The organism is Vibrio sp. ES.051, assembly GCF_002563795.1.
Taxonomy (GTDB): domain Bacteria; phylum Pseudomonadota; class Gammaproteobacteria; order Enterobacterales; family Vibrionaceae; genus Vibrio.
The window spans coordinates 922,605-980,275 of record NZ_PDJL01000003.1; the positions used below are offsets into that span (position 1 = coordinate 922,605).

The following is a 57,671-nucleotide window of genomic DNA, read 5'->3' on the forward strand; positions in this document are numbered from 1 at the left end:
TTTCAACTGCTCTAAGCCAGCAAGTAGATTTTGGCCATTCTGCTCAAGTGTCAACTTTAAAAGTTCAGGGTTCGTTGCGATGAAATTCGAAGGGGACAGTGCATTGATGGCTTGACGAGAAAAGAAAAGAATACGTTCCTTTGATTTTTCATCCAAGCCCTCTAGCGACTCGATGGTGTCTAGATAAGTCTTACTGAATAACAGGTAGGATTGCTTGATAAAGCTGTACATCGCTTCATTTTGCCACGCTTCGTTTGAAAAACGCTTATCGCCTTTTTCGGCTTCAATGACTTGAGTTTGGTTACCAGCTAACGCCACATTCTGCCAAATTTGTAACTGTTGTTCCCACCACTCTGCTTGTAGTTTCAAAATCGAAGCAGGTTGATTCGCAGTTTGTTCGAACAGCTTAGCAGCGTCCTCAAAGTTCACTTCTTGCATGGCCTTGTTTAAAGGAGAATTCACGACTGCCTTGTTGACTTCGAAATCATGCCACCATTGTTGATTGGTTTGTTGAAGCTTCACAAGATAGTCCGAAAAGAAGTGCTGAAACATAGTCTTACTCCTATATTCGGAAAAAACAACGCCGCCCAAGCTTAGGGCGGCGAGAATCGGACAAATTACACTGGAGTAACAGTCTTTAGATTTTCCGAAGTCATTTTCTCAACGTCTTCTTTGAATTCTTTTGCAATAGATTGCAGCTTATTGCTGTCATCCATCATTTGTTGAGAAAGTTTAGTAAGTACGCTTAGTTGCTGGCTATTGAAAGCCGTAAGAGAAGCCACATCTTTGATTTCTGACGCTGCCTTCATTTGGTTCATACCTAATTCACTGTAAGTGCGAATTGCGTTCAGTTGAAGTTCGGTAAGCACTTCTACGTTTTTCGTTACTAGCTTATTGAACTTCAAGTATGGTTCTAGATTCTTTTCAGTTTGATCGCTAAATGTTTTGAAGAAATCAGTGTACATTGTGTATCTCCTAGATAAAATTTGAAAATGTCCGTTTAAATAATTACTTAACTGCTTTTATAACCACAGCCGTCCCCATGCCACCGCCTACACAGAGTGATGCGACACCATATTGACCATTTTGCTTTTGAAGTTCATGAACAAGCGTAACCAGAATTCGGTTACCAGAAGCCCCGAGTGGATGACCCAGTGCAATCGCCCCGCCATTAACGTTCGCTTTGTCTTGAATTTCGTTCACCGAAACTTGATTCGTCTCAGCTAACTTGTGAATTACCCCAAGTGCTTGCGCAGCGAACGCCTCATTCAGTTCATAAACATCAACATCGTTGGTAGTGAGGTCTGCTTTTTGTAACGCCTTATTCACCGACTCAACAGGCCCAAGCCCCATAACTTGTGGGTCAATGCCAGACTGCGCATAGCTCACAACTTCTGCGATCGGTGTTAGTCCATGAGTTTGAACCGCACTTTCAGAAGCCACAATAATCGCACTCGCCCCATCATTAATGCCTGACGCGTTCCCTGCCGTGACTGTACCCTCACGGTCAAATGCAGGGCGCAACTTACTCAAGTTTTCTAACGTTGCATTAGGTTTCGGGTATTCGTCCGTCTCGAACAGAACGGTTTCGCGACGCTGTTTTACTTCTACTGGCACAATTTCATTTTTGAACTTGCCCGCTTCAATAGCTGCTACCGCTTTTTGTTGGCTCGCGAGCGCATATTCATCTTGCTGTTCACGCGTAAGGCCAACTTCTTTTGCTACGTTTTCTGCTGTTACGCCCATGTGATATTGATTAAAAACGTCGGTTAACCCATCAGCAACAAGCAGGTCTTTAAGTTCCATGTTGCCCATTTTATTGCCATCACGAATGCTACTTGGCGCAGCGAATGGGATTTGTGACATCACTTCTACACCTGCCGCAACAACGATCTGTGCATCGCCACTGCGGATATGCGTCACCGCATCCATCACGGCTTTCATGCCACTGCCACACACCATATTCACGCCGTAAGCAGGAACGGACTCTGGAATCCCAGCGAACAAAGCAGCCTGACGTCCAACGCCCATACCTTGTCCTGCACTGACGACATTACCGACAATCACTTCATCAATGTTGTCACCAAGTAATTTGGCCACTTCTAGTGCGCCTTTAATTGCGACCGCTGCGAGGTTGCCAGCAGACGTATTCTTTAAGCTTCCACCAAATGCACCAATCGGAGTACGTTTCGCGGCAACGATATATACTTTTTCCATCTTATCTCTCCTTACTGCATATATAAGCCGCCGTTCACCGACAATGTCTCACCAGTGATATAAGCTCCCGCATCACTCACCAAAAAACTGACAGATGATGCAATTTCTTCTGGCGTCGCAAGACGCTTCATTGGGATTTGGTTTGTGATCGACTCAAGGACTTCTGGTTTCATTTGCTCGACCATTGGCGTACCAGTATAACCCGGAGCAATGACATTGACGGTTACACCAGATCGAGCACCTTCGTAAGCTAATGCTTTAGAAAAACCAATCATCCCTGCTTTAGCCGCTGAATAGTTAGCTTGCCCAAACTGCCCTTTAAGACCATTAACGGAGGAGATATTGATGACACGACCACCGCCCTTTTCGCACATTGCGGCAAACAGTGGTTGCGTGACATTGAATAAACTATTGAGGTTGGTATTAATGACGTCATTCCAAGCTTGCGCAGTCATCTTTTTAAACACGCCATCACGAGTGATACCTGCATTGTTAATAACTACATCAATGGTTCCCTCTTCCTCAAGCAATTGCGCTAGCTTTTCAGCACACTCATCAGTGTTAGTGATGTCCAAGCCAAAAAGGCGAACCTGATCTTTAGTAAATTCTTTACTGTTGAACCACTCCAACGCGCAGTCATAACTCCCTGTAGAATAAGTAGCAATTACACGGTAACCGTCATTTACTAATTGAGAGGAAATAGCAGAACCAATTCCGCCTTTTGATCCAGTGATCAAAGCGACTTTATTCATTAAAGACTCCATTCTTTACGGCATTTAAAGCAAACTGAATAAATGGTGAATACATTCACCAATTAATAATGTGTTTATTTATTTTTTTAGCAACAAATCCTAAGATGCTTATTATTTAAGTTAACTCACAAATCTTACATTTCAAATAAAACGCGAATACATTTACATAAGGTTGATTGAGATCTCGTTACGCATGAAATGTTATAAAATGGTTAACACTTCATAAGCTATTGTTTTTAAATAACTCACTTAAATACAATCTTGTCAAAAAAATCACTTATCTACTTTATATCAGAGACTTAAGCTCAATCCCCTCCCGTTACATTATCTCATGACTTACGGTACACTCCCTAACTTAAGGTATACCCTTAGAAAAGGACTAGAATAATGATTAAATTGAATACAAACCATTATCATTGATATGATGTCATTACTATTTTAATGACTAAAAAGATATTAATAGAAATACTTTAATTAGTGCACAAACGAAAACTATATAAAGACAACGTATAACGTATCTTGTTGGTGTAAAGCGCACTATTATGAACAATTAATTAAAGTATCATTTAATTTTATTTAAGTATCCGTGTGACTTCAGTTAAAGATTTTATAGGCTAAATAAGATCACAGGCCGCTCTTACTAACCAACCTCCCGCTCAACTTTTAATTGGCGTACCTGACCCATAACTTTGTTCATAGTTTTCAGCTCGTGCCTCATTCGCTGAACATTGTTACTGCTCAGCATTTTTCGGCGAGGGGTAGGAATGGAATGACTGACTTTGCGTCAACACGGTCCTCTTTAAGTGCAAGATGATCGTGGCTTTAGGTATGTGCTTTATAAAGAATTTTGTGCGTATGGTAACGCAGCGGAGGGGCTGAATCAGCATGATGATATGCGCAGCCACAGAATAAGGCAGTGGTTTCGTGGGTGTATCGCACTTAAGAAATAATCAAGGTGCTTCATTCTTGAGAATTAAGCACCTTCAACGGTTGCAGTTAGTAACACACTTTATTAATGGTTATTCCCAGTCTAGGATAACTTTGCCAGACTGACCGCTACGCATGACGTCAAAACCTTGTTGGAAGTCATCAATCTTGTAATGGTGCGTGATGATTGGCGTCAGATCCAGACCCGATTGAATCAATGAGGCCATCTTGTACCAAGTTTCAAACATTTCACGACCATAGATACCTTTAATCACCAGACCTTTGAAAATCACTTGGTTCCAGTCGATACCCATGTCTGATGGCGGAATACCAAGTAAGGCGATACGACCGCCGTGGTTCATCGTCGCGAGCATTGAGTTAAACGCTGATGGGTTACCAGACATTTCTAGACCTACGTCAAAGCCTTCTGTCATGCCTAGTTCTGCCATTACGTCTTCTAGTTTCTCTTCCGCTACGTTAACTGCGCGCGTAACGCCCATTTTACGTGCAAGACCTAAGCGATATTCGTTAACGTCGGTGATCACCACGTGGCGAGCACCAACGTGCTTCGCAACTGCCGCCGCCATGATGCCGATAGGGCCAGCACCAGTAATAAGCACGTCTTCACCGACAAGATCAAAAGAAAGCGCGGTATGTACTGCGTTACCAAACGGGTCAAAAATAGACGCGAGATCATCAGAAATCTCATCGGGGATCTTAAACGCGTTAAACGCCGGGATCACCAAGTACTCTGCGAACGCACCTTCACGGTTTACACCCACACCGATCGTGTTGCGACATAGGTGAGTACGACCGCCACGACAGTTACGGCAGTGACCACAAGTGATGTGACCTTCACCAGATACACGGTCACCGATTTCAAAGCCACGAACTTCCTGACCAATCGCTACCACTTCACCCACGTATTCGTGACCAACAACCATAGGTACTGGAATGGTTTTTTGTGACCATTCGTCCCAATTATAAATGTGTACGTCGGTGCCACAGATTGCGGTTTTCTTAATTTTGATCAAAATGTCATTGTGACCAATTTCTGGCTTCTCAACCTCGGTCATCCAGATGCCTTCTTCAGGCTTTAGCTTTGATAACGCTTTAATTTTCATAATGTAACCTTAACTAAAGGCCCTAGTTCCTAGGACCTGAAACCTTAAATAAGACCCATGTCCTTACCAACTTCGATGAACACATCAATTGCACGGTCTAACTGTTCACGTGAGTGTGCCGCTGACATTTGAGTGCGGATACGCGCTTGACCTTTTGGTACGACAGGGAACGAGAAGCCGATTACGTAAATACCTTTTGCTAACGCACGCTCAGCAAACTCTGCTGCAACTTTTGCATCACCTAGCATGATTGGGATGATTGCATGGTCAGCGCCACCCATGGTGAAACCTGCCGCTTCCATACGAGTGCGGAAGTGCGCGGCATTTTCCCAAAGACGATCACGTAGATCGCCGCTCTCTTCTAATAGATCTAGAACGCGGATAGACGCACTGACAATTGCAGGCGCGACAGAGTTAGAAAATAGGTATGGTCGAGAACGCTGACGTAACCAGTCGATCACTTCTTTCTTGCCAGACGTATAACCGCCGGATGCACCACCCATCGCTTTACCAAGCGTACCGGTGATGAGGTCAATACGGTCGACTACATTGTGGTATTCGTGCGTACCTGCACCCGTTTTACCCATAAAACCAACCGCATGAGAGTCATCGACCATAGTCAATGCACCGTACTTATCTGCAAGGTCACAGATGGCAGGAAGGTTTGCTACAACACCATCCATTGAAAATACACCGTCGGTGACGATAAGAATGTGGCGTGCGCCCGCTTCTTTAGCCGCGACCAATTGTTGCTCAAGCTCTTGCATATTGTTATTTGAGTAGCGGAAACGCATTGCTTTACAAAGGCGTACACCATCGATGATTGACGCATGGTTTAATGCATCAGAAATAATAGCGTCTTCTTTCCCTAGTATCGTTTCAAATAAACCAGTGTTTGCATCAAAACATGAGGTGTAAAGAATCGTGTCTTCTTTACCTAGGAACTTAGACAACTTCTGCTCGAGCTCTTTGTGGATGTTTTGAGTGCCACAAATAAAACGAACTGATGCCATACCAAAACCGTGCTCGTCCATTCCAGCTTTACCTGCTTCAATAAGCGCAGGATGGTTAGCAAGGCCCAGATAATTATTTGCACAAAAGTTAAGGACTTCTTCACCGCTAGCGATTTTCACAGCGGCTTGCTGTTGAGATGTGATAACACGCTCGGCCTTATAAAGACCTTCAGTCTTCACTTCTTCAATTTGCTGCTGAATCTGTTGGTAAAATGCAGAAGACATTTGAAATTCCTTCCTGGTTGTTGTGGCGAGTGTTTACTCGTTCCGAATTTGATTGAGCCTTTATGTGACGGGCATCACAGGCTATCGTTTATCAATTAAGTGTAGTGTAATTCAAGGGGAGGAAAACGATTATACCTCAAAGTGGAAAAGCATTAGTGAATCTGAAGCACGAATCCAAATAATGCTTTTCTATGAGGTTGTAACAAAAGGATTTATCGCCAAGTTGGTTGCTTGAGTAAAGCTTCAAACTCCTTCGCTGGCACTGGTCGACTATAATAGAAACCTTGGCCGAACTCACAATTTAGCTCATTGAGGTAATCCACATGGCTAGACTCTTCAATGCCTTCTGCAATTATTTTTAAATTCAACGCCTTTGCCATCGCAATAATCACGTTAACCAACTCGCGGTCTGAATCATTCTCAAAAACATTCTGCAAAAAACTACGATCTATTTTAAGACGGTCGAATGGAAATTTCTGCAAATAACTGAGCGCCGAGTAGCCTGTGCCAAAGTCATCAATCGTCAACTTGGTTCCCAGTGCGCGTAAGTTATTTAACATGTCTAACAACTCTAAATCATGGTTAAACAGCAAACTCTCCGTGACCTCAACATCGAACTTATCGGCAGAAAGCCCCGACTCCGTTAGACTTTGTTTAATGAACGCAAGCAGACGTTCACAGTAACGGAACTGGACACTGGAAAAGTTCACCGACACAAAAAGAGGCGTGATCGTCTGCCATTGTGCCGCTTGATAACACGCTTGCTGAATCGCAAATTCACCGATTTGATGAATGAGACCGTTTTTCTCTGCAATAGAGATAAACTCTTCAGGGTTCACGAACCCATACTTCTCATCATTCCAGCGCATGAGAGCCTCAGCCCCCACAATTTTCCCGCTGTTTAACTCAATGATCGGCTGATAATACAGTTCGAGTAACTGGCTGGAAATAGCGTTGCGCAGTCGACTTTCTAAATCCAAATAACGCTGTAGGTTTTGGTTCATGTTGTGATTGTAAAAGCAGAACGCATCACGTCCATCTTGCTTCACTCGATACATAGCCATGTCAGCGCAAGCAAGTAACTGCTCCGCATTATCGCCGTCATCAGGGAAAACAGACATTCCAATACTGCTACTTAGGAAAAACTCATGATTATTCCACACAAACGGGTGGTTAAATGCTGACAACACGCTTGAAGCGGCACGTTTAGCCGTATTATTATCATGTAAGTCTGGGATAACCAATAGGAACTCATCACCGCCAATTCGAGCCAGTAAATCTGTTTTTCTCGCCACTTGGTGCAGTCGCTGTGCGCTCAGTTTAAGGATCTCGTCGCCGACCAAGTGACCCATGGAGTCATTAACCTGTTTAAAGTGATCCAAGTCGATGAACATCACCAGTACTTTAGAACCGCTGCGAGCGGCACGAATAAGCTCTAACGTCAATCGCTCTGAACCATGGCTACGATTCGGTAAATTCGTAAGGATGTCGTATTTCGCTTGGAAGGCGAGTTCTTTTTCGGAAGCTTTACGACGTTCGATTTCGTTAGTTAATTTTTTGTTCTGTTGAGAAAGAATATCTTTTCTTTTTTTCGCTTCTTCAAGTTTGATTTTTAATTCAATACGATTATTATTTGCAATAAATGCATAGCACAAAGCAATAACAATCATAATGGCAAGAATACTTAATCCGAGGATGAAAAGGCGAGAAGTAAAAACATCTCTTTCACTTAAGGGTTCGAACCAAGCCATTAGCTTTAAATGATGTCGCTCGACTGGAACTTCAAAGTATATTTTACCTTCCAGCTCATACGATAATAAATGACTCTCACCTTGATTCATCGTAGCGCTTTTATTGAAAGAATCCCACACCACCATATTGACATCATGTATCTTTAGCATCATGCGACTATAGCTGTCTTCGTGCTCTTGCTTGGTCAATTGTTCAATAACGACACTCTTATTAATATCGGCGATTAAAAAGGCAACCGGCTCGTCAGAGAAATTAACTTGCTTAATGACTTGAATACTCACTTCGTCATTGTCACGAGTAGCACAGACCTCTTGTGGCTGACCATCGTCTGTCATGAAGTTAGTAATATCAACGTTCTGAGGAGTATCAGAACCCGTTGTAGCAATGATCGCGCCGTCATTACCCACTAGCGTTAACTTATTGTAAATGTAGCGATTATTAATTAGCTTTTTATCAATTTTCTCATCAAAACGACGCTGCAAGTTGATCAGGCTCGCCCCCAACCCATACTCCATTGACATTCCAGAAGCTAAATTAGCGAAAAAGGTTTGCACTGTTTTATCGGTTGATAAGTTATCGATATCTTCACTGGCGATGGTAAAGAGATTATCTAGCGTGCTTGCATAACTCTTTACTTTTAAATCCAATTCTCTATATTGAGAATCTTTTAACTTATTTTGTCCAAGACTCGTTACCACAATAAGCATGGCCAAATAAATGGAAACCAATATTGCGCTTATTGTTATAATCTTCCTACTCGAGATTTTATTAACAACCTTTATCATCAATTCTTCTTACTATTCTATATAAAATAATCGTTATAAAAATAATAAATAGATGGGTAGTGTTTTTTTACTAAACTTTCATACGTCCCATCTTTTTTAATCGCATCTAAATACCGATCAAATGCGTTGCGTAATTTTGGAGAGCTTTTACGAAATGCAACAGCCATTCTTTGATTTTTAGATACCGGGCCAATGACTTTTATTTCACCAGGCCACTTCTCTAATGCGATCAAAGTATCAGCGACGTCCAACAGCGTACTTTCTGCATCATTCTTCATGATCGCGGGCACCATCTCATTCAGAAGACGAGCGCCGTCCGGCAATATGACTTCTGCGCCGGTGTCATATAGATCATAAAGGTTAGGGTCAAGGCAAGAATGTTCCAGTGCTAAGACTTCTCGCCCATCAATGAGCTGCTTAACGGCTTTAATATCTTCATCCACTGAACCACTCGGAGCGATGGGGCTCAACGTTGAATCGGTTCTGGACACTAGCCAAACGCCTGACGGGAAATAATCTTGTGAGAAGTCTACAACCTCAGCTCGCCAATCAAGAATAGTAACCCCGTTTGCAATTAAGTCGCCTTCTATGGGGACGCGTTTTCCTAACACTGCTCGTTTATTTTGGTATCGAACATCTTGGCCAGTCAGCTTGCTTACCATATTGCTCCACTGTGCTGGGACATATTCGTACCTCACACCTAACGACTGAGCAAAGCCTTTAACTATGTCGACATCTAAACCCGTCAGTGTTTGAACCTGACCTTGTTCAATATAAGAAACAAAATTGGCATAAGGTACACCGATATGGCGTAACACTCCGTTCTCGCGGATCTGTTGTAAGTCACCTGACCAAGCTGCAAAAGACATAACAGAGACCGTCATTATTGACGTTGCTGCTAGGGCTCGCTTGAGTGTTTTGAGTAACATAGTAAATATCCTTACCTTTCACAAAACGCCCATAACCATAAATGGGCGCTTTAGTGATAAACAACGCTCTTAGAACGAATAGTACAAGTTTGTAATGGCCTCAACTAGCCCTTCAACTTCTCGTTCGTCATGGAACAAGTGGGTTGAGATACGCAAAGCGTATGTATCATAGCTATCATCTTTATGTAGCTTGAAACTTGTCGTGCGGATGATGTAACCATACTCTTCTCGTAGGCGGTCTCGAAACTCGGTCAAAATCTCTTCATTGGTCACGTCATAAAATGGGTTAAACGTAGTTAATCCACTGGCTAGACCTTCCACATTGGGGGAAAATCGTTGAGCATGTGGTAGAGATTCTTGAAGCAACGTTTTACATTTACTCCCTAAGCTAAGGATGCGTTCTTGAATACGGTCGCGCCCAATTTCGTCCCACATTTTGCAGCTATCAACCAGCGCTTGTTTGGCAGGGTAATTGTCATTACCGACATACTGCATTTGTAACTGTTTACCTAAATAATCTGCGTGTGAAAGTGAAGAGTTAATCAACCATAGCGGGTTCTGTCGGTCACTCCAGTATTCATTCAAGCGGTTAGCATTATCACGCACGTATAAAATACCAGTGGCACCAGGCCCACATTGCCACTTGTGACCAGAACCTGCATAGAAGTCACAGTCGAGATCGTGGAAGTCGAGATCCAACATACCTATGGTATGCGCACCATCAACCAAAGTAGGAATGTTGTGCTCTCTTGCTAGAGAACAAATCGCCTTCGCTGGTAAAGTCGTACCTGTCTTATAAGTGATGTGAGAGAACATGATCAAACGTACATTTTGATACGCTTCAATCACTTCTCTAAACGCTTGAATGTAGTCTTCTTCTGAAACATCTTCTGTTCCGGTGAAGATGGGAAGCTGAATTTCAACCACGTTCACACCAAAACGGTGTTTGGCGATGTGCATAGGAGAAGTCGCGGCGATGTGTTCATGATGAGTGGTTAAAATGACATCGCCCGGCTCGAAGTGCAGACCATTGATGATGGAACATAGCCCATCGGTTGTGTTGCGACTTAATACAATTTCTTCTGGGTTAGCGCCAAAGCCCGGAGCCACTTCCTTGACCATTTCTGAAACATGTGGCCAAGCACCAAATTTACCTTTCATGTCCCAAGGGTATTTTGCCACCAACTTATTGTTATACTCATATTCCTCAAGCACTTGCTTTGGCATTGAGCCAGTAGTACCAATATTCATGTAAGTCGTGCGTTTGTCCAAAACGAACTGTTTTTGCACTTTACGCCAAAAGTGCTTATCGTGTTGTTTACCTAGCCTGCGGCTGCTCCAGTCAATTTTCTGTTCTCGTGCTTGAGCCACGCCAGAGAAAGCGGAAGCACTCACACCAGCAACAACTGCACCGGTTGCGCTTTTTAGAAAATGACGGCGGCTGCGATTAGTTTGAATAGATTCCTTATTGTTCATCTTTTTTCAATCCTTGTTGAAGTTAGCCATATTATTAGTTTTTAAGTGCGTAACTACCTGTTACTAAAACAGTATTAACCATTACAATTAGAAATGAACTCTTCCCACACCATTTAGTGATTTTAATTCCAGATTTCATTTGTCTTGATGATACTAGCAACACTTTATATGCTATCATGTGCTTATTGGTATCTGCATTAAAGTACTTATACGATGATTATACCAATCGTCGTTAATAACGGCTGAGCTTGCCTTGTTAATACACTCGATCACGGTGTGGTGATTTTTGATTGTGGGGTAACTACTTACCGAAGAATTCCATCTTGCTCCCAAGCACTTTCCCAACACTATATCTGCTCATGAAACCGTTAAAGAGATACCACTCAGGCGAGTCTGTTATGGATGAGTTCTCACAAAATATCGCTAAAGCGAGACAAGCACACTTGAACTCAGCGAAATCGTGCCAGACAATACCCTCCTTCTGCTTCGTAGAACTAAGTACTTATGGTTAATCCAAAACTCATCGCGCTGCTTCCTGATCTCGCGTCATTTATCTTAGTGGTGAATGAAGGCAGTTTTACCGCTGCCGCAAAAAAGCTTAGGGTGACGCCATCGGCATTGAGTAAGCTGATCACCCGCTTAGAGAAAGCACTCTCCGTCAAGCTGTTTGAGCGAACCACACGCAAACTGCTTATCACTCAAGCAGGACAAAAGGTGTATGACCAAAGCATTGCCATGGTGAACGCAGCTCAGCAAGCCGTGGAACTGTCGGCAGAGGATCACACCGAGCCCACTGGCGCACTGACAGTGGCCGCTCCAGAGGCATTCTTAAACTCAGTTCTTCAGCCGTTTGTGTTGCCATTTCTGGAGTGTTATCCAAATATTCAGCTCAAACTGCGTGCGGCTGATGGCGAAATCGACTTATTTCGTGAAGGCATTGATGTGGCATTCAAGCTGACCGACAAGCCAGACGAAAATTTAGTCTTAAAAGAGATCAGCAAAACCAACCTCGTGTTATGTGCCTCACCGGATTATCTCACTAAACACGGCACGCCAAAGCATCCGACTCAGCTTGAACAGCATGATTGTATCTACCTAGCAGAAAACGACAAAGACAACATCTGGTCGTTCTTTAAGGAAGAAGTCTTTCACTCGATTCCAGTCAGTGGTCGCTATGCCGTCAACCACTCTCAAATGCGTTTACATGGCGTAAAGGCAAGCTTGGGGATCGGCATCTTCCACGACTTTGTCATTAAAGAAGCGCTAGAACGTGGTGAAGTGGTTGAAGTATTATCTGACTGGATGATCAAGAGTAATTATCACGGCGCTATCGCGATGCAATACGCACAAACCAAGTATATGCCAGCACGCTTACGGGTATTTATCGATTTTGTTAATCAGCATTTAGTCTCAAAGGAAAGCCACCATGTTTAACGCTATTCATCACGTCGCGATCATTTGCAGCGACTACCCAACGTCTAAACGCTTTTATACCGAAGTGCTAGGGCTGAAAATTATTGCAGAAAATTACCGCCCAGCACGAGACTCTTACAAACTTGATCTTGCCTTACCGGATGGTAGCCAAATAGAACTATTCAGTTTCCCTAACGCACCAGAAAGACCAAGCTTTCCAGAAGCGCAAGGCTTGCGCCATCTTGCTTTCCAAGTTGAAGATGTCGAGCAGGTGAAGCGCTATTTGGAAGCTAAAGGGGTGGTTGTAGAGCCGATTCGCATGGATGAGTTTACTGGCAAAGCCTTCACTTTCTTTCAAGATCCCGACGGCTTGCCATTGGAGTTATACCAAAAATAGTGTAGTGGGAAGTGAATTGTGATGGAGAGTCGAAATGCGCATTGCCAAACAAGCAAAAAGCCCGCAGAGCTGCAGGCTGATGAAGTATTTTATGCTGCTCTTTAAGCAATCAAATTTGCGTGGTGGTTAACCAAACAACTTACTCCAGATGCTTGGGTTACGCTTATCGTGGTACTCTTCACGCAGGCTGTCAATTTCACGTAATTGCGCTTTGGCCTCCGGCAGTTGTCCTGCATCCAAGTCAGCTTCAATTTTTTCCAGCTTCACTGACAGTTTGTTAAATCCTTCTAAGTAAATATCAAACTTTTCTGGTGGGTAGTGACCTCGCTTTGATTGCTCAACAATCGCTTGCAAGCTTTCAATGGCAGATTTCATGGTTGCCACATCCGACGCTTCCGCCGCTTGTTTGAATTCCAGTTTCATCTGCTTCATGTTCTGTTTTAAATCTACCGCTTCCGCCATCGCATATGTTGAGCCAAATGCAATCGCACACCCTAGAACGAAAGGACGTAACATTTTTACTTCTCCAATTTTAGTACCGAATTCTGTGTCGGCTTTGTTTACCCACATCACCCACAATGTAAAGCCTTACAAGTGGGTGATCGGTCTATTTCCGGGTCGCAGTGTAATGCAATCTCACGCTGGGTGCATACCTAAAATATCATCCCGTTTATGCGCTACGAATACCTTCATACTCGGCAATAGGCTTGCGGCCTCGGAGTGCTAAGAAAGACAAAAACTGCTGAGCGGTGTGAGTAATGACTTTCTCACTATTAATTCCGATGCTGTCCATCAATTCACCAACCAAGTCAAGGTTACCCACATCGTGACAAAAATGGGCATCACTGCCCGTCGTAAAGAACACATCGAGTTCTTTGCCAATACGTGCAATGTCATAACAACGATCGACACTGCCTACTCGACTGTTACCTTTGAGCGTGGTGTTATTGATTTCAATCGCAACGTTATGTTCTTTTGCGCATTCTAAAACCGCTTGAAAATCGAAGTCGAAGTTTGGATTCCCCAAATGCCCGAGCGCATCAACACGACCATCTTTAATCACATTGAGCAATGCTTCAGTATGGGTTTCTTTGTTCGCAGGCCGAAAAACGGGCTCATGAAAACTGGCGATCACCCAATCTAGATTGCGATCAACGCTTAACGGAAGGTCAATATCGCCTTCCATACTGAGGATGTTCGATTCCACACCACGAATAACCGCGATCCCATCCAGAAAACGAGGCAGAATTTTTTGGTTAGAGAAAAACCAATAGTGAGGCGCGCCCGGCATCGACTCCGCATGGTCGGTCGTACAGAACATATCTAAACCGTTCTCTTTGGCCAATTTCGCGTTTTCAATCAAAGTACTATACGCATGCCCACTGGCGTACGTGTGTGTATGGGTATCAACCTTAAATTCCATCATCCATTCTCTTAGTGCGCTGTTTGAGTGTTATTGTATACCCTCACACCACCAACCGTCAGCCCAGTATTCGCCTAAAAATCTAACCTGGTGCTTTACTGAGGGGAGTCGCTACTCGCCGCCTAGGTGCACTGTTCACCCACCACACAAGATCAGCTTGAGGCGTTGTCTTTGTTAGGTTCTTGTTTTCAGCCAGCATTCCGTTAATAGCTTCACCTCAACAAAGAAATCATTTTGTTGAACACATTAAGTGGAAAATGAGTATAAAATAGAGGCATTATTTTTTACTCAAGGACGGTATATGACGTTGCATCAAACTTTAATCAGTGCGTTTTGTTTGGTAGCTCCAATATCGGGTATCGCTGCAGACCAAGCAACGGGCTCTGAACCAGATCTCTCAGCTGCCATCATTGGCGGCCAACCCACCGCTACGAATCAATTGCCTTTTTTCGCGCGGGTCATCCTGCATAAAACTGGGGCCAATCAATTTGCCAACATCTGTGGTGGTAGCATTGTCAACGACCGTTTCATTTTAACCGCGGCTCACTGCGTTGAACCGAGTGTTTTTACTGAAGAATGGACAACCAATGACCTGCGAATATTAGTCAAAAACCCGACAATGAACGATGTGTTTGTGGAAGAATTTAAAGACGTTCGCACCATCACGATTCACCCAGATTATGTGCCTAGCAATTTATGGATTAATGACATCGCCATCCTTGAATTGACTCGCCCTATCACCGATAACGTGCAATCTATTACTTTACCGCAAGACTTTGGTGACTACAGCAGCGCGGCGGTTTACCAGATATTCGGGTTAGGACAAACCTCAACGAGCGATAAAACAGGGCCGGACTATTTGCGCTGGGCTGAAGTAAAGCCACTCACCGATCCCCAGTGTGACTCGCTTGTGGATGGGTTTAACGCTCAAGAAAGCTTATGTGCCAATGGTTTCCCCGACCGCAGCTATACTGGGGTATGTAGTGGCGACTCCGGTGGCCCTCTCACCTACCAAGATAATAATGGGGTGTATCAGCAAATCGGTATTGTCAGTTATGGCTCATCCATGTGCGAATCCCCCTCTCTCCCGAGTGTATTTACGGAGATTTTGAACTACACATCTTGGATTACAGCGCAGACGAGTTCCGGGGTTAAGACCAGCTATAACGCGCTCTTAGCACGTTCGGAAGATTACCATAGCGAAGGTGACTCTGGCTTTGAACCTGTAGATACCAACACATCTGGCTTTGGTAACAACGGTAACAGTGGCGGTGGTGCCCTCGGCGCAGGGTTGATTATGCTTGGGGGCTGGTTTGGTTGGTTAAGACACCGCCGAGGTCGGTAGCGTTACAAGGTGTATGAGGCGCGCCATTATAATGTTTTGCGTTTAACGCGAGAATTGATGATGTCTTCTATCAGCTTTTGTTCTTTTTTGGCTTTTTCGTAACTCTGTTTCTTACGCCATCGTTCAAGCACTTTTTCTAGACCTTGAACGCGAGCATGCTTGTGTTCTAACTTTTTTTGTACAGACGCGCACTCTGCTTGCATCACCGCTTGTTCATGTTCATGGTGATGGAGCATTTTTTGTAGCATTTGATCGACGCGATTGACGTTCATCAACGTAGCGCTGGTGAGCGTTGGTACGGAACGTGCCGATTGTCCAGCGTGACCTTTCAAGGCAGACAACTGCTCTAGCTGCATCGATAGGTGGGAGTGACGCTGACGCATCGCATCGAGTTGTTGACCCACTCTATCACGCTGTTTTTCTTCCATTAATCGCAGCTTACCGACGGCTTGTATTTTGGCTTTCATTTCAGCGTCATCACACCCATTTGATTATGCACTTTTAAATAACTGCGCCAACTCAGTTAAACTGGTTGGGTAATCCACCGATTCATTCGCTGCTTGTTGCAGGTACGCACGTAAGTTCGGATACATTGCAACCGCTTGGTCTAACTCAGGATCTTGCCCTGGCTGATAGCCTCCTAGAGGCAGCAATTCTTTTACCTGCAGATAGTTGGAATATATCTGGCGAAAGTTATTCGCAATCGTGCTGTGTGCTTCCTCCGCACACGTACTCATACAACGACTTATCGACGCGTTAATGTCAATCGCTGGGTAATGCCCTTGCTCGGCTAATTGACGAGATAAAACGACATGCCCATCCAGAATCGCACGTGCCGAATCGACAACCGGATCTTGTTGATCATCGCCTTCAGCCAAAACCGTGTAAATTGCCGTTAAGCTGCCGTGTTCATTTTCACTATTACCTGCACGCTCTAAAAGCTGAGGGAGCACACTGAATACGGATGGCGGATAACCACGAGAAGCAGGAGGCTCACCCATGGAGAGAGCAATTTCGCGTTGTGCCATTGCATACCGTGTTAACGAATCCATCAGTAACAAGACATCTTTTCCTTGATCGCGAAAATACTCTGACACTCGGTGGCAAAGCAATGTTGCTCTTAAGCGCATCAGTGGCGATTCGTCTGCGGGGGCTGCGATAATGATGGCTTTTTGGCGTGCTTCGGGGGTTAGGTTACGCTCAACAAATTCACGCACTTCTCGACCGCGCTCACCAATAAGACCAACCACAATCACGTCTGCTTCAGTGTTCTTAGTGATCATGCCCATCAGGACACTTTTACCGACACCACTGCCTGCCATTAAACCAATCCGCTGACCTTTACCAACCGTAAGTAAGCCATTAATTGCGCGTACGCCTACGTTGAGTGGTGTATCGACGGGACGACGCCTCAGAGGGTTAATCGGTTTGGGTTCCAGTGAAACACGGTCTCCCCCTTTTAGCGGCGCACCATCATCCAAGGGTTCACCTAAACCATTCAGCACACGGCCTAACCACTGAGTACTCAGCTGCACGGTGCTGTCGCCATCCAGAGGAATCACCTTTGCACCAGCAAATAACCCGCCTAAACGGCGAATAGGCATAAGGTACGCAATGGTATGATCAAAGCCCACAACTTGAGCCTCGATCATATCGCCTTCTGCCGTTTCCACCAGACATCGTTGTTCGAGCTTAAAACGGCAGCCGACGGCTTGCAGCATCAAGCCGTTCACTTTTATCAAGCGCCCCGTCACTCGAGCGATGGGGATGGAATCAAGCGACGCCAGTGCATCGCTTAATCGCTCATTTAATAGATCATGGCTAAGGGTATTACTCATGCTCTGGCTCAACCTGCGCAATACTCACTTCATCCAAAAGATGCTGTTTGACGTTATCCATGCACGCCTCTAAGCGTGAATCACAACTGGCGTCCGCCTCTGCATCATCCGTCACCAATTGACAGCCGCCAATCGGCAACTGAGCATTCGCGACCAGTTTCCATGACTGCGGCAGATCCGCATTGACTTGAGTGATCCGCTCTAAATCTTGCGGATTCAAATGCACCGTGACCGTTTCTGCTTTACCTGGCATCGCGGACAAGGTTTCATCGACCAAAGCGAGGATCTGTTGCGGCATCAAGGTTAACTCAGCACGAACCACCTGCTGGGCCACCTTTTGTACCAATTCGCAAATCATATGACGTTGCTGTTGCTCTTTTTCATCTTGCCAACGAGACAGTGCATGAAAAAGCTCGTTCACAGGTTTCGCCGCTTCTAAGAAGTTTTGCTTTCCTGACTGCTCACCAGACACAAAGCCTTTCTGGAAGCCTTCTTTCTGACCATCTAACAAGCCTTGCTGCTTGCCCTGCTCGATACCTTGGCGTAAGCCTTCTTCATGGCCTTGTTGTAACCCTTGTTGAAAGCCCGCCTCAAGTTGCTGTTGAATATCAACTTGAGGCTCTTGTCTGCCCTGATTATCCGAACCAAACTCGTTATCTATTTCCGTCGGTTTCGCCAGCGGTGGAAATCGATGTAATCGATACCCACTCGGCGGCAGCCGCATGATGCTTGATTTTGTCTCTGACATGACGTTACTCCACCGTTGGCTCTTCGTAGAGCAGCAACTGAATATCACCGGACTCATCCAATTCACGGACCATTTGCATGGCCTCTTGACGCGCTTTTTGCACACGGCTTAGAGCAATACCGCCTCGAGCTTCCATATCGTCTTCCAATGCTTTCACCATACGTTGTGGCATTGAACGCTTAACCGCTTGCTGCAACGTAATATCCGAACCTTTGAGCGCGATAGCCCAAAGCTCAAGCGGAACTTGTTGCACGAGTATGTCCATGGTTTCTTCACGCTGGCGGCCAAGCACCATGAAGTCGAACATGTTTTCTTCAATCGCGTTAACAATATCTTCATCATGCAATTTCAGCATTTCCATTAACGCACCACGATCGCCTTCAAAGCAGTTAATAATGTCAGCGGCTTGTTTAACCCCCGACAGTGGCGTGCTTTGACTTGCAGAGACTTTCTCAATACAACGCTCTACTAGGTCATGTAGATCCGTGGCGACCTGATGGTCAATATCTTGTAACTGCGCAATACGGAACAAAATTTCATCATGATAATCTTGCGGAAGGTTCTTTAAGACCGCCGAAGAACTATCCGCTGGCAAGTATGCGAGGAAAATAGCTTGCATTTGCGGGTGTTCATTCACGATGAAACGGGCCAGTATTTCAGCATCCACCCACTGTAAACGCTGCATGTTGTTGCGAATTTCATCGCCATACAGGGTATTTAGCAGCCCTTTTGCTAAGTCATTACCTAATGCTTTACGTAACGTATTAGACAAGTACTCTTTCGATGCACCACGAATGCCACTGTGCTCTCGGAAATCTTCAAAGAAAGTTTGAATAACGCCACGAGCAGAATCACTCTTAATGCCATTCATCTTGGCCATTGCTCGAGTCACCCGCTGGGTTTCATCACGGCTAAAGTGCTGTAAAACCTTTGCGGCGGCATCTTCGCCCATGCCTAATAGCACGAGCGCAGTTTGTTCTACATAACTAAGCGTCTGCTTTGACGGAACTGTGTTCATTGATGTTTACCCATTGTTTCAGTATTTCGGCTACGCGCTCTGGCTCTTCGTTGGCAATAAGCTGTAGATGTTTCAATTGAATCTCTAATGGCGAGCCCGCTGGTGGCAACATATCGCTGTTAACATCTAAACCAGAAGAAGCTGCAATGCCTTTTTCTGATAAACGACGGTCAAGACCTTCTTCGTGCTCACGTTCTTCGCGAGTTTGTAGATTTTCGTAATCTGTCTCGTCTTGTGGCTCTGAAAAATCGAGTTCTGGTTTTGGTTTGTCGGCGCCAGTGAGATGCATGATTAATGGACGAAGGACGAAGAAAATCATCGCCAAGCCCAACATGCCACCAATCACGTAACGTAATGGCTGCTGTACGGTTGGGTCTTGCCACCAAGGCAGTGCCGGCGGCGCATCAATCTCAATCGGGGTAAAGTTGAAGCTCAATAAGCTCAAACTATCACCACGTTCTGCTGAAATCCCGACGGCGTCCATAATCATGGTTGAGATCTGAGCTTTATCTGCTTCACTCCAAACCTCACCATCAGGAGATGCTTTCGAGTTCAACAATACCGACACGCTCATTTTCTTAATTTGACCTTGTTGATATTGAGTACGACGAACACTGCTGCCTACCGCGTATTGACGATTCACTTCTGAACGCGCATTGGTATTTTGGCTGTCCTCTGTCTCCGCTTCTCCTGTTACCGGAGGTTGGTTACTTAATGAACCAGGCACACCGAGAGCAATTTGATCGACCGAGTTGTTATGAATCGTATGTTCGTTACGAACAACCGGCGCGTTATCGACAATCTCTTGAGTTTCTTCAACTTGGCTGAAATCCATATCGGCCGCGACTTGCACTCGAAAGTTACTCGGGCCCACGATGGGTGTCAGCATGTCCGATGCGCGCTGAATGATCTGCTTCTCAACGTTCTTCTGATACTCCAAATATTTAGCGTTCACTTTGCCGGTTTCTGCAGAGGCTATATCAGCACTTAGCAAACGACCATATTGGTCGATAACGGAAACAAATTCTGGCTTCATCGCCGTGACACTACCAACCACCAAGTTGATGATGGCTTCGACTTGCTCTGGTTTCAGATCCTCGCCAGGTTTTATTTCTAACATGACAGAAGCTGATGGGTTTTCACTATTTTGGCGTACAAATAAAGTTTGACGAGGTATCGCTAAGTGAACACGTGCATTCACTACTGCGTTTAAAGACATGATCGTGCGTACTAACTCACCCTCTAGACCATGACGATAGCGCGCCGTTTCCATGAATTGGCTCGTACCTAGAGAACTGTCTTCTTTTAGTGAATCCAACCCCGTTGGTAGCTTGGCTTTGACTCCCTTAGACGCCAACAACATGCGCAATTTAGCGACTTCGCCTTCAGGCACGAGGACTTGCCCGTTTTGCTCTTGCATGCGGTAATTCACGCCTTCACTTTCCAATACCGACACGATTTCGCCAATATCAAAACGTTCTTGTTGGCTGTATAACGGGCGAAAGCTTTGTGAAGAACTCCAGAGTGCAACAACAATAATCGCCGCAACGATGGCGGCTAATACTGCGGATAAAACCAGATTTCGCTGACTACTAGACCAGACTTGTTTCAGCTTATTAGTAACATCATCCATGCCATTCGATTTAGAAAATGCCGGGGTTGAGCCGGTGGCCATGGCCGTATTTCTAGCAACTTGAGGGGTTAGTTCTGACATCAATTACACCGGCATTTTCATAATATCTTCAAAAGAGCTCACTACTTTGTTGCGCACTTGCATCAAAGCACTAAAAGACAAACTGGCTTTTTGGCTTGCGACCATTGCACCAACGAGATCATCACTTTTCCCTGTTTCTACCGCCGTTACTTTTTGGCTAGCAACCGATTGATGTTGATTCACCGAGTCCAGTACATTTGTCATCGCTTGAGAAAATGATAGCGGTGCGTTGAGTGATTGTTGATCTAAAGGGTTTGCACTCACGATAAAATCCGGCGACTGTACTTGCGTCTGCATCGCCTGCATTTTTGACAACATGAGTTGCTCTGCCGAGACCGCATGAGTAGGTTGACTTGCCATCTATTCTTTCTCCTATTAGGCAGCCGAGCCTAGTGCCGACTGTAAATCAATACCATGTTCTCGCATTGCAGCGAGCTTATAACGTAGCGCTCGAGTTGAGACTCCTAACGCATTCGCTGTTTTTGTTCGGTTTCCACCAAACTGACGTAACTTGTCCAAAATAAATTGGTATTCAGCCTGCTTCTTCGCTTCCACATGGCCAAAGCTTGATGTTGGCTCTGCGGATGAAACAGGCGTCACAACATCAATAGGGAGCATCAGATCTTGCGCCGTGATGTAATCACCATGACGCATGACCAAAGCACGTTGAATGACATTTTCCAATTCGCGAATATTGCCCGGCCAATGATATTGGCTCAACGCACTGATCGCATCTTGAGATAATTGGCAACGACTGCCCTCTTGATACTTCTCAATAAAAAATTGACTGATCGGTAAAATGTCTTCTTGTCTCTCACGAAGTGGGGCCCAATGCAGCGGTAGCACATCTAATCGGTAGTAAAGATCCTCACGGAACGTCCCTTTACGAACCTCTTCACGGAGATCTTTATTCGTCGCGGCGATCACACGAATATCCAGTTGAATGGTTTTGTGACTGCCTACGCGCTCGACTTCTCGCTCTTGCAGCACTCGCAACAACTTCGCTTGAACTGCGGGTGACATTTCTCCAATTTCATCCAGCAGAATGGTCCCGCCATTCGCCTCTTCAAACTTACCACTTTGTGAGTTCATCGCTCCTGTAAAGGCCCCTTTTACATGACCAAACAAGACCGCTTCTAACATCGACTCTGGGATAGCAGCGCAGTTAACCGCTACAAATGGCCCATTTAAACGAGGAGAGTGCTCATGCACATATCGCGCCAGTACTTCTTTCCCTGTCCCCGACTCACCGGTAATTAAAACGCTGGCATTCGTACAAGCCGCGCGATGTGCCAATTGCAGCAACTGTTTGCTGCGCCAAGAGTTAGCAACGATATTGGCCATTGGCTTACTCAACGCTTCAACGCGCATCAGTAAATTGACCAGCTGATTGGCTTCAAATGGGCGCAAAAGGTAATCTGTCGCTCCAGACTTCATCGTCTCGGCCGCCAAAATTCCTTGCTCTTGATCGACGATCGCGATAACCACACCAGAATGGCGCTGCTTTTGATGACAAGCAACAAACTCACGGACACACATGTCAGGCAAGGTGGAACTGACTAAGGTGATCTCGGCGCGCTCTTGAAGTAATGCACCTCGGCCAGTACGAGTGTGTGTCACTGTATAGCCTGCATGTTGCAACACATCTAATACTGGTTGAGCTAGGGCCTCATTTGGCTCAATCAACAAAATATTCGTTTTCATCATTATTGAACCTTAACTTTCATTTGTTGGGTTTGCTGTTGTACATACATGGCGTTTTTCGTCTTAGTGCGCTCGTTATCTCTAACAAGACGTAACGTCACACGTCGATTTTTTGCTTGGCCTCTCGCTGATGCATTGCTTGTGATGGGATAACGCGAACCATGAGCTCTCACTTCAAGCATCGATTTATCAACCCCAAGCTCTTTCAATGCTTGTGCAACTTTCTCTGCTCGCTGCCGTGACACGGAAAGGTTCGCTAAACTAGCGCCTACATTATCAGTGTGACTATCGATGAGGATTTTGGTGATACGTTCATCAACCGAAACATAACTATGAAGTGCGGCGAGCGTTTCCTGTTGTGTGTGGCTCAATTCTTTCTGCCCAAACCCAAACAAAAGCACAAGGTCTCTTGCTTGCGCAAACGTCAGCTCAGGTAAACGCTGTCGACAAGCGTTAAATGACTTTAGCGCGCCTTCTATTTGAAGAGTGGGAATGACGATCTCCGATAAAATGGAAGCGCTACCTTCACCAAGTGACAATGTCACCCATTTACCTGTAGAAACAGACTCGAACAAAGCTTCAGCGCCTTTACTAAAGACAAACCGATGAGATGGTTTGGTAACGTTCAGAGACGTTAGGAGTTGTTTAGAAGCCTCACGATGCCAAGGCGCATTTTGGCTTAGTAAAATAATAGTGTGCCATTTGTTACTTTCATACTGAATATCGGAAATAAAACGAATTTCCCCTCTCACTTCCGATCGGAAATAAAACTTCCCATAAGAAGAGTTCATCTGCAATAAGTTGCACTCTAATTTTGTTCCTTTGTATTTCCATTGTGAAATATCCATAGGGATGGTTACAATTTCACCAGAAAATCCAAAATTAGGAAAAAGTAAACTGACGAAGAAGAATATTTTATAAATGATTAAACCTTTCCAAGGAGTGTATAACTTACATTTCCATGACTTACTCAGTTTAATTAAATATGCCAATAAACCCTGACGACTGGCACAGCTAATCATACTAATTACCTATTCTGAAATATTAAAATTGGTTAAAAAGCGCCCGCAAAAGTAGACCATAGGTCCAAATGGCAACTTTTTAACAGCAAAGCAACAATATTTATATTTTTATATATGAAAATGACCACTATGCCTTGAAAGGAGTTCCAATCGGCGAATAACGGCAGAAAGCGCTAGTGTTATTTTTATTTGTTCAGCAAATTTTAAGCAAAATTAACTCTTTTTAATTTTTATTAAAAGCTTCGTATGTAATCACATTGGCAACATATGAACTAAAGTCACAATCTGAAAGCTTTAAACTAAAATATCATTAAATATTCCGTGTAGACTACGCAGCTATTAAGTTCAAACAGTTTCGATTGTTAACGCACGGTAAAATATAAATGGAAAGTAGAGTTAGCGAGCCTATTTCTGATCTTCAACTACTTGACGTTGAATTATTAGGAAAGCCTATTCATATCATTCGCGAAAAACTCGAGAGTTTGATTGCGGAGTCTTGTTCTAGCCTTACGATAGAATTACAAAATTGGTTCAAAACAAGTAAAGTGGAAGCTAACTTAACCTCTGTAGATTTGCACCGCTTTAACCCGACACAGCTCGATAGAGACCTAACCTCTACCCATCAACACCAAGAAGGTGGGATGGTCTTTATTCATGGTGAGCCCCACATGCTAATAAAGCTCGCTGATCGCTTTTACGCAGCCAGCACAGAGCGCTCTGTGACGACGCTGACCGCGAGCGATCTGCGCTTACAAGAGCGAATCAGCCGCATCATCATTGGCTGGCTTGCGCCTGATCGCATGTGGCAAATGGGTGAATATGAAGCACCTCGAGGTATCGGCCTTAACGTGAAGCTAAACATCACGTGTGATGATCATCAAGGCACTATCCAACTCAAGCTTGATAGCCGCCTCATTCAAACGCTGATCGAGCAGCTTGAACTGCAACCCGATACTGATTTGTATCAACCATTCTGTCGCTCTTTAGAGTCGACCCCAGTTCGACTGAATATAGTTCTCAGCAAAAAGAAAATGGCCTTGAGCGACGTTATGGGTTTAAAACCCGACGACATTTTGCCTATTGAGCTGCTTAATACGGTTCCAGTAAGCATTGGTAACCAGTCTCTATTTACTGGCCGAATTGCAGAGCAAGATGGCCAACTTGTTATGATATTTAACCCGGATAAGGAATCGCAGTAATGAGCGAAGCGCCAGAAACTAAAGCATTTGACGCAGATGAGTTGAACTTTGACGACTTTCAACTAGAGGACTTTGAGACCGAACACACGTTTCAACCAGAACCTGTTGCTGCAGAGCGTGATTTGAGTTTTTTCAAAAGCATTCCTGTGACCGTCACACTAGAAGTGGCCAGTAAAGAAATTCCCCTCGGTGATTTAATGAAAGCGGGCGAAGGCACGGTTATCGAACTCGATAAGCTCAATGGTGAGCCTTTAGATGTAAAAGTGAACGGCTCACTGATGGGCCACGCTGAGGTCGTGGTCATCAATGACAAATATGGCCTTCGCTTGATTGATGTGAATGATTCCGCATTAAGCGGCGTTGGTCGATAATCTTTGGTAGGCATTACAATGAAAAACCTGAGCGCTTGGTATCGCTGGTTACCTCTTTTAGTATTGGTGTCGCTTTTGTTTGCTTTTCCGACGATGGCAGCAGACAACGGCTTAACGATCTTGTCCGTTTCTGATGGCGACACACAGCAAGAATACAGCGTTAAACTGCAAATTCTGTTGCTGATGACCGCGCTCAGTTTTCTTCCAGCATTCATTTTAATGGCGACGAGCTTTACTCGGATTATCATTGTCCTCGCGATTCTGCGCCAGGCGCTTGGTCTACAGCAAAGTCCACCCAACCGAATATTGGTAGGCATTGCGCTGGCATTGACCTTGCTGATCATGCGACCGGTTTGGAGCGACATCCATGAGAATGCGTTTCAGCCTTATGACAGTGGTGAAATTACGTTAGTGCAGGCATTTTCTGTTGCAGAGAAACCAGTAAGAGAATTCATGCTGGCACAAACTCATCAAAGCTCACTGGAACAGATGCTGCGCATCGCTAATGAGCCGCTCGATCAAAACGTCGAAGACATTTCATTTGCGGTGGTTCTGCCTGCGTTTGTGATCAGTGAGCTTAAAACAGCGTTTCAGATCGGCTTTATGTTGTTCATCCCATTCTTAGTCATCGATTTAGTCGTTGCGAGTGTTTTGATGGCAATGGGTATGATGATGCTCTCGCCTCTGATTGTCTCCCTGCCCTTTAAATTAGTGATATTTGTACTCGTTGATGGCTGGGCAATGACGGTTGGCACCCTATCTGCCAGTTTCGGTTAAATAGGAGCATGCTATGACACCTGAATTAACCGTCTCATTATTTTCCGATGCGGTATGGCTGATCATTTTAATGGTCGCGGTACTGGTCGTGCCCGGCTTAATCGTTGGCTTGTGTATCGCCGTCTTTCAGGCGGCCACACAAATCAACGAGCAAACACTCAGCTTCTTACCGCGCTTACTCGTGACGCTGTTAATGGTGATTTTTGCTGGTCACTGGATGATCCGCAAAATGATGGACTTGTTTGACTTCTTATTCCATAACATACCGGGGATGATCGGCTAATGGCCATCACATTTGCAGAACTCTCGGTGATACTCGGTCAACTATGGTGGCCGTTTTTTCGTGTCGGCGCGGTCTTTCTTTCGATGCCGTTCTTTGGTGATGCGATAATTCCCGTTTGGATTCGTACCTTGCTGGCACTCTCTATCGTCGTGATAACGGCGCCACTCATGCCGTCAATGCCGCAAGTCGAACTGTTCTCTATGACTTCTCTATACCTTGCCTTTGAACAAGCGATTTGGGGGGTAATGTTTGGCCTGATTTTACACATGCTGTTTAACGTATTCACCATGCTTGGCCAGATCGTTTCTCTCCAAATGGGACTGGGCATGGCGATGATGAACGATCCTATTAACGGACTTTCGGTGGCTATTTTAGGGCGTATCTTTCTTATCTTTTCCACCTTACTGTTCCTCGCACTTGAAGGGCATTTACTGGTGATCGATATCTTGATTCAAAGCTTTGTCGTTTGGCCAGTAGGTTCAGGCATCACATCACTTTCTCTGCAAGGGATCGTCAATATTTTTGGTTGGATGTTTGCCTCTGCGTTAGCACTTGCATTACCCGCTATCGTTTCGATGCTACTTGCTAATATCAGCTTTGGCGTAATGAACCGCGCCGCGCCGTCACTTAACGTGTATGCGTTAGGTTTCCCAATGACGATGCTGCTCGGCCTATTCAGCGTATTAATTTCGGTGTCTGGTGTTCCGAGTCGTTACACGGCACTTGTTCACGACACAATCAGGCACTTAAACAACTTCATGTTGGGGGGCGCATGAGCGATCAATCCTCGCAGGAAAAAACCGAAGACGCCTCGTCCCAGAAAGTCAAAAAAGCCCGTCAGGAAGGCCAAATACCTCGTGCAAAAGAGTTTACGACTGCGGTTATATTTCTCGCCGTCGCGGTCTATTTTTATACTCAGCTGAGTAGCCTTTGGGAAAGCATGTCCGGCATTTTTCGTTACAACATGATGCTCACTAGGGCGGACTTAGATAACCCAATAAAAATGATAGAGCAGCTCGGACAGAGTTTAGCGATGATCATCGACATGCTCTTGCCATTATTTACGGTGATCATCATCACGACGGTTGGCAGCAGCCTATTATTAGGTGGTTGGATGTTCCGCCCAGCCAATGTCATGCCAAAACTCAGCAAAATCGACCCTATGAGTGGCATCAAACGCATTTTTTCCACTCGTTCGGTGGTCGAATTATTAAAATCCACACTCAAGGTTGCTGTAATCTTTGGCATTTTATACGGCTATCTCAATAGTAACCTACAGCATTTGCTTGGCATGCAAAAACTGCCACTAAGCCAAGGCTTCTCTATCGTGATGTCGATTTTGTTTGAAGGGCTTTTATTAATGGGCTTCGCACTGTTGCTATTTGGTGTGATTGATATTCCTTACCAACGCTGGGAGCACCTCAAAGAGCTTCGCATGACAAAGCAAGAGTTAAAGGAAGAATTCAAGAACAACGAAGGCCGCCCAGAAGTAAAACAACGCATTCGCCAAATACAACAACAGTTTTCACGTCGTAAAATCGACAAGATGGTGCCAACGGCTGACGTGATTATTACTAACCCAACGCACTACGCTGTGGCATTAAAGTACGAACCCTCGCTGTCTGATGCACCATTTGTGGTAGCGAAAGGCGTAGACGAAACCGCCATGCACATTCAGCGTATCGCCCGCGAAAATAAAGTTGAGATCATCAATTCGCCACCACTGACGCGATCGATTTATCACACTACGGCGATTGAGCAAGCGATCCCCAGCCAACTTTACATCGCCGTAGCGCATATTCTTACTTACGTTTTGCAATTAAAAGCCTTCCGTAAAGGGGATGGAAAAGAGCCAACATCGTTGCCTCATTTTTCAATTCCAACACATTTACAGCACTGATTAACCCGCGTTTATCCAAGGACACGAAAGTATGCTTAACCGGTTAAAACAACTTCGAACCTCATCCAAAGGCTACATTGGCATTCCAATTGTATTGCTAATGATTTTGGCGATGGTGATTCTGCCCTTGCCTCCTCTGCTATTGGATGCGTTGTTTACCTTTAATATCGTATTGGCGATTTTGGTATTGCTGGTCAGTACGACCGCAAAACGACCACTCGACTTTTCTGTTTTCCCGACCATTTTATTAGTGGCGACCTTACTGCGCTTAACGCTGAACGTCGCATCAACACGAATTGTATTACTGGAAGGTCACAACGGCAGTGACGCCGCGGGTAAAGTGATTCAAGCCTTTGGTGAGGTCGTGATCGGCGGCAACTACGTTGTCGGTATGGTGGTGTTTATCATCTTAATGATCATTAACTTTGTGGTGATCACCAAAGGTGGTGAACGTATCTCTGAAGTGTCTGCTCGCTTCACCTTGGATGCACTGCCTGGGAAACAGATGGCAATCGACGCCGACTTAAATGCGGGTCTTATCGATCAAGAGACGTCTAGATTACGTCGTAAAGAAGTCGCCAACGAAGCCGATTTCCATGGGTCTATGGATGGTGCTTCGAAGTTTGTTCGTGGTGATGCTATCGCAGGCTTGTTGATTCTGTTTATCAACATCATTGGTGGTATCAGCATTGGTGTCTTCGAACATGGTCTCGCCGCTTCTGAAGCATTTAAAACCTATGCGCTACTCACTATCGGTGATGGCTTGGTTGCTCAGATTCCATCGCTACTCTTAGCCACAGCTGCTGCTATTATTGTCACGCGCATTAATGACAGCGAAAATGGCATGTCAGAGACCATACAGAAGCAATTACTGGCCACACCAGCGACGCTATTTACGGTTGCAGGAATTATGGTGGTGATTGGCATGGTGCCAGGCATGCCACATTTGGCCTTTTTCGCATTTGCCAGTGCGTTAGCCTTCGCGGGTTGGCGTCAAACCAAGCAACCGGTACAAGATTCTCAAATCGAGGAAGTGGAAGCGCTGTCGCAAGCCATGCAGGATGACGATGCACCACTGACATGGGATGACATTCCTCACGTTCAAACCTTGTCTCTTGCTCTTGGCTATCGCCTCGTGCATCTAGTCAATAAAGAACAAGGCGCCCCTCTATCACAACGCATTCGTGGTGTACGCCGGAACTTGTCTGAGCAAGTTGGTTTTTTGCTGCCAGAAGTGCGCATTCGCGACAACCTAAGCCTAAAGCCAAATCAGTATACGATTTCTCTCAATGGCGAAGTGACCGAACAAGGCTTTATTGAACCAGAGCGGTTAATGGCTATTGCCGTCGGTGAAACCTACGGCGAGATCGATGGTATTCTTGGTAGTGATCCTGCTTATCATTTACCCGCCGTTTGGATTGAACACCAAGATAAAGCCAAAGCCTTAAACATGGGCTATCAAGTGGTTGACGATGGTACGGTGATCGCAACCCATATTAGTAAGATCATGAAAACCAATCTTGCCGAACTGTTCACTCATGACGACGTTGAAGCCATGACGCAGCGTTTAACACAGCAAGCACCAAAACTTGCCGAAGCCTTAGCAGCAGCCCTAAACCCTGCACAGCAGCTCAAAGTATATCGCCAGCTTTTACTAGACCAAGTGCCGCTCAAAGATATCCGAACTATCGCCAATACAATGCTGGAATCCGCGGAGCATACCAAAGATCCCATTCTATTGGCGGCGGATGTTCGCTGCGCACTCAAACGTACTCTCGTTAATTTAATTGCCGGACAAAAGAATGAGCTGAATGTTTACGCTCTCTCTGATGAACTAGAGCAAATGCTACTAACATCACTGCAACAAGCGCAAACTTCAGGTACGGTTGTGCTGGATAGCTTCCCAATCGAACCAAACATTCTTGGCCAGTTCCAACAAAACTTGCCATTGATTAGGCAACAACTTAAGCAGCAAGGCCTACCACCAATTTTGTTAGTGATGCCGCAACTGCGTCCACTACTGGCACGTTACGCTCGCACATTTACGCAAGGGTTGGCGGTATTGTCTTACAATGAAATCCCAGAAAATAAACAAATCAATGTGGTAGGAAACCTTGGCTAATCTAATCTCAACGCATGCAATGCATACGTATATCGTTGAACTCGCAGAGCAGCATATCGTCATGGATGACGATCAATTAGTGTTTGACGCTTTAAAACACAACGATATTCAACACGCTTGCCAAGCCATCCGTGATGCTCAGTCAGGTGAGGTGGAATTCCAACACCTCACTTTACGTTTTGGCCTACGTGGTGAACAAAGCCTTTATCAATTCGAACTGTCTGAACAAATGCAATACTGCTTGGACTTGTTCAGTATGTATCTTTCATTACGACAAACGCAGTTTCAGTTAGAAATTTTCCATCCGGATTTGATCAGCAATGTCGTTGTACCGATACAGATTAATACGCTACTTTGGGATCCAGGCGCTTACTTTCTTGAGCAAATCATTCAGTTTCATTCGGCTGCTTTTCAACATGTGATTCCCTCTTTGCAAGCAGACGAAACCCTATGCTTGCATGACAAAGTGGCCACGTTGGTAGAAAAACTGAAAGAAAATGCGTACTCACTTTGGTTCGAAGTCGCTACCGCTCAAGTGCATTTCGAACGCATTGCTGAGTTTGCCCCTAATATGATCAAGTTGTCGGTCACACTCGAAAACAAAGAAGATCGACAGACCTTTCTCCCCATTGCCAAATTTTTACGCAAGTACAAGTATCCTTGGGTCGCAGGACGAGTAGCCAGCCAAACAGAACTCAATAGTTATCGTTTGCTGGGCGCCAGTTATTACTTCGGCTACTTCAGTGATATCCCGACCTCTCTCTCTTTTCAATCTTTTGACGAGGAATAGCGCCACCTCAATATCCAAACCAATGTAAGCACGAATTATTCGTGCTTTTTTTTTGGAATGCACATCACCAAACCATAATGCTTTTTAATTTTTTTAAGAATTTTTTCAGTTTCAAATTAATCCTTGCTCCCGACCGACCGCCTGTAGTTAGTGACTGGGGAATATCCCTCGAACTGACAGAATAATGACTACTTAAGGAGATTAAGATGGCTTTATCAATGCACACTAACTACGCATCGCTTGTAACGCAAAACACACTAAACGGTACAAGCAACCTTCTAAACACGGCCATGGAGCGTCTAAGCACGGGTTACCGCATCAACTCAGCAGCAGACGATGCTGCGGGCCTACAAATTGCGACTCGTCTTGAGTCTCAAACGCGCGGTATGAACGTTGCAATGCGTAACGCACAAGACGGCATCTCAATGATGCAAACCGCTGAAGGCGCGATGGACGAGATGACCAACATCACCCACCGCATGACTGACCTCGCAACGCAATCGTTGAACGGCTCTAACGGTGCAGACGAGCGTGCAGCAATGGACGCAGAATTTCAGCAGCTAAGTGCAGAACTAACCAATATCATGAGCAACACCTCTTTCGGCGGTCAGAAGTTGCTATCAGATGCTGGTGCATTCGGTACATCATCTGTTGTATACCAGATTGGCGCGACTGGCGCAGAGAAACTTGCTGTAAACGCAAAAACACAGCTAAATGCTATCTCTACAGCTGTTGGAGCTCTAGCGAACATCTCTACTGCTGGTGGTGCATCAACTGCACTTGCTGCACTCGCCACCAGTGCTGGTGGTGTGCTAGAAACGCTGGGCACGGCTCGTGCAGAATTCGGTGCGAACATTAACCGCCTAGAACACACCATGACCAACCTAGGTAACATGGTAGAAAATACCTCTGCTGCGAAAGGTCGTATCATGGATGCGGACTTCGCGGTTGAATCGTCAAACATGACGAAAAACCAAATGCTGATGCAAGCTGGCACAACGGTTCTTTCTCAAACGAACCAACTACCTGGTATGGCAATGTCTCTATTGCGTTAATCCCCCACTTAATACTAACCCCGCCTTTATGGTGGGGTTTTTTTGCTTTAATTGATTATGACACCTATATACCAACAACATATCGAACTGATTGAAGCCCGTTGGCCCGACGTTGCTCAAGCATTAAATCAGGCTGACGTTGATGCCCTACACTTCGACATAATAGAAAAAACAGCGATGACGCTGAAAGTCAACGGTGTGCAACTCTGCAGTGCTTACGACCCGACCGAAGAAGCATTCCGGTATCGCAGTGTCACCGCAAGCGACCACTACCATGTTTGGGGCATCGGCATGGGCAATGTGCCTGCTTTGCTCTCCCAAGATAACAATGCTCAATCGGTCACTCTGTATCTTTATAATCTATCGCTAGCCAAACTCGTTCTTTCTTTGGTGCCGCAACCTTGGCTTTCCGACCCTCGTTTCTCTCTGGTAGTAGTTAAAGAAGATGATCCTAAAGTAGGCGTACACTTAGCGAGCTTAGGCTTACCTGGTGCCATTATTATTAATGCCGATCGTGCGATCAGCCGCCTGTCGCATCAGTGGCTCTACTTCCGTATGGAAAACCGCGTCATGATTGCCATGGCAAACTCTAACTTCCGCCATAGCGATGATAAGCTGAAAGCGGTTGAGCAAGAAAACACGCCACTGTTAAAACGCCTTCCCTCTTCGGACGAATATTTACGTTACGATGTAAATGATGCAATTTGTATCGGAGCTGGTCCGTCATTGCAACAACACATTGATGAGCTGAAGTCCGTTTATCAACTGCCCAACCGACCAAAATTGATTGCGGCATCGACAGCGTGCAAATGCTTAATCGAAAATGGCATTAAGCCCGATGTGGTATTTGCAGTAGATATTGCCCTTGGTGATGAATACATTCCTTATGAATTGGCCAAAAACACCATACTCGTGTTTGGTGCACATATGCCAAAACGTGTATTCCAAAACTGGCACGGGGAAAAATACTACCTGCATTTGGGCGACTATACGTATGACCGCTTTGCGCAGATCTTACCAGTCAAATACCGTCCATATGCTTTTGGTTCAGTCATTCACCCATTGATTCACTGCACTCTGCTGCAAGGCGCGACACGTATTGCTTTGCTTGGTTGTGATTTTGGCTTTCCGGGGGAAATTATCCACTCTGGCCGTGAAAATCGAGCCGACGATCATAATGCCACCATGACCGCCCAGGTTCAAAATGGTTATGGTGAAATGATCAAAACCTCACCGACCTATCGTATGTTTGGCAGTGGGGTAGAAAACCTGATTGCGGCCGCGCCACAAACACAATTCTATAATTGGAGTCGCATCGGCGCAAAAATCGTCGGAGCAGAGTATTTTAATGTGGAGGCACTGTATGGAAACGGAAACTAATGCTACCCATAACATTTTTATCAAAACTTCAGATGTGTACTATTACGGCGACCATCTAACTGGTGATTTGATGTTAGGACGATGTCTTAAATTACTCACTAAGTTATTTGCCGTTCCGACTGAGCGAGCCTTACTGCTGGATATCGTATCTAAAATTAACCAAGCGCGAGAATTGCACGACTTTACCGCACTTGCCGATATCCTCAGATATGAAGTTGCGCCCCATATCAAAGCTATCAGTGATCGTTAATCACGCATTGTAAACCTCATCTGGTCGCTATCCCTGAGCCCAAGTTCAGGGATTTTTTATCACTCTTTTCTATCCACCACCGTCGATCCCCCGCACTCTATCAACCAAACTAGGCTGAAATCCGATTAAATATGTTTCGCTTTTCAGTCGCCTTTCATAATTGGAAAACACGACTTGGTTTTAGGGGAAGGCGGAAACCACAGGGTGGAATCACCGCTTCCTTCCCCCTTAGATAAACCCAACCTAAGTTACTGTTTTTAAAACAAACAAATAAACGGTATGCATCTTGCGATGTACTGTTCAATCATGGCATAGCACCTAAGCTATTTAGACCGAATAGAGATGAGAGAGGGAACAACCTCATGAGTTCTTTAGATCCAATTCAAATGGCGACCCAGTTCGCTACGTTCGATGTACAACCATTTCAACAACGCAACGAATGGCAAGCCAATAAATATCAGACGCAACTCTCGGCGCTAGGTAAAGTCGAAAGCGCTTTACGCGATTTCCGTACCACGCTAGACGAGATGAACAGCAGTACAAGCAGCATCATCAAAAACAGCGCAACCCTTTCTCAAGACGGGTACTTAACCGCGGATGCTGACGCCAAAGCCATCACCGGCAACTACCAAATTTTTGTCGAGCAAATAGCAACGGCACACCAAGTATCTACAGGCATGCCTGCTGATCTCGATGCAACAACTGAGATCCCAACCACGGGGTCACTTGAGTTCACTATTAATGGTGAAGCCATGACTCTGGATCTCTCTACGGTAGATAAAGACGGCGATGGCAAAGCCACAATGAGCGATCTCGCAAGCGCCATCAATAACGACCCCAGTAATCCCGGAGTAAATGCCACCTTGGTGCGTTCCAATGGTCAAACTCACTTCATGCTCTCGAGCACGGAAACCGGGGTTGATAATGCCATTAATGTCAGCGCTACAGGTACAGGCCAGACATGGTTTGAAGACGCATTTGTGAACGTCTCTGATATTACCGCACCGCAAGATGCGGTGATGTGGATGGGCGCTGAAGGATCTGGGTTAAAACTCACTAACGCCAGCAACACCTTCCAAGGGGTGATTGACGGTGTCGATATTACCGTGAGCAAGGCTCAAACCTCTGGGGAAGCGCCTATCAGCTTGAACATTGGTGCCGACAATGAAGCCACCCAAGAACAGATGGATAAGTTCGTCGAGGCATACAACAGCCTCGTTTCCACCATCGATAAATACACCAAAATTGGCGGTGAAGATGAAACGCGGGGAGTACTAGCCAGTGACCCGACTCTGCGCAGCATTGAAAGCCAACTTACCAACCTGATTCGTGGCGAGCACGGTGGAATGCGCCTCAGTGAAGTCGGCGTGACCTTAGATCGCAACGGCAAAATGAAAGTTGACCAAGAAAAATTCAATGAAGCGCAAAAGAATAACAGTACAGGCTTAGAAGCGATGTTTAATGGTGATGGCGGCTTACTCGATTCGCTTGATGCAATGGCCGAACCCTTTTTGAAATTCTCGTCGGGTGCATTTAATTCTCGTAAAGACGCTCTGCAATCAAATTTAGACCGCATCGATGACAAACAAGCAACGTTAGAGCGTAAGTACGAGATGTCTTACGACCGCTATCTCAAGCAATTTACGCAAATGAACCAAATTATGACTCAAATGAACCAAACCATGTCAATGTTTGGCTAAGGCTTTAGGAGAAATACTCATGCTTATGGACTCAGGTTACGACTCGTATCAGCAAGTCGATCTCGATGCTCAAGCAGCAGCAGCAAACCCTCACCAACTGGTCATTATGTTGATCGATGGCTTACTCGACGAAGTCGAACGTATTCGCGGCCATCTGGCAGCGACTCGTTTGGCCGAGAAAGGCCATGGGATCAACAAATGCATGAACATCTTAATTGGACTAACCAGTGCGCTAGATGATGAAAACGGTGGCGAAATCGCAGAAAACTTGCGCCAGCTTTACGACTTCTGTCAAGTCGAACTTTATTACGCCAGTGTGCAAAATGACGCAGACCGTTTGGTCAATGTTGAGCGTGTAATGGGTAACATTCGTGAAGGTTGGATGAGTTTTGGACAACAAGCATAAAGTATCGCCAGAGCGATTCCGTCATTTATCTCAGCTTATCCAATTCGCAGCAAAAACAGCGGATTGGCATGCTCTTAAACGCTATGACTTGCAGTTGCGAGAACTTTTGATCAGCCATAAACCTTTTTTGCAAGATCCAAAGCTCGCCCCTGAAATTCAACGTGCAAAGGCCGTTCATGCTGATGCATTTGCCGCATTGGAAAAGTCAACTAACGAGTTAAAAAGTGAGATGGACATGGTGAACGATCATCAAGAGCGCGCAATGGCTTACCAACTGGCAATGACTATGGATCTGACCCAATGATGGTATCTTATTCAACGCAACTGTCTGGCAATCCGTCTTCTACCAGCGAAGGTAAAGTCACGCAAGCCAGAACCGTGCATGGCTTTTCACAGCGTCATTCTTCAGAACACAACCAGCAAGCTGGCTCTAAGTTAACGTCTGTTGAAACTGCGCCCAGTTTTCGTCTTACCGCGGCAGCATTATCCGCATCCGACGTAAAAACGACGCAAGAGACAGCAAAAACAGAAAAGAATGACATTGATACAGATGAACATTCAAGCTCTGAATCCATGGCTGCGTTAACGAGCGCGTTGGGAGTCCAAGAAGAACCTAGTCTCGCGGCGCAAGCTCAGGATCTGCTCAAAGGTATGCTTCCCCTAATGGGAAAACAGGCCGAACAACCCGGCAAAACACCGTCTTCAACCGTGAGTAGCGAAGCCAGACCTATCAGGCAAGAACAAAACAGCGTCTTGCTCAACACTTCGTCAAAGCAACAAGAAGTCCAACAAGGTCTTGCGGCGGCTTCGCCAAGCTCACGCTTGTCGATATCTAGTGCTGATTTTCAAGCCTTACTGAGTCAACCCACTCAAAATCAACCGATGGCGTCACCACTCCAAGTACAGGCTCCAAGTGCACACGCACCTACTCCCGCTTCTGCTACGAGTCATATCCAAACTCAAGGTTCTGAGTGGGCCGCTGTGCGTGTGGATACCAGTGCTGGAAAGTGGGGTGAGCAAATGATGCAGGTCTTGCATGACCGAGTCACTCTCCAAGCTCAACAAAACGTACAAGAAGCAAAAATCCGTCTCGACCCACCTGACTTAGGTAAGTTGGATTTGCATGTACGCATGGAGGGTGACCGACTCAGCGTGCAGATCAATGCCAATACTGCCGCAACGCGAGAAGCCTTAATGCAAGTATCTGAACGCTTACGAACTGAGTTACAAGAGCAAAACTTCATCCACGTCGATGTGAATGTAGGCTCAGATCAAGGTCAGGAACGTCATCAACCCCATACAAACGAAGAAGATACCACTATTTTCGCTGCACGAGAGTCCAGCGCGTTTTCATCCAATAAAACAACAAACTATTCAGAACACTGGCTGAGCACTCAAGCCTAGCAAATTGTCGAGGAAAAAGGTTATGACCAAAAAACAAATGATCGCCCTGTTTATCGCCATGATCATCACCAGCGCCCTCGTTTCGGCCGCCACGGTTATGGGCGGTATTTGGTACCTAAATAAACACTCTCAAGAGTCATCTGACTCTGTTTCACTGTTAGAAGGTTCTCCATTGTCATTTTTGGTCGCAGACGAACCAACGGAGAAAGGACCAAGCTTCCATCCTTTAGACCGAGTCGTTTTGACCATTAAAGGTAAAAAGCAGACGCACTTTGTCATGCTAGAGCTGGCCGTTGAAACACGCCGTCCAGAGCGCATTAAAGACATCGACAACTACATGCCGATCGTACAAAACTCGCTGTTAAAACTGTTTAGTGACAAAACATTCGACGAATTGCAGCAAGACGGTTCTATCGAGATTCTGCAAAACGAAGTGAAACAAACGTTACTGAAAGCCTTCGATAAAACAGACATCGTGCGTGACATCGATGATGTTATTTTGACTAAATACGTTGTGCAGTAGCGGAGCACAACCATGTTAGACATGAACCCACAAGATACTTACACCACGGAAGAGGAAGTGACGGCACCGTCGCGACCAATTGATGAAAATGCCCTGCTGCAGCGTCATCAAATTATGGTAAAACGCGTCGTTAACCAACTTCGCGTCCATGCCACTTCCCATTGTAGTATTGAAGACATGCAGCAAATTGGCCTCATCGCTCTCGTCGAATCTGGGCGCCGATACGGCGACGTTGACGACCCGCACTTTCCCGCTTTTGCCGTGTGCCGCGTGAGAGGAGCCATTTTGGATGAATTACGCCGACTAGACTGGCGTTCTCGTAAAACACGCCAAGAAGCTCATGAGCTCAATGACGTCACCCGTGATCTCACCCGCTCTTTAGGGCGAGTGCCAACGGATTCCGAAATCGTCCAAGCCTTAGGCACTAACGAGCAAGATTATTATGCCCGCCAAAATGCTGCGCTTGCGGGGGAAATGCAAAGCCTTGATCAACTGATGGAAAGCAGTGGTGATAGCCATATCGGCGGACAATATGATGGCATGGAACATGAACATATTCGCCGCAGTTTAGACAGTGCTATCGGCAAGTTGCCCAAGCGTGATCAACTGTTACTCACTCTGTTCTATCAGCACGAACTCAACTTACACGAGATAGCCCTCGTCTTGGATCTGACGCCTCCTCGAATTTGTCAGCTTCATAAACAAGCGCTGAAACAACTCAACCAATTAATGTCCTCTTAGGAGTCATAAGATGCAAAAGTTTTTTGGAGTCCTCACTATTCTAGTGTGTGTCTTCGGTGGATACATGTGGGCTGGCGGTAATCTAGGCGCTATCTGGCAACCAGCCGAATTCCTTATCATTATTGGCGCAGCAGCTGGTTCATTGATCATCGGTAACCCGCCGCATGTACTCAAGGAAATGCGCCGACAGGTGCCTGCCACGATCAAAGGCCCTAAAGATGAGTATGAGTACTATATGGAATTAATGTCTCTGCTCAACAATTTACTTGAAACAGCACGCAACCGCGGTTACAAATTTCTCGATTCTCATATCGAGTCGCCAGACCAAAGCTCAATTTTTCTCGCATACCCGACAGTTTCTCAGGATCATCGGGTAATTTCTTTCATCACTGACAATTTACGTTTAATGGCAATGGGACAAATGTCGCCTCATGAATTAGAGGGACTGCTAGAACAAGAAATCGAAGCGATACAGAACGAAATGCTTTTACCTTCACGCTCACTACAGCGTACAGCAGAAGCACTGCCTGGTTTCGGTATTCTAGCAGCGGTAGGTGGCATCATCATCACCATGCAAGCTATTGATGGCTCAATCGCCTTGATTGGTTATCACGTAGCGGCCGCCCTTGTTGGTACATTTATTGGTATTTTTGGTTGTTACTGTGGCTTAGACCCATTAAGTAACGCTATGGCTCAGCGAGTGAGACGTGATATGACCGCTTTTGAATGCATACGTGCAACCTTGGTTGCCTATGTCGCGAAAAAGCCAACATTGCTCGCCATCGACGCTGGCCGTAAACATATTCAGCTAGACATCAAACCAACTTTCAACCAAATGGAGAAGTGGTTAGCTGAACAGGAGGGATAATGCAAAAACAAGAGCATGTAGTGTTCAAACGTGCCAAAGCTCACAGCCATGATGAATCTCATGGCGGCGCGTGGAAAGTCGCGTTTGCTGACTTCATGATCGCCCTAATGGCGCTGTTTCTTGTGCTTTGGGTTATGCAAGTGGTAGATAAAGAAGAGCGTAAAGCAATTGTCGCCCATTTACATAGTTCGAGCGTGTTTGATAAGAGTTACGGCAATCCATTCGATACTTCACAAAGTATCTCTCCTATTGACTTGGCACAGGACTCTTCTGTGCCAAGCAAACATAACTCCAACCACGTTGTGAGCTCTTACTTTCGTGGTGATGGTGATGGCCCTGAAATTGACTCGCTTATCCCCGGTAGCTTCGACACCCAAGAGCAACTTGCTGCGCTAGCCAAAGTTATTGAAAAAATGGCAGCCCAAATCAATGCTCAAGGGAACGTGAATGTCACTGTAACGCCGCAAGGCTTACGCGTCGTTTTGCAAGATGATTACAAACAACATATGTTCAGTCGGGGTGGTCATAAACTCACGCCTTTTTTTGAAGACTTACTGCTCGCATTCGCGCCTGTTTTTCAGCGTGTTAATAACCCACTGATCATCAGCGGACACACCGATGCCATTCCCTTTAAAAAGCGTTTTGGCCGTCAATCAAACTGGGCGTTGTCGGCTTCTCGCGCTGATGTAGCACGAAACACGCTGGTTGAAGGTGGTATGCCAGATGAGCGAGTCATGCAAGTCACTGGCATGTCTGATCGCGCCCTGCTCAACCCTGATGAGCCAGAATCAAGTGAAAACCGTCGTATCGAGCTGTTTGTTTTAACCACACCTGCGGCTAAAGTCCTTGAAACTCTTTTTGGTAACCACGAAGAAAGTGAATTAGAAAAGGCGAAGCAGCAGGCCGAATTTAACCAACCAGTCATCCGACAAGAAGTCATTCGCTACTCCGAAGATGCCACCGCCAAAGAAGCAACAATCCAAGAACTATAATCAAGAAAGGTTACCTTGCTTTGTAGGTGACCTTTTCTAACCGATAACTTCTGTTACTGTGACTTTTTAGTTGAGTTCTATATGCACATAACAACGCCTAAAAACAAAAAACGCGATCTGTTGAAGAAGGCCTTTCTATGGTTAATTGTCTTCGACTACCTCTTGCTTACGCTTTTTCTAACTCAACTGTCTAGTTTAACGCTTAACAGCGGCACCATGATAAGCCTACTGCTCGTTGTTTATAATATCTTGCTCGTTTCACTGTGCTTTCAGAGAACGGAGAAGCAGGATTCTTACATCATCTATCCTATTTTATCCGCCACTTTGCTTGCGTTTATCTGCTTTCTCTATTTCTTTTTTCTAATTTAAATAACAGCTTCCACCATTGATTTTATCTTTATTGCTTTGGCAACCTGATCGTTTTGATGAGTCTGACTTCACCCACTCGTCGCTTTCATCAATCGCACTGGCTCATCTTTTTTATTAGCAAAAAACAGAGAGGGACAGATTGATATTCTCACCGCCACACTCCATCTTTTTCGTACACTTCGCTATCTTATCTCTACGCGAGTACATACTCACTGACCATTCGATTAAATGTAATAAGGTCAAACGATCCTCTAATCTCAAAACGAACTCGCCCCACCTCGCTCATAAAAAATTCGATTTCACAATCTAAATCGAACGTTCCGGAAGTCTCAATAGAAAAGGCATTGATTTTGCTGTAGGGAAGAGAGGTATAATCTACTTTTGAGCCAGTAATGCCTTGCACATTAGCAGCAATGACACGCTTGTTGGTGAATATCAATTGGTCACGAACAGTTTTAAACCCTGCAAACACTGACTCACCATCAATCAGAAACTTATGAAAATCTTCCCTAACCTTTGAGATCTCTATCGGTTTAAGCTTAAACACAGATGAATTTTCGAAGTCGATCATAGTCATTCCTTTTATTTTATAATGAACAAACTCAACGTAGCAGATACTTAGACCATTGCCTATCGGTAGAACACCCGCTTTTCATCATCAAGTAAAAGGAAGCTCTCAATAAAACCACTCACTTCCAACCTTGTCGCCATTGTGTCGGATCTTTGAGCTCTTGCCAGTCCATCTCCTGCTCTCGCCTACTCATTATCGCTTCGATCACACACCTTACCACGTAGCCCTCTTCATCAAGCTCCATTTCCGTGACCACAAAATGCTTCTCTTTATGCCTAGGAGAAGTCGCAGTCCATTTGCTGTTTAATAATTTTTTGGGGTGAATTCTGTTCATGTTGCAACACCGATTTTTATGACCTTTTTGATGTATACGGTTGGATACAAACAGAGAGTCACATTTTTCTTATTTTTGAACTTTCCCACAACAGAAATCACAGCAAAAGAGATACGTCCCATTTGCTGCTTTACCGACCAAAACAATCACAACAACTCCAACTAATACTGGCGTCGCCACCACCGATAGGGCTGAGATGGTAATAGTCATCTTCTCCTGCTGCCTTTATGCTCAGTTTATACAGGGTATGTCGTAAATAGAAATACCTAGTGTCGTATTTCCCACTCGCAGACAAACGTTTAGCACTCTATTATCCTCGCATTCAATAGAGAGGTTTCCATGTCCCGTTTTTTACTTTGTAGTTTTGCTCTTGTTTTACTCTACCCTACTGCCATTGATTTATATCTTGTTGGTTTACCTCAAATTGCGGCAGATCTTAATGCAAGTGAATCGCAATTGCATATCGCGTTTTCAATCTATTTGGCAGGCATGGCAACCACGATGTTGTTTGCGGGAAAAATTGCCGACTCCGTTGGCCGAAAACCTGTGGCAGTCGTTGGTGCTGTGATTTTTGTTTTGGCCTCTTTGCTTGGAGGGATGGCAGAACAACCCAATACTTTTTTAATCGCGCGTTTCATCCAAGGGATTGGCGCGGGTTCTTGTTACGTTGTCGCTTTCGCAATTTTACGCGACACATTGGATGACCAGCGCCGTGCAAAAGTGTTGTCGATGCTAAATGGTATCACCTGCATCATTCCTGTGATTGCACCTGTGGTTGGGCACTTGATCATGCTGAAATTTCCTTGGCCGAGCCTGTTTACTACCATGGCAGGAATGGGCATCCTCGTGAGTTTGCTTTCAATTTTTGTCCTAAAAGAATCTTTACAGGTTCAGGTTTCAGAAGAGAATACGGTCTCGGAGAACCATCAAGAGATCTTCTTCGAGCGCTTCTTTATGAGCCGACTCGTTATTACCGCAATTGGGGTGACAACCATTCTTACCTTTGTGAACACGTCACCTATCTTAATAATGAATATGCTTGGTTTTGATCGCGGCGGCTACTCCTCTGTAATGGCAGGCACGGCAACCATTAGTATGCTCATTTCGTTCTCGGCACCCTTGGCGCTCTCCATGTTTAAACAACAAACATTGATGGTCACGTCCCAAATACTGCTTGCTTGCGCTGCTATCGTGCTTAGCGTTGCACATTTCTACAATGGCCCATCAATTTACTATTTAATTGGACTTGGGTTGATTTGCGCGGGCTTTGCGACTGGCTTTGGCGTGGTCATGAGTCAAGCGCTCAGCCCATTCTCTCAACAAGCAGGCATGGCAAGTTCATTGCTCGGTATTGCTCAAGTTTGTAGCTCGGCCTTCTATATTTGGTTTATGGGATTCATTGGCGTTAGTGCTCTGAATATGTTGGTATTTATTTTGGTGTTAGGTAGCGTAATCAGCCTTGCTCTAATACTATTGATTCCAAATCCAGTTCACGAAAGCCATTATGAAGAAGTCACTAGCGCGTCTTGATTTAAACCTACTGTTTACTCTACAACTGCTACTGCAAGAGCAAAGTGTCTCAAAAACGTCAAGAAAGCTAAATGTGACGCCCTCCACGGTGAGTAAGTCGTTAAATAAACTGCGCCATTGGTTCGACGATCCTTTGTTTATCAAAACCCCCAAAGGACTCGCGCCAACGCCTTTGGCGCAGAGTATGGAGCAAGATCTTGCAGAATGGCTACAAATTGGCAGTCAAATCGCGGAGAAGCGCAGCGACATCATTCCCAAAGGTGTCCGTTTTGATCTGACAATTGAGTCACCTTTGGTTCTCACCGTATTGGATAGGCTCATTGTGGCCATCCACCAGCGGTATCCTGAAGCGAAAATAAAAACTAGCAATTGGGACTACGATTCCCTCGACGCTATTATTCGTGGCGAGGCAGATATTGGCTTTACAGGAAGAGAAAGCCACCCTCGCTCGAAGGAGTCTTTGGGGCTGCTGCCGTACTTCTTGGATTTCGAGATTCTGTTTTACGATCTGCCCATGGTGTACTTACATAAAGATCACCCAGCCTTGCAGCAAGCGTGGACTCTCGACACATTTTTAAGTTATCAGCACATCAATATTGTGTGGGAGAAAAGTGAGACTTGGGCATTAGATGAAGTATTGACTGAACAAGGTTTACAACGCTGTATCGGCCTGACCATGTCCAACTTTGAGCAGTCACTCTTCATGGCAGCGCAACCGACTCACAACATGATCACCACCGCCCCCCACTATTGCAAAAGCTATACGGAGAAGTTGCATCTTGATTTGGTTTGTTTACCCATTCCGCTGGATAAACCTCAGCAGGATAAGTTACTGATTCCATTTACGATGATCTGGCATAAGCGCAATGCGTACAATCCCAAATTGTTGTGGCTAAAAAACACCATCAAATCTTTGTACGAGACACCATGCCAGCCACTGTAACTCTCTGGCTAATACCTCGTTTTCTCACACTATTTCAAGTTATTAGTAAATTTGATGGTTCTCATTCATCACTTTATTAATAAATAAAAAGGTCGTTTGACGCTACAGTGATCCCATACTTCTGTGGCTGTCGACCTTTTTACCAGTGCCATCATTGTTGATGGCATCGCTTTGGTTCTTTATCTCGGTCCAAAAAAACGAGCAAAGAATCAGCAAGCCGATAAAAAGCAATAACTTTCCTCTCAAATATCCATTCATCACCTATGCTTTTTAAACGAGCAAAACTCAGAGCAATGCTCTGATTATTAATTTAAAAAATTCATCGACTTATAATGATAAGCCTGAGCACACTTTGACCTATGACCGACAAAATAAAATTCGCTATAAAAGTATCGCTTAGCCTCACTCTGGCTTATCTGATCCCTTTTTCCATGGGTTGGCCGCAAGCATCGACGGCCGCAACCACAGTAATGCTGATAGCATCCACTGGCAGTCGTCGTGAATCGCTCGCCAAAGGGACCTTGCGTGTGTGCGGTACGTTGGTTGGCGCAGTCGTTGGCTTGTTACTGGTGGGGTTGTTTGCTCAAGACCGCTTGCTATACATGCTGAGCGTGTCGGTTGTGGTTTCTTTCATTTTTTATTTCCGTAATACCTATCAAAAAGATCCAACGCTACTCATGTTGACGGGCGTCATGACTCTGATGATGTCCAATGGCGGTGATGCAGAAGGCGCGTTTCTCTATGGCGTTGACCGCGCTTACATGACGGTGTTTGGGGTGGTGGTTTACACGCTCGTGGGGACGTTCTTATTCCCGACTAAAACAGAACAAAACCTAAGACAGCTCATCGAACAACTCAACCAAGCACAACGCGCGTTGTTCACAGCTATCTTGCAAAATTTCGAGCAAAAATCATCACCTCAAGAGAGCACGGAAGAGAATCCAGAAGAAAGTGCAACGCAACTCAGTGTGGACGACCTTATTGAGCAGATGTTTGCCGCCCAAAATGCGCTCGAACATCGTTTTGCCACGGTCAGTGTGGAATGCAGCGATGTATCAGCCTACATCAAAGAGTGGCGCTTGGCGGTTCATTTGAACAAGCAGGTAACACAACAATTGACTGTCGCGGCGCACAGCCACTTTAGCCACCAGCAAGACCGCGAAAGCATCAGCAACTTTGATCAAGCCGTTGCGGAAATTGACGCGCTATTTGATACCTGCCAACAAGTCTGGGACGAAAAAGAGCCCGCTTTTCGTGCTCAAAAGTTCAAAGTCGAATACAACCAAACATTGCTTGAAGAGGCACCACATCTCGCTAAAGGTTCTGCGCTTACTTTGGGATATCTCTTGGGACTATTGAATCAAAATTTGTCGCGTTTGGCAGAGAGTATTAGTTGCATAGATTCCGTGACGAACAATGTCTCCTTTGACGTGCCGCTTCCGAAACCGAAAAGTCAGTTTCTGTGGTGGGATGCAGAAAACTTTAAAACCGCGGTCAAAACCTTTGTCACCTATTGGATCGCTGGATTGATTTGGATTTATTTCAATCCGCCGGGTGGCTATTCATTTGTGGTCTTCTCGACCATGTTTATGTCTCTGCTGTCGTTCGTGCCTGTGCATCCCATTTTACTGCTTGTGCTGTTCACGTTTGGCTTCTTATTCGCCGTTCCTTCTTACGTGTTCATTCTCCCGCAGTTGGATCTCGGGTTAGAACTTGGCCTGTTCATCTTCATCTACACCTTTGTCGGCTTTTATTTGTTTAAGGGGCCAGTGACGATTTTCTATATGGTGGGCTTGTTTGTTCTCGGTTTGGGCAACAACATGCTCTATCACTTCGAAATTCTAATGACGATCATGCTGCTGTTCTACATGGTGGTCTTCATGATCATTTTCGCGCACTACTTCCCATTTAGCTCACGACCAGAACACCTCTTTTTAACCATCAAAGAACGCTACTTTCGGCATATTCGAGAGCTGTTTGCCACCTATCAGCAGCAATCTAGTCCGGTTCTCACATCAATCAAACGTGCCTTGCACTTGGTGACGCTCAACGTCTCATCGAAAAAGCTCAAAGTGTGGGGTTCAAAAATCAATCACAAACACTTTGACAAAACCACGCCAGAAGCCATTAGCGCTTTCAGTAAAGCGTGTGATGTGCTGAGCAATCACATCAACATCTTAATGGCGGCAGAGAAAAAGTTGCTGTCCAATCCGCTGATTACTCAGCTTCGCCAGCAACACCACGATGCCATCATTCCTTTGATGGCGGGCGCTTTGACCAGTCATCAAGCAACACAAGCGCTCGACTCCGTATTCGATCAATACAGTCAGGATTACCAATCATTCGAAGATAAACTGGAAAGTTTTTTTAGTGACTTGGATTTATCTGACTACGCTTATTCAGAGATAGCCGGTTTTTATATCTTGCTGAATTTAAAACGGAACGTGTTCGAAGCGATCAAGCATTGCAAACAAACTTATGAGGATATCGACTGGGTGAACTTACAACAGAAGCGGTTTTAAAGCTGAGGATATGATGCTTCCAAAACTAACGAAACCAAGCCTTGTCATATTTTCTCTACTCGGGTTCACTACTGCGTGTACCACTGTGGGGCCAGATTATGCCCATCCACAGCCAGCGCCATTGCCAAGTGATTGGTCGGTGCAAAAATCAGCCAAAAACACACAACAATCCGAGCAACAATTACAACAGTGGTGGCAACAATTTAACGACGCGACGCTGAATCAATTGGTTGAGTTGGCGAGCAAGCAAAATCTGGATTTAGAAGCCGCTGGGCTGCGTATTGTCCAAGCGCGTTCATTGCTTGGCATTTCGACGAACTTGCAATACCCGCAGGTTCAAACCGTGTCAGGAAATCTAGCGCGTGCCTACGTAAATGATCAAGGCGTGAACAACGCCGCTTTATCGTTTGATGCCGCGTGGGAAATGGATGTTTGGGGCAAGTACGCTCGTGGTATTGAGTCGGCAGAAGCGGGGTATTACGCATCCATCGCGTCGTATCACGACATCATGGTCACCATCACCGCTGAAGTGGCGCGTAACTACATCAACTATCGCACGTTCCAAGAGCGCATTTTGCTGTCTCGTCGCAACATCGAAATTCAAGCGCGTGTCGTCCGCATTACACAGGTGCAGTTTGATTCCGGTAACGTGACGGAACTGGACGTCCAACAAGCGAAAAACCAGCTCTACACCACCAAAGCGGCATTACCGAGTCTTGAAATCGCGATGAAACAATCACGTACCGCGTTGGCGTTGTTACTAGGTGTATTACCGGAAGAAGTAGACGAGCAGCTGCAATCAGATGGAATGCACAAGCAAATTGCCGAGTACGAAGCACAGTTCAAATCGACAGGTAGAAAATCGGCGCTATCGGGCAGCGACGAGCGCTCTATTGTGCCGCGCCCACCACCGTTAGATGCCCAAGTGGATGCGAACTTAGTCATGCGCCGCCCGGATTTACAAGTCTCTGAAATGCAAGCTCGCGCGCAGAGTGCACAGATTGGCGTCGCAGAAACCGCGCTATACCCAAGCTTTTCATTGTTCGGTTCCATCGGTATCGACAGTACGGTTCCCGACGGCAACAGTTTCAGTTTTAGCAATTCACTCACCATGGTGGTTGGTCCAACATTCAGTTGGAATATTTTCCAATACGGACGCGTGAAAAATAACATTCGTTTCGAAGATGCTCGCTTTCAAGAAACGCTGACCAACTACAACAAAAAAGTGCTTCAAGCCGTTAATGAAGTCACTAATGCCATTGAAGCGTATGACCTGTATTTACAGCAAAAAGATTTACGTTTGCAATCAGTCAACGCTTCCATTCGTGCGTTCAACATCTCCATGACGCAATACGAAAACGGCCAAATCTCTTTCGAACGTCTGCTGAATTCCGTCGAGAAAATGACCCGCGCAGAAGACAGCTACGCAACGATCAAAGGGAACGTCGCGAACCAAGTTGTCGCACTCTACAAAGCCCTCGGTGGTGGCTGGCAAACCCAAACCGGTAAGCCATTCCTTAATGAAACCATCGCACAGCAAATGACAGAGCGTACTGATTGGGATGGTTATTTACATGAAGAAAACCGCGTATTGCCGCCTTTGCGTCTCGAAACACCGGCCGAGACCAGTGATAAGAAAAAAATGGAGGATCGCTAATGCCTCATGAACTCTCTTGGGGAGACATTTACTTTTCTCCGATGCTATTGGTGCTTTTTCTCGCCGTCACGGCAACGTGGATAACAGTAATGATATTAAACAAGACCCGTTTGTCTCGCTTCATCGCTTTCCCGTCTCTGACGTTTATTGCCATCATGGTCGGTTATGTGGTGGCCATTGACAGCTTTTATATTCAATTTTAGGTGCCAAACAAGATGAAGAAACTATTCGTAATCGCACTCAATCTTGTCATTCTTGGTGGCGCAGCTTGGCTCGGCTATCAAAAGTTTGAAGAGTATTTTAATAACCCATGGACACGCGATGGCCAAGTGCGCGCCAACGTTATCAAAGTGGCGCCTCGTGTATCAGGCCCAATTGTAAATGTCGCGGTGCAAGACAACCAAGCAGTGAAAACGGGCGATTTACTGTTTGAAATCGACCCAGCCACTTACCAAATTGCTTTGTCTCAAGCCGAAGTAGCACTAGAACGCGCCATTGTTAGCTCTCGCGGTAAAAAAATCGAATATGATCGCTTAAAAGACATTCGAGCCAAAGACCGCGGCGCCGTTTCTCACAAGGATCTGATTCGTCGTGAAATCGCTTACGAAGAATCACTGCTGCAAATCAAATCCGCAGAAGAGCAATTGAAGTCAGCGCGCCTCAATCTCAGCTTCACCAACGTCTACGCAGCCGTCGATGGTTTTGTTTCTAACCTTGACATTCGAAACGGTACACAAGCGGTGGCGAACCAACCGCTACTCGCGCTGATCGACAAAAACAGTTTCTGGGTATTTGGTTTCTTCCGTGAAAACCAATTAGCGCACATTGAATCAGGTAGCCAAGCACGTGTGACGCTGATGTCTCACCCCGACACACCAATTAACGCAACGGTGGACTCTATCGGTTGGGGAATTGCGCCTAAAGACGGCACGGTTGGCTACAACCTTCTTCCCAACGTGAATCCTGTATTTCAATGGATTCGCTTAGCGCAGCGCATTCCAGTGCGAATTGCCATCCAAGCGCTTCCTGAAGGTGTCGAGCTTCGATTCGGGCTTTCTGCCTCCATCATGGTAATGAAAGATTCATCCGAAAAAAATGAATGACAACGAAGTGAGAAACAGCATGCGCATTGGTAAAAAACTCAAAAATATTAATCAAGAAAACAACTTCTTCTATCTCACTTTGTCGTTGGTCATTTTGTTGCTAGGGAGCGCCATGACACAAGTGGTTGGCGAAGGAACAATAGAACATCTCTTGCAAGCCTTTACGGTTCTTACCTTCATTGTCTGCTTTGTCAGCCTTCGATTAGATAAAGCCTGGTCTCATTTTCTCTACACCCTTTTCGTCATATGGGTGTTAGTTATTGGGATTAAGACCATGTTCAACATCAAAGAGATGAATGTGGTAATGCTTGCGCTCACTTTTGCCTTCTTCTTTGGCACCTTTAAATCCATTACAAGACAAATCCTCTTCACTGGCCACGTCAATAGCAACAAAGTGATTGGCTCGGTCGCGCTTTTCTTACTGCTAGGTTTGATGTGGGCGATTGCCTATCTCATTTTGTTGGAGTTTTCCCCAAATTCCTTCACAGGAATGGAAGCCATCTCTTGGGGGCAAAACTTCTCCAATGCCGCATATTTTAGTTTCGTCACCTTAACTACGCTTGGTTATGGTGATATCAGCCCTCTCACGCCTCTGGCTCAGGTTGTGGTGTATTTAGAAGCCATTACAGGTGTGTTTTATATGGCGATTGTTGTTTCAAGTCTCGTCAGTTCCAACATTGAACATCAGGTAAACAAAAATGGATAAACAATCGGAAAGAAATGAAAGTAAACTTTTCATTAGTAACATGCTGGAATCAGCCATACGTATTGGCTTGATCTTTGTTTTGCTGATGTTTACATACGACATCATCAAACCTTTCATCCTGCCAGTGATTTGGGGGGCAATTATAGCGGTCGCTTTAATGCCATTAACCCAAAAACTACAACGTGTTTATGGTGGTCGTAGGGGATTGGCAGCCACAACCATTGCACTACTTGGCATCGCTCTCTTGGTCACGCCATTGGTTATGGTGTCTGGCTCCATTGTGGATGGCGCAACACATGCTTTGAATGTACTGCAAAATGGCGAGGTGAACATCCCTACTCCAAAACCTTCGGTTGCGGATTGGCCCGTCATCGGAGATAAACTCTATGAGGCTTGGATGCTCTTTGCGACGAATCTTGAACAAGCAATCGACACCTTTATGCCGCAGATAAAAACCGCATTAACCTCGTTGCTAGAAACACTTGGCGGTGTATTGGGTAGCTTGTTTCTTTCGATTTTGTCGCTTGCGATTGCCGCAGGTTTTATGACGTACTCTGAACCGGCAGCGTCGGGCCTTAGAACCATCGCTATTCGTATCGCGGGTGACAATGCCAAAAGCTGGACCACGCTCATTGCGGCAACGATTAAAAGCGTACTGCTTGGTGTGGTTGGGGTTGCGGCGATTCAAGCACTATTGATCGGTGCTGGTTTCTTCGTATTTGGCGTGCCTGCAGCTGGTTTGCTCACTCTGATTCTGATGATCTTGTGTATCGCTCAGCTACCGGCGCTGCTTGCCGTACTACCAGTGATTGGCTTCATGTACATGACTCAAGACACAAGCACGGCAACTATGTTTACCGTTTGGGTCGTGGTGGCAGCACTTTCAGAGAACCTGTTCAAACCAATGTTCATGGGGCGTGGGGTAGACGTGCCGATGCCTGTTATCCTGCTTGGTGCTATTGGTGGTATGCTATTCTATGGCATTGTGGGTTTATTTCTGGGGGCGGTGATCCTTGCGATTTGGTATGAGTTGTTCGTTTGGTGGTTGAGCATCGAGAAAGCGCAACAGAGAGAAGAAATGGCAGTACAACAAGACGCTTCTAACGACCAATCGGAGCCTGGACATGGCGCAGGCATATAATAAATCAATAAGTTAGAAAGAAATCAAACCCATAACTTATGATGTCAACCCGCTTTATTGAAGCGGTTTGATTCTATTTGGATCACAGTTTCGCCGTAATAAATACGATAAAAATGACGTTGTTGTTAAATTTTCATACTTCTTACTCTGAGGAGTTGCAATCGGGCAGTTAACGATGCACTCTCGATGACCACTAATTTGCTTAGGATAAAAACAATGAAATTGATCAAGCCTTTAACTTGTGCGCTTGCTCTCGCAATGAGTGGCATGGCATTCGCAGATGTAACCGTGAGTGTTCCTGACGACGTTTCAGTATTAGCTGCTAATGGTGAAAAAGCCGAGCTTTCTGGTGGGTTCTTCGCCTCAGAAAGAATACTCACCTTACCAGATGGCGTTAACCAAATCGTATTTCGCTTTACGCCGTACTTTAACCAAGGTAATGACCGCCTAAGTGTCGAAAGTGATGCTATTGTCACAAGATTTGACGCTACCAATGCAGAATTAACCCTACAGCTTCCTAAATACCGCAACCTTCGCGATGCGGAAGAAAAGATCAAACAATTAGATTGGACACTGGTTGATGCCTCAGGTCAAACCATCGCTGTTAAGCAAGACAAACTCATTAAGCCCGGCATGCAAATCGGGCGCGACTACGTTCGTGAAGTCGAAGACTACAATAAAACGGGTGGCGTTGCTGCAATCGCGGTTGCTGGTGCTGTAGTCGCTCAACCAGTAACACTTCCAGCAAACAGTCTTGAAGAGATGAAGCACACTCAAACTGATTCAACGGCAGAAGAGATGTTGCACTTCTGGTATCAAAAAGCGGATGCCGATACCAAAGCTCGCTTTAAAACGTACGTTAACCAACAATAATGATTATTGACTGACTCGATATTTAAAGCCACGTTATGTGGCTTTTTTGATCGCATCATGCCCAATCTAAACGCTACCAATAGCGCTCATAAATAATATTGCCCCCCGTTTTCGGGCGGTACTTCTCCAAACCAAACTCTTGTAAGACCGGCAAGGTATCTTTGATCATTTGTGGGTTCCCACACATCATGACAAAACTCCGTTGAGCAGAGAATGGGGCATCAGCCATATTGGACAGGACACCAGACTCGATCAATTCAGGAATCCGCCCTCGCAACTTACCATCTACCATTTCCCTACTGACTATTGGGATGTACTTCAGCCTCCCCTCGTATCGTTGTTGCAATTGTTCAATGAGGTATTTGTAGACCAAGTCTTTTTCATATCGAACCGCATGGACCAGCACAATCCGCTCGTTATGAGGAAGTAGATTTATGTCGTCAAGCAATGAGAGAAACGGTCCAATCCCGGTACCAGTGGATAATAACCAAAGATCATGAGTTTGCTTAGGTATTGAGTCATGAATTAAGTCCCCGTGTGCAGTTTCCCCTATATAGATGCTGTCACCGGAGTTAAGGTTTTGTAGTCTCGGAGAAAGTTGCCCTTGCAGATCGGATACGATCAGGAATTCCAGCCAATCAAATTGTTCACTAGGCGCATTCACGACCGAATAAGCGCGACTGATCGGCTTGCCTTCACTATTGAGTAAAGCAAGCTTTGTAAATTGGCCCGCTTTAAAGGAAAGTGGCGCCTCAGATACTCTCAGGCTGAACAGTTCTCCTGTCCAATCGATTCGTTTATCAACTTTCGCAAGATTGAAGCCTTTCACCTCTGTCATCAGGCACCTCCTTTGGCAGCTCTGAGTTAAACTTACGCTTTCAAATTGATTATGTAAAGTTTTTAGTTTACATACAAACTCACCATTCCATTTCACACTTTAAAAACAACTTTATTACATACCAAGTAATTACATTTAGAATAAATACCCAAAATGACAAGCCACTCCGCATTTGTGGCTAAGTGAATGAAAAGGAAAACAAGTATGGACACATTGCTAAAAGACTTTCCCGTCATAACAGAAATTAAAGTCGCTTGGGGCGAGATGGATGCATTACAACACGTCAACAACGTAGTCTACTTCCGCTACTTCGAGACGGCGCGTTTAGATTATTTCAATAACACCGACCTTCTGGTCGATCTACAAACGTCACAAATTGGGCCTGTTCTTAGCGAAACTCAATGCCGTTACAAACTTCCGGTTACCTATCCAGACACGTTGCTGGTTGGTTCTCGTGTCGTCGATATGCAAGAAGACCGAATTACCATGGAGTACCAAGCATTAAGTAAAAAGTGGGGCAAAATTGTTACCGTTGCGACGGCAACGGGCGTTATGTTCGATTTTAAAAACAATAAGAAGACAGCCATTCCTGAGCACGTACGCCAATCTATTCTTGAGCTGGAAAGTACCGTAGGCAGTACACACCATTTGGAGTAGCCTAATAGAGCCAAAAAAGACCACAGTGAGTTACACTCTCGATTACCATTCTCGAAGTAACTACCAAACCATCACCGATTCTAAGTACTATTATTAAAGCAATGAATTGTTTACGCGCCTCACCCCCATCAGAAGGGACTCGACACGAGTAAACATTCTCAAATGTGATAAGATAACCAAAAAGCATAGACAATAATTATTATATAAGTGAAGCATTTTTCTGCATTCTGGAGGCCGCAATGCATCTTGAACTAGGGGGATTGGGGGTTAATCTAGATGATCTAATACAGTCTCTTGATCATCTGGAAACTTACGTATTTATTAAAGATAGAAATTCGAGATATCTTTACGCCAACCACTTAGCTTTGCAGTTAATGGGGATTAAGAAGGAAGATTTCGGTAATGTACAAGATTCTGACTTTTTCCCGACAGAAGCCGTTGAGCTTTTGACAAGCGTCGATGCCAGAGTGATTGAAGGAGAAACCACCAGAGAAGAGATTTTCATTAAAGATGCCGATGGCACGCAAAGAATTTATTTAGAGATGAAGTCCCCAATTTATAGCTCTGAAAAACCCAACGAAGTGGTAGCAATCCTAGGAATATCCACAGATATCACCAAACAAAAAGAACTTGAGAAAAGAGCGCATCGCCAAGCTCGTATGGACGAATTAACTGAGCTTTTAAATAGACGAGGACTGATTGAAAGCATACAGCATGACTTAAAGAAAAAGATCAACGAAAATTCTTTTTCATCTTTGCTTTTTATTGATTTAAACGATTTTAAGCAAATAAATGACGACCATGGCCATACAACGGGCGATCATATCTTACGTGAAGTGGGCAACCGCATAAAAAATAGTGTGCGCACCACTGATCTCGTCTCTAGGTATGGTGGCGATGAATTTATCGTGTTCTTGGGGAGTGTTGGTGACAATAAACAAGAGGCAGAGCACTACACTTCTGAAGTAATTACAAGAATTGAGCATGCATTAAACGGTCAGGTATATACCGGAAATAAAAAGATTCGTATCGGCACATCGATAGGTAAATATATCATCGATGGACCAGAGTTTTCTCTCGACTCCGCGATATCCAAAGCAGACAAAAACATGTATGACGAAAAAAAGCATCAAAGTAAACTCAAAATGCACTAGCTATTTTTTCAACAAAATAATCAACACAATACAGTAAAGTTAATTAATAGATGTATGAAATTGCTGCTCAATGATGTTGACTAACCAATTAAATTTCGCACTATTGTGATTTTTTTGATGGTAATACACCGCTACTTTAGGGTTTTTAGATGGATGGGCATGGTTAATTTCTATACGCCTCATATCCATTTCAGGTGTCAGTTTATAAAAACGTGAAAACGGTAACATTAAGTTCGTTGTTTTAGCTGCATTGATTAAGGTTGAAGGCAGATCAGACTTTAGTACCACGTTTACTAACTTGTCATATTCATTAGCCACGACCTGCACCATAGGCTCTCTGTCATTCCAGTCTGCTGTAACAAGAATACCTACTTCATATTGAAGAAACTCTTCAATCTCAATGCGTTTCCCTTTAAACGGGTGATGCTTACTAATCACCAAAGAAAAGTTATCTTCTGCTATAACTTTGGATCTTAGCGAGGCATAAGCAAGTTCAACGTCATAATTGATCGCTAAATCAATATCGCCTTCATTTAATGATTTTAAAGACCCTTTCTTCCATGTTGACATATTAAGCTTAAGATTTGGTGCTTCGCGCTTCAATGCATGGAATAAAGAAACTGAAATCGCACTTTGTAAAAACGGAGACATAACCACATGAATCGTCTCATTCAATTCACTCGGATCAAATTGTTTAGTTGATTGCAGCTTCGACTCAAGCATATTCAATACGGGCTCAATCGCTGCATACAACTCTTCTGCATAAGGCGTCGGTTCTAACCCTTTTGCAGTTTTAACAAATAGTGGGTCATCAAAATAATGCCTAAGTCGGCTCAGTGACTTACTAATCGCAGGTCGCGTTACAAACAATTTTTCCGCAGCTAATCTCATGTTCCGCTCTTGATAAAGCACAAAGAATAACCTCAGAAGATTTAGGTCTAAATGATGGAAAAGACTTTTGCGCAAAATATAACCCCTAACCTTAATCTACATGTTGAATTTAGGTTAACACCGACATCACTTATGCTCACTATTTTTTAAGTCTAATCATGCTTAAAGTACTTACATCGAGGCGGTTCATTGAAACTGAACGGCTTAATGACTACTGAAATGAGAGATAAGCTGATGAGAAAAAGTTTACTAACTGTTGCAATTCTAGGGGGTAGTTTTGGCGTAAATGCAAACGACTACGCATCAATCGATACTTACGAAGGTAAAGATGCCTCAACATACACGGCGGTCAAGAATGCGGAAGTCGCTAAAACCCTTCCGTGGGGAGACACCTCCGCATTTGAGAGAACTCAACATGGGTTGATTGCTGAATTTGGCACTCACGAATCTGGTGAATTACGTCGTCGATTCAGCCACATGACTGACATATCAATATCCAATGTTCCAGATACTGTGAACCCGTCAATTTGGCGTCAAGGCATGCTAAATTACGCAGCAAATGGCTTATATCAAGTGACCGATGGCGTCTACCAGATTCGTGGGGCCGATTTGTCCAACATGACTATTTACCGTACAGATAACGGCTACCTAATCCATGATCCTTTGATCACCGAAGAAGCGGCATCAGCCGCCTGGGATTTTGCGAAACAGTACCTGCCAGCAATTAATGGCGAACATAAAATTACCGGCATTATCTACTCACACATGCATATTGATCATTTTGGTGGGTCACAAGGCATTATAGATTCTGGTGATCTCGTCGAAGGAGCGCCAATCTATGCGCCTAAAGATTTCCTCAAAGAACTGGCGGATGAAAATGTGATTGCCGGAACAGCCATGAGCCGTCGTGCAAATTATCAATATGGGATGACCCTAGGTAATGATGCAAAAGGCATCGTTGACAACGCTTTAGGTCTTGGGACATCACGCGGCAATGTCACACTGGTTGCGCCAACTGAAGAAATTCAGGAGCGCGAGAGAATGCTCAACATCGACGGTTTGGATCTATTAGCGATCAACATGCCAGGCGCAGAAGCTCCCGCAGAAATCGTCCTCTACGTTCCAGAGTATCGCTCGTTGAACACTGCAGAATTGACGTATGATGGCATGCACAATATCTATACTTTCCGTGGCGCAAAGGTTCGTGATTCTCTCGTCTGGACCAAGTATCTGACTGAACTTAAGATGCGCTTTGTGGACACTGGTCTGGTTGACAATATTCACGCAGCGCACTCAGCACCAGTGTGGAACAATCCAGAAACTAAGGAGAATGAGATTGGTCAATATATGCAACTACAAAGAGACAACTACGGTTTTATTCATAACCAATCGATGCGTTTAGCGAATCACGGTGTAACCATTCATGATGTTGGCCGTAAAATTGAAGAGATAGTTCCTCAATCACAAAAAGACACCTGGCACACCAATGGTTATCATGGTTCATACAGCCATAACGCTCGCGCCGTCGTTAACCTTTACTTGGGTTATCATGATATGAACCCAGTAAATACCAACCCGCTTCTAACAAAGGATAAATCGTGTACTTATGTTGAAGCCGCTGGTGAGAAAAAGCTCTACAACGCTGGCGTCGCACACTTTAACGCAGGCGAATATCAAGCCGCATCTCAACTACTAAATGACTTAGTACAATGCTCTCCAGATAATACCAATTATCGCCACGTGTTAGCAGACAGCTTTGAACAACAAGGCTATCAGTCAGAAACGATGGCGTGGCGTAA

General features: G+C 45.0%; 59 protein-coding genes (2 of these 59 cut by a window edge). 35 read left to right on the forward strand and 24 right to left on the reverse strand.

Features of this window, described 5'->3' with window-relative positions; translation table 11 throughout:
* The 9 genes from phaC to ATG66_RS04960 all read right to left on the reverse strand — a co-directional run.
* Positions 1-552, reverse strand: the 5' portion of a protein-coding gene (gene phaC, locus ATG66_RS04920) for a class I poly(R)-hydroxyalkanoic acid synthase (RefSeq protein ID WP_098414233.1). Its footprint begins 1,224 nt before the window's first position; only the first 552 of its 1,776 coding nucleotides appear in the window; it begins with the start codon at positions 550-552; its stop codon lies off the left edge, out of view.
* Positions 553-617: 65 nt separating this feature from the next.
* Positions 618-965 carry a phasin family protein gene (locus tag ATG66_RS04925; RefSeq protein WP_098414234.1) on the reverse strand — a complete coding sequence of 116 codons (348 nt, stop codon included), beginning with the start codon at positions 963-965 and terminating at the stop codon, positions 618-620.
* 43 nt (positions 966-1,008) lie between these two features.
* A complete protein-coding gene (locus tag ATG66_RS04930) occupies positions 1,009-2,217 on the reverse strand; it encodes an acetyl-CoA C-acetyltransferase (RefSeq protein WP_098414235.1) in 1,209 nt (402 codons plus the stop codon).
* Positions 2,218-2,228: 11 nt separating this feature from the next.
* The gene (locus tag ATG66_RS04935) at positions 2,229-2,969 is read right to left on the reverse strand and encodes an SDR family oxidoreductase (protein ID WP_098414236.1); all 741 of its coding nucleotides are present in this window, start codon (positions 2,967-2,969) and stop codon (positions 2,229-2,231) included.
* Between the two features lie 1,019 nt (positions 2,970-3,988).
* Entirely contained in the window at positions 3,989-5,020 is a 1,032-nt protein-coding gene (tdh, locus tag ATG66_RS04940; RefSeq protein ID WP_098414237.1) for an L-threonine 3-dehydrogenase, read from the reverse strand.
* A gap of 44 nt (positions 5,021-5,064) precedes the next feature.
* Positions 5,065-6,258 carry a glycine C-acetyltransferase gene (locus ATG66_RS04945; protein WP_098414238.1) on the reverse strand — a complete coding sequence of 398 codons (1,194 nt, stop codon included), beginning with the start codon at positions 6,256-6,258 and terminating at the stop codon, positions 5,065-5,067.
* Positions 6,259-6,470: 212 nt separating this feature from the next.
* Positions 6,471-8,795, reverse strand: a complete 2,325-nt coding sequence (locus ATG66_RS04950; RefSeq protein ID WP_098414239.1) for a putative bifunctional diguanylate cyclase/phosphodiesterase — start codon at positions 8,793-8,795, stop codon at positions 6,471-6,473.
* 17 nt (positions 8,796-8,812) lie between these two features.
* Positions 8,813-9,724, reverse strand: coding sequence for a transporter substrate-binding domain-containing protein (locus ATG66_RS04955; protein WP_098414240.1), 912 nt, complete (start codon positions 9,722-9,724; stop codon positions 8,813-8,815).
* Positions 9,725-9,793: 69 nt separating this feature from the next.
* Positions 9,794-11,200, reverse strand: coding sequence for an aminotransferase class V-fold PLP-dependent enzyme (locus tag ATG66_RS04960; RefSeq protein ID WP_098414241.1), 1,407 nt, complete (start codon positions 11,198-11,200; stop codon positions 9,794-9,796).
* Between the two features lie 504 nt (positions 11,201-11,704).
* On the opposite strand from ATG66_RS04960, the gene ATG66_RS04965 reads away from it, so the two are divergent.
* Together ATG66_RS04965 and gloA2 are read left to right on the forward strand one after the other, a co-directional pair.
* Positions 11,705-12,634: a LysR family transcriptional regulator gene (locus ATG66_RS04965; protein WP_098414242.1), complete on the forward strand. Its 930-nt coding sequence runs from the start codon at positions 11,705-11,707 to the stop codon at positions 12,632-12,634.
* Complete coding sequence (gene gloA2, locus ATG66_RS04970) at positions 12,627-13,010, forward strand: SMU1112c/YaeR family gloxylase I-like metalloprotein (protein WP_098414243.1); 384 nt, start codon at positions 12,627-12,629, stop codon at positions 13,008-13,010. Before ATG66_RS04965 ends, gloA2 begins: the two co-directional genes overlap by 8 nt.
* A 126-nt stretch (positions 13,011-13,136) precedes the next feature.
* Here the strand turns inward: gloA2 and ATG66_RS04975 are convergent, their stop codons facing one another.
* Both ATG66_RS04975 and ATG66_RS04980 read right to left on the reverse strand, forming a co-directional pair.
* A complete protein-coding gene (locus ATG66_RS04975) occupies positions 13,137-13,526 on the reverse strand; it encodes a cytochrome b562 (RefSeq protein ID WP_098414524.1) in 390 nt (129 codons plus the stop codon).
* 154 nt (positions 13,527-13,680) lie between these two features.
* Positions 13,681-14,433, reverse strand: a complete 753-nt coding sequence (locus tag ATG66_RS04980; RefSeq protein WP_179885610.1) for a phosphatase — start codon at positions 14,431-14,433, stop codon at positions 13,681-13,683.
* Positions 14,434-14,734: 301 nt separating this feature from the next.
* Between ATG66_RS04980 and ATG66_RS04985 the strand changes: the two genes are divergently transcribed.
* Positions 14,735-15,778, forward strand: coding sequence for a S1 family peptidase (locus ATG66_RS04985; protein ID WP_098414245.1), 1,044 nt, complete (start codon positions 14,735-14,737; stop codon positions 15,776-15,778).
* A gap of 26 nt (positions 15,779-15,804) precedes the next feature.
* On the opposite strand, the gene fliJ is transcribed toward ATG66_RS04985, so the two are convergent.
* From fliJ to ATG66_RS05025, 8 genes are read right to left on the reverse strand one after another with little or no spacing between them, the layout of a single operon-like run.
* On the reverse strand, positions 15,805-16,245 hold the full coding sequence (gene fliJ / locus ATG66_RS04990; RefSeq protein WP_098414246.1) for a flagellar export protein FliJ: 441 nt from the start codon (positions 16,243-16,245) through the stop codon (positions 15,805-15,807).
* Positions 16,246-16,269: 24 nt separating this feature from the next.
* Entirely contained in the window at positions 16,270-17,616 is a 1,347-nt protein-coding gene (gene fliI, locus ATG66_RS04995) for a flagellar protein export ATPase FliI (protein ID WP_098414247.1), read from the reverse strand.
* Positions 17,609-18,364, reverse strand: a complete 756-nt coding sequence (gene fliH / locus ATG66_RS05000) for a flagellar assembly protein FliH (protein ID WP_098414248.1) — start codon at positions 18,362-18,364, stop codon at positions 17,609-17,611. The genes fliI and fliH overlap by 8 nt, the downstream gene beginning before the upstream one ends.
* 4 nt (positions 18,365-18,368) lie before the next feature.
* Positions 18,369-19,382 carry a flagellar motor switch protein FliG gene (locus tag ATG66_RS05005; protein ID WP_098414249.1) on the reverse strand — a complete coding sequence of 338 codons (1,014 nt, stop codon included), beginning with the start codon at positions 19,380-19,382 and terminating at the stop codon, positions 18,369-18,371.
* Complete coding sequence (gene fliF, locus ATG66_RS05010; RefSeq protein WP_098414250.1) at positions 19,351-21,096, reverse strand: flagellar basal-body MS-ring/collar protein FliF; 1,746 nt, start codon at positions 21,094-21,096, stop codon at positions 19,351-19,353. The genes ATG66_RS05005 and fliF overlap by 32 nt, the downstream gene beginning before the upstream one ends.
* Before the next feature lie 3 nt (positions 21,097-21,099).
* Positions 21,100-21,456 carry a flagellar hook-basal body complex protein FliE gene (gene fliE / locus ATG66_RS05015; RefSeq protein WP_098414251.1) on the reverse strand — a complete coding sequence of 119 codons (357 nt, stop codon included), beginning with the start codon at positions 21,454-21,456 and terminating at the stop codon, positions 21,100-21,102.
* A gap of 15 nt (positions 21,457-21,471) precedes the next feature.
* Entirely contained in the window at positions 21,472-22,803 is a 1,332-nt protein-coding gene (locus ATG66_RS05020; protein ID WP_179885592.1) for a sigma-54 interaction domain-containing protein, read from the reverse strand.
* Positions 22,803-23,822, reverse strand: a complete 1,020-nt coding sequence (locus ATG66_RS05025) for a MotY family protein (RefSeq protein WP_098414253.1) — start codon at positions 23,820-23,822, stop codon at positions 22,803-22,805. Before ATG66_RS05025 ends, ATG66_RS05020 begins: the two co-directional genes overlap by 1 nt.
* A 383-nt stretch (positions 23,823-24,205) precedes the next feature.
* Between ATG66_RS05025 and ATG66_RS05030 the strand changes: the two genes are divergently transcribed.
* The 20 genes from ATG66_RS05030 (at position 24,206) to ATG66_RS21010 (ending at position 40,952) form a co-directional block, all read left to right on the forward strand.
* Positions 24,206-25,021 (forward strand): FliM/FliN family flagellar motor switch protein, encoded by an 816-nt coding sequence (locus tag ATG66_RS05030; protein WP_098414254.1) that lies wholly within the window; start codon positions 24,206-24,208, stop codon positions 25,019-25,021.
* Positions 25,021-25,392: a flagellar motor switch protein FliN gene (gene fliN, locus ATG66_RS05035; RefSeq protein WP_098414255.1), complete on the forward strand. Its 372-nt coding sequence runs from the start codon at positions 25,021-25,023 to the stop codon at positions 25,390-25,392. Before ATG66_RS05030 ends, fliN begins: the two co-directional genes overlap by 1 nt.
* 18 nt (positions 25,393-25,410) lie before the next feature.
* Positions 25,411-26,169, forward strand: a complete 759-nt coding sequence (gene fliP / locus ATG66_RS05040; protein WP_098414256.1) for a flagellar type III secretion system pore protein FliP — start codon at positions 25,411-25,413, stop codon at positions 26,167-26,169.
* A gap of 13 nt (positions 26,170-26,182) precedes the next feature.
* Complete coding sequence (gene fliQ / locus ATG66_RS05045; RefSeq protein ID WP_098414257.1) at positions 26,183-26,452, forward strand: flagellar biosynthesis protein FliQ; 270 nt, start codon at positions 26,183-26,185, stop codon at positions 26,450-26,452.
* On the forward strand, positions 26,452-27,228 hold the full coding sequence (gene fliR, locus ATG66_RS05050; RefSeq protein ID WP_098414258.1) for a flagellar biosynthetic protein FliR: 777 nt from the start codon (positions 26,452-26,454) through the stop codon (positions 27,226-27,228). The genes fliQ and fliR overlap by 1 nt, the downstream gene beginning before the upstream one ends.
* A complete protein-coding gene (flhB, locus tag ATG66_RS05055; protein ID WP_098414259.1) occupies positions 27,225-28,352 on the forward strand; it encodes a flagellar biosynthesis protein FlhB in 1,128 nt (375 codons plus the stop codon). Before fliR ends, flhB begins: the two co-directional genes overlap by 4 nt.
* 31 nt (positions 28,353-28,383) lie before the next feature.
* On the forward strand, positions 28,384-30,474 hold the full coding sequence (gene flhA / locus ATG66_RS05060; RefSeq protein ID WP_098414260.1) for a flagellar biosynthesis protein FlhA: 2,091 nt from the start codon (positions 28,384-28,386) through the stop codon (positions 30,472-30,474).
* Positions 30,467-31,264: an EAL domain-containing protein gene (locus tag ATG66_RS05065; RefSeq protein WP_098414261.1), complete on the forward strand. Its 798-nt coding sequence runs from the start codon at positions 30,467-30,469 to the stop codon at positions 31,262-31,264. The genes flhA and ATG66_RS05065 overlap by 8 nt, the downstream gene beginning before the upstream one ends.
* Positions 31,265-31,470: 206 nt before the next feature.
* A complete protein-coding gene (gene lafA, locus ATG66_RS05070; protein ID WP_098414262.1) occupies positions 31,471-32,319 on the forward strand; it encodes a lateral flagellin LafA in 849 nt (282 codons plus the stop codon).
* Positions 32,320-32,376: 57 nt separating this feature from the next.
* Entirely contained in the window at positions 32,377-33,699 is a 1,323-nt protein-coding gene (locus ATG66_RS05075) for a 6-hydroxymethylpterin diphosphokinase MptE-like protein (protein ID WP_098414263.1), read from the forward strand.
* On the forward strand, positions 33,683-33,949 hold the full coding sequence (locus ATG66_RS05080; RefSeq protein ID WP_098414264.1) for a hypothetical protein: 267 nt from the start codon (positions 33,683-33,685) through the stop codon (positions 33,947-33,949). Before ATG66_RS05075 ends, ATG66_RS05080 begins: the two co-directional genes overlap by 17 nt.
* A 362-nt stretch (positions 33,950-34,311) precedes the next feature.
* Positions 34,312-35,649 (forward strand): flagellar filament capping protein FliD, encoded by a 1,338-nt coding sequence (gene fliD, locus ATG66_RS05085; protein ID WP_098414265.1) that lies wholly within the window; start codon positions 34,312-34,314, stop codon positions 35,647-35,649.
* Positions 35,650-35,668: 19 nt separating this feature from the next.
* Positions 35,669-36,055 carry a flagellar export chaperone FliS gene (gene fliS, locus ATG66_RS05090; protein WP_098414266.1) on the forward strand — a complete coding sequence of 129 codons (387 nt, stop codon included), beginning with the start codon at positions 35,669-35,671 and terminating at the stop codon, positions 36,053-36,055.
* Positions 36,039-36,359 carry a LafD gene (locus ATG66_RS05095; protein ID WP_098414267.1) on the forward strand — a complete coding sequence of 107 codons (321 nt, stop codon included), beginning with the start codon at positions 36,039-36,041 and terminating at the stop codon, positions 36,357-36,359. The genes fliS and ATG66_RS05095 overlap by 17 nt, the downstream gene beginning before the upstream one ends.
* The gene (locus ATG66_RS05100) at positions 36,356-37,459 is read left to right on the forward strand and encodes a flagellar hook-length control protein FliK (protein WP_098414268.1); all 1,104 of its coding nucleotides are present in this window, start codon (positions 36,356-36,358) and stop codon (positions 37,457-37,459) included. The genes ATG66_RS05095 and ATG66_RS05100 overlap by 4 nt, the downstream gene beginning before the upstream one ends.
* Positions 37,460-37,481: 22 nt before the next feature.
* On the forward strand, positions 37,482-37,982 hold the full coding sequence (locus tag ATG66_RS05105) for a flagellar basal body-associated FliL family protein (RefSeq protein ID WP_098414269.1): 501 nt from the start codon (positions 37,482-37,484) through the stop codon (positions 37,980-37,982).
* A 12-nt stretch (positions 37,983-37,994) separates the two neighbouring features.
* The gene (locus ATG66_RS05110; RefSeq protein WP_098414270.1) at positions 37,995-38,723 is read left to right on the forward strand and encodes a FliA/WhiG family RNA polymerase sigma factor; all 729 of its coding nucleotides are present in this window, start codon (positions 37,995-37,997) and stop codon (positions 38,721-38,723) included.
* 10 nt (positions 38,724-38,733) lie between these two features.
* Entirely contained in the window at positions 38,734-39,591 is an 858-nt protein-coding gene (gene motA, locus ATG66_RS05115; RefSeq protein WP_098414271.1) for a flagellar motor stator protein MotA, read from the forward strand.
* Positions 39,591-40,583, forward strand: a complete 993-nt coding sequence (locus ATG66_RS05120; RefSeq protein WP_098414272.1) for a flagellar motor protein MotB — start codon at positions 39,591-39,593, stop codon at positions 40,581-40,583. The genes motA and ATG66_RS05120 overlap by 1 nt, the downstream gene beginning before the upstream one ends.
* A gap of 81 nt (positions 40,584-40,664) precedes the next feature.
* Positions 40,665-40,952 (forward strand): hypothetical protein, encoded by a 288-nt coding sequence (locus ATG66_RS21010; protein ID WP_098414273.1) that lies wholly within the window; start codon positions 40,665-40,667, stop codon positions 40,950-40,952.
* A 193-nt stretch (positions 40,953-41,145) separates the two neighbouring features.
* Here the strand turns inward: ATG66_RS21010 and ATG66_RS05130 are convergent, their stop codons facing one another.
* The 3 genes from ATG66_RS05130 to ATG66_RS20810 all read right to left on the reverse strand — a co-directional run bounded on the left by ATG66_RS05130 (position 41,146) and on the right by ATG66_RS20810 (position 42,067).
* Positions 41,146-41,523 carry a PH domain-containing protein gene (locus ATG66_RS05130; protein WP_098414274.1) on the reverse strand — a complete coding sequence of 126 codons (378 nt, stop codon included), beginning with the start codon at positions 41,521-41,523 and terminating at the stop codon, positions 41,146-41,148.
* Between the two features lie 118 nt (positions 41,524-41,641).
* Complete coding sequence (locus ATG66_RS05135) at positions 41,642-41,857, reverse strand: TIGR02450 family Trp-rich protein (RefSeq protein ID WP_098414275.1); 216 nt, start codon at positions 41,855-41,857, stop codon at positions 41,642-41,644.
* A 69-nt stretch (positions 41,858-41,926) separates the two neighbouring features.
* The gene (locus tag ATG66_RS20810; protein ID WP_179885593.1) at positions 41,927-42,067 is read right to left on the reverse strand and encodes a hypothetical protein; all 141 of its coding nucleotides are present in this window, start codon (positions 42,065-42,067) and stop codon (positions 41,927-41,929) included.
* A 129-nt stretch (positions 42,068-42,196) separates the two neighbouring features.
* Between ATG66_RS20810 and ATG66_RS05140 the strand changes: the two genes are divergently transcribed.
* The 9 genes from ATG66_RS05140 (at position 42,197) to ATG66_RS05180 (ending at position 52,332) form a co-directional block, all read left to right on the forward strand.
* Positions 42,197-43,387 carry an MFS transporter gene (locus ATG66_RS05140; RefSeq protein WP_098414276.1) on the forward strand — a complete coding sequence of 397 codons (1,191 nt, stop codon included), beginning with the start codon at positions 42,197-42,199 and terminating at the stop codon, positions 43,385-43,387.
* Positions 43,362-44,330 (forward strand): HTH-type transcriptional regulator YidZ, encoded by a 969-nt coding sequence (gene yidZ / locus ATG66_RS05145; RefSeq protein ID WP_098414277.1) that lies wholly within the window; start codon positions 43,362-43,364, stop codon positions 44,328-44,330. Before ATG66_RS05140 ends, yidZ begins: the two co-directional genes overlap by 26 nt.
* A gap of 359 nt (positions 44,331-44,689) precedes the next feature.
* A complete protein-coding gene (locus tag ATG66_RS05150) occupies positions 44,690-46,852 on the forward strand; it encodes an FUSC family protein (RefSeq protein ID WP_098414278.1) in 2,163 nt (720 codons plus the stop codon).
* 10 nt (positions 46,853-46,862) lie between these two features.
* On the forward strand, positions 46,863-48,509 hold the full coding sequence (locus tag ATG66_RS05155) for a TolC family protein (RefSeq protein WP_098414279.1): 1,647 nt from the start codon (positions 46,863-46,865) through the stop codon (positions 48,507-48,509).
* On the forward strand, positions 48,509-48,712 hold the full coding sequence (locus ATG66_RS05160) for a DUF1656 domain-containing protein (protein ID WP_098414280.1): 204 nt from the start codon (positions 48,509-48,511) through the stop codon (positions 48,710-48,712). Before ATG66_RS05155 ends, ATG66_RS05160 begins: the two co-directional genes overlap by 1 nt.
* A 12-nt stretch (positions 48,713-48,724) precedes the next feature.
* Positions 48,725-49,612, forward strand: coding sequence for an HlyD family secretion protein (locus ATG66_RS05165; RefSeq protein WP_098414281.1), 888 nt, complete (start codon positions 48,725-48,727; stop codon positions 49,610-49,612).
* Positions 49,613-49,631: 19 nt separating this feature from the next.
* Positions 49,632-50,318: a potassium channel family protein gene (locus ATG66_RS05170; RefSeq protein WP_179885594.1), complete on the forward strand. Its 687-nt coding sequence runs from the start codon at positions 49,632-49,634 to the stop codon at positions 50,316-50,318.
* On the forward strand, positions 50,311-51,459 hold the full coding sequence (locus tag ATG66_RS05175; protein ID WP_098414282.1) for an AI-2E family transporter: 1,149 nt from the start codon (positions 50,311-50,313) through the stop codon (positions 51,457-51,459). Before ATG66_RS05170 ends, ATG66_RS05175 begins: the two co-directional genes overlap by 8 nt.
* 216 nt (positions 51,460-51,675) lie before the next feature.
* Positions 51,676-52,332, forward strand: coding sequence for a DUF2057 domain-containing protein (locus ATG66_RS05180; RefSeq protein ID WP_098414283.1), 657 nt, complete (start codon positions 51,676-51,678; stop codon positions 52,330-52,332).
* Positions 52,333-52,405: 73 nt separating this feature from the next.
* On the opposite strand, the gene ATG66_RS05185 is transcribed toward ATG66_RS05180, so the two are convergent.
* Entirely contained in the window at positions 52,406-53,170 is a 765-nt protein-coding gene (locus ATG66_RS05185) for a ferredoxin--NADP reductase (RefSeq protein WP_098414284.1), read from the reverse strand.
* A gap of 204 nt (positions 53,171-53,374) precedes the next feature.
* Here ATG66_RS05185 and ATG66_RS05190 point away from each other — a divergent pair, with 204 nt between their 5' ends.
* Complete coding sequence (locus tag ATG66_RS05190) at positions 53,375-53,827, forward strand: acyl-CoA thioesterase (protein ID WP_098414285.1); 453 nt, start codon at positions 53,375-53,377, stop codon at positions 53,825-53,827.
* Positions 53,828-54,066: 239 nt separating this feature from the next.
* Positions 54,067-54,981 carry a GGDEF domain-containing protein gene (locus ATG66_RS05195; protein ID WP_098414286.1) on the forward strand — a complete coding sequence of 305 codons (915 nt, stop codon included), beginning with the start codon at positions 54,067-54,069 and terminating at the stop codon, positions 54,979-54,981.
* A 39-nt stretch (positions 54,982-55,020) separates the two neighbouring features.
* Here the strand turns inward: ATG66_RS05195 and ATG66_RS05200 are convergent, their stop codons facing one another.
* Complete coding sequence (locus ATG66_RS05200) at positions 55,021-55,947, reverse strand: LysR family transcriptional regulator (RefSeq protein WP_257145718.1); 927 nt, start codon at positions 55,945-55,947, stop codon at positions 55,021-55,023.
* A 159-nt stretch (positions 55,948-56,106) separates the two neighbouring features.
* On the opposite strand from ATG66_RS05200, the gene ATG66_RS05205 reads away from it, so the two are divergent.
* Positions 56,107-57,671 carry the 5' portion of an alkyl/aryl-sulfatase gene (locus tag ATG66_RS05205; RefSeq protein ID WP_373560819.1) on the forward strand. The gene runs 448 nt beyond the window's last position, so only the first 1,565 of its 2,013 coding nucleotides appear in the window; it begins with the start codon at positions 56,107-56,109; its stop codon lies beyond the right edge, outside the window.

What these genes read in the sequence shown, in the direction of transcription:
- ATG66_RS04925 (WP_098414234.1), bottom strand. Translation starts at nt 965, where the DNA reads ATGTACACTGATTTCTTCAAAACATTTAGCGATCAAACTGAAAAGAAT.
- ATG66_RS04930 (WP_098414235.1), bottom strand. Translation starts at nt 2,217, where the DNA reads ATGGAAAAAGTATATATCGTTGCCGCGAAACGTACTCCGATTGGTGCA.
- ATG66_RS04935 (WP_098414236.1), bottom strand. Translation starts at nt 2,969, where the DNA reads ATGAATAAAGTCGCTTTGATCACTGGATCAAAAGGCGGAATTGGTTCT.
- tdh (WP_098414237.1), bottom strand. Translation starts at nt 5,020, where the DNA reads ATGAAAATTAAAGCGTTATCAAAGCTAAAGCCTGAAGAAGGCATCTGG.
- ATG66_RS04945 (WP_098414238.1), bottom strand. Translation starts at nt 6,258, where the DNA reads ATGTCTTCTGCATTTTACCAACAGATTCAGCAGCAAATTGAAGAAGTG.
- ATG66_RS04950 (WP_098414239.1), bottom strand. Translation starts at nt 8,795, where the DNA reads ATGATAAAGGTTGTTAATAAAATCTCGAGTAGGAAGATTATAACAATA.
- ATG66_RS04955 (WP_098414240.1), bottom strand. Translation starts at nt 9,724, where the DNA reads ATGTTACTCAAAACACTCAAGCGAGCCCTAGCAGCAACGTCAATAATG.
- ATG66_RS04960 (WP_098414241.1), bottom strand. Translation starts at nt 11,200, where the DNA reads ATGAACAATAAGGAATCTATTCAAACTAATCGCAGCCGCCGTCATTTT.
- ATG66_RS04965 (WP_098414242.1), top strand. Translation starts at nt 11,705, where the DNA reads ATGGTTAATCCAAAACTCATCGCGCTGCTTCCTGATCTCGCGTCATTT.
- gloA2 (WP_098414243.1), top strand. Translation starts at nt 12,627, where the DNA reads ATGTTTAACGCTATTCATCACGTCGCGATCATTTGCAGCGACTACCCA.
- ATG66_RS04975 (WP_098414524.1), bottom strand. Translation starts at nt 13,526, where the DNA reads ATGTTACGTCCTTTCGTTCTAGGGTGTGCGATTGCATTTGGCTCAACA.
- ATG66_RS04980 (WP_179885610.1), bottom strand. Translation starts at nt 14,433, where the DNA reads ATGGAATTTAAGGTTGATACCCATACACACACGTACGCCAGTGGGCAT.
- ATG66_RS04985 (WP_098414245.1), top strand. Translation starts at nt 14,735, where the DNA reads ATGACGTTGCATCAAACTTTAATCAGTGCGTTTTGTTTGGTAGCTCCA.
- fliJ (WP_098414246.1), bottom strand. Translation starts at nt 16,245, where the DNA reads ATGAAAGCCAAAATACAAGCCGTCGGTAAGCTGCGATTAATGGAAGAA.
- fliI (WP_098414247.1), bottom strand. Translation starts at nt 17,616, where the DNA reads ATGAGTAATACCCTTAGCCATGATCTATTAAATGAGCGATTAAGCGAT.
- fliH (WP_098414248.1), bottom strand. Translation starts at nt 18,364, where the DNA reads ATGTCAGAGACAAAATCAAGCATCATGCGGCTGCCGCCGAGTGGGTAT.
- ATG66_RS05005 (WP_098414249.1), bottom strand. Translation starts at nt 19,382, where the DNA reads ATGAACACAGTTCCGTCAAAGCAGACGCTTAGTTATGTAGAACAAACT.
- fliF (WP_098414250.1), bottom strand. Translation starts at nt 21,096, where the DNA reads ATGTCAGAACTAACCCCTCAAGTTGCTAGAAATACGGCCATGGCCACC.
- fliE (WP_098414251.1), bottom strand. Translation starts at nt 21,456, where the DNA reads ATGGCAAGTCAACCTACTCATGCGGTCTCGGCAGAGCAACTCATGTTG.
- ATG66_RS05020 (WP_179885592.1), bottom strand. Translation starts at nt 22,803, where the DNA reads ATGATGAAAACGAATATTTTGTTGATTGAGCCAAATGAGGCCCTAGCT.
- ATG66_RS05025 (WP_098414253.1), bottom strand. Translation starts at nt 23,822, where the DNA reads ATGATTAGCTGTGCCAGTCGTCAGGGTTTATTGGCATATTTAATTAAA.
- ATG66_RS05030 (WP_098414254.1), top strand. Translation starts at nt 24,206, where the DNA reads ATGGAAAGTAGAGTTAGCGAGCCTATTTCTGATCTTCAACTACTTGAC.
- fliN (WP_098414255.1), top strand. Translation starts at nt 25,021, where the DNA reads ATGAGCGAAGCGCCAGAAACTAAAGCATTTGACGCAGATGAGTTGAAC.
- fliP (WP_098414256.1), top strand. Translation starts at nt 25,411, where the DNA reads ATGAAAAACCTGAGCGCTTGGTATCGCTGGTTACCTCTTTTAGTATTG.
- fliQ (WP_098414257.1), top strand. Translation starts at nt 26,183, where the DNA reads ATGACACCTGAATTAACCGTCTCATTATTTTCCGATGCGGTATGGCTG.
- fliR (WP_098414258.1), top strand. Translation starts at nt 26,452, where the DNA reads ATGGCCATCACATTTGCAGAACTCTCGGTGATACTCGGTCAACTATGG.
- flhB (WP_098414259.1), top strand. Translation starts at nt 27,225, where the DNA reads ATGAGCGATCAATCCTCGCAGGAAAAAACCGAAGACGCCTCGTCCCAG.
- flhA (WP_098414260.1), top strand. Translation starts at nt 28,384, where the DNA reads ATGCTTAACCGGTTAAAACAACTTCGAACCTCATCCAAAGGCTACATT.
- lafA (WP_098414262.1), top strand. Translation starts at nt 31,471, where the DNA reads ATGGCTTTATCAATGCACACTAACTACGCATCGCTTGTAACGCAAAAC.
- ATG66_RS05075 (WP_098414263.1), top strand. Translation starts at nt 32,377, where the DNA reads ATGACACCTATATACCAACAACATATCGAACTGATTGAAGCCCGTTGG.
- ATG66_RS05080 (WP_098414264.1), top strand. Translation starts at nt 33,683, where the DNA reads ATGGAAACGGAAACTAATGCTACCCATAACATTTTTATCAAAACTTCA.
- fliD (WP_098414265.1), top strand. Translation starts at nt 34,312, where the DNA reads ATGAGTTCTTTAGATCCAATTCAAATGGCGACCCAGTTCGCTACGTTC.
- fliS (WP_098414266.1), top strand. Translation starts at nt 35,669, where the DNA reads ATGCTTATGGACTCAGGTTACGACTCGTATCAGCAAGTCGATCTCGAT.
- ATG66_RS05100 (WP_098414268.1), top strand. Translation starts at nt 36,356, where the DNA reads ATGATGGTATCTTATTCAACGCAACTGTCTGGCAATCCGTCTTCTACC.
- ATG66_RS05105 (WP_098414269.1), top strand. Translation starts at nt 37,482, where the DNA reads ATGACCAAAAAACAAATGATCGCCCTGTTTATCGCCATGATCATCACC.
- ATG66_RS05110 (WP_098414270.1), top strand. Translation starts at nt 37,995, where the DNA reads ATGTTAGACATGAACCCACAAGATACTTACACCACGGAAGAGGAAGTG.
- motA (WP_098414271.1), top strand. Translation starts at nt 38,734, where the DNA reads ATGCAAAAGTTTTTTGGAGTCCTCACTATTCTAGTGTGTGTCTTCGGT.
- ATG66_RS05120 (WP_098414272.1), top strand. Translation starts at nt 39,591, where the DNA reads ATGCAAAAACAAGAGCATGTAGTGTTCAAACGTGCCAAAGCTCACAGC.
- ATG66_RS21010 (WP_098414273.1), top strand. Translation starts at nt 40,665, where the DNA reads ATGCACATAACAACGCCTAAAAACAAAAAACGCGATCTGTTGAAGAAG.
- ATG66_RS05130 (WP_098414274.1), bottom strand. Translation starts at nt 41,523, where the DNA reads ATGATCGACTTCGAAAATTCATCTGTGTTTAAGCTTAAACCGATAGAG.
- ATG66_RS05135 (WP_098414275.1), bottom strand. Translation starts at nt 41,857, where the DNA reads ATGAACAGAATTCACCCCAAAAAATTATTAAACAGCAAATGGACTGCG.
- ATG66_RS20810 (WP_179885593.1), bottom strand. Translation starts at nt 42,067, where the DNA reads ATGACTATTACCATCTCAGCCCTATCGGTGGTGGCGACGCCAGTATTA.
- ATG66_RS05140 (WP_098414276.1), top strand. Translation starts at nt 42,197, where the DNA reads ATGTCCCGTTTTTTACTTTGTAGTTTTGCTCTTGTTTTACTCTACCCT.
- yidZ (WP_098414277.1), top strand. Translation starts at nt 43,362, where the DNA reads ATGAAGAAGTCACTAGCGCGTCTTGATTTAAACCTACTGTTTACTCTA.
- ATG66_RS05150 (WP_098414278.1), top strand. Translation starts at nt 44,690, where the DNA reads ATGACCGACAAAATAAAATTCGCTATAAAAGTATCGCTTAGCCTCACT.
- ATG66_RS05155 (WP_098414279.1), top strand. Translation starts at nt 46,863, where the DNA reads ATGATGCTTCCAAAACTAACGAAACCAAGCCTTGTCATATTTTCTCTA.
- ATG66_RS05160 (WP_098414280.1), top strand. Translation starts at nt 48,509, where the DNA reads ATGCCTCATGAACTCTCTTGGGGAGACATTTACTTTTCTCCGATGCTA.
- ATG66_RS05165 (WP_098414281.1), top strand. Translation starts at nt 48,725, where the DNA reads ATGAAGAAACTATTCGTAATCGCACTCAATCTTGTCATTCTTGGTGGC.
- ATG66_RS05170 (WP_179885594.1), top strand. Translation starts at nt 49,632, where the DNA reads ATGCGCATTGGTAAAAAACTCAAAAATATTAATCAAGAAAACAACTTC.
- ATG66_RS05175 (WP_098414282.1), top strand. Translation starts at nt 50,311, where the DNA reads ATGGATAAACAATCGGAAAGAAATGAAAGTAAACTTTTCATTAGTAAC.
- ATG66_RS05180 (WP_098414283.1), top strand. Translation starts at nt 51,676, where the DNA reads ATGAAATTGATCAAGCCTTTAACTTGTGCGCTTGCTCTCGCAATGAGT.
- ATG66_RS05185 (WP_098414284.1), bottom strand. Translation starts at nt 53,170, where the DNA reads ATGACAGAGGTGAAAGGCTTCAATCTTGCGAAAGTTGATAAACGAATC.
- ATG66_RS05190 (WP_098414285.1), top strand. Translation starts at nt 53,375, where the DNA reads ATGGACACATTGCTAAAAGACTTTCCCGTCATAACAGAAATTAAAGTC.
- ATG66_RS05195 (WP_098414286.1), top strand. Translation starts at nt 54,067, where the DNA reads ATGCATCTTGAACTAGGGGGATTGGGGGTTAATCTAGATGATCTAATA.